50 protein-coding genes and 2 tRNA genes (1 of these 52 running past the window's edge) are annotated in these 51,267 nt (G+C 55.5%); 34 read left to right on the plus strand and 18 right to left on the minus strand.

The window, feature by feature from the left end:
- The 6 genes from pnp to phhA all read left to right on the plus strand — a co-directional run.
- Window positions 1–518, plus strand: the final stretch of a protein-coding gene (gene pnp, locus Q0O07_RS06385; RefSeq protein WP_295491735.1) for a polyribonucleotide nucleotidyltransferase. Its footprint begins 1,819 nt before the window's first position; 518 of the gene's 2,337 nt are visible here — the last part of the coding sequence; the start codon falls outside the window, past its left edge; its stop codon occupies window positions 516–518.
- Between the two features lie 217 nt (window positions 519–735).
- Window positions 736–1,530 (plus strand): outer membrane protein assembly factor BamD, encoded by a 795-nt coding sequence (locus Q0O07_RS06390; RefSeq protein ID WP_295491737.1) that lies wholly within the window; start codon window positions 736–738, stop codon window positions 1,528–1,530.
- A gap of 4 nt (window positions 1,531–1,534) precedes the next feature.
- Entirely contained in the window at window positions 1,535–3,190 is a 1,656-nt protein-coding gene (gene recN / locus Q0O07_RS06395; protein WP_295491740.1) for a DNA repair protein RecN, read from the plus strand.
- On the plus strand, window positions 3,187–3,750 hold the full coding sequence (locus tag Q0O07_RS06400) for a hypothetical protein (RefSeq protein WP_295491742.1): 564 nt from the start codon (window positions 3,187–3,189) through the stop codon (window positions 3,748–3,750). Before recN ends, Q0O07_RS06400 begins: the two co-directional genes overlap by 4 nt.
- Window positions 3,747–5,795, plus strand: a complete 2,049-nt coding sequence (gene ligA / locus Q0O07_RS06405) for an NAD-dependent DNA ligase LigA (RefSeq protein WP_295491744.1) — start codon at window positions 3,747–3,749, stop codon at window positions 5,793–5,795. The genes Q0O07_RS06400 and ligA overlap by 4 nt, the downstream gene beginning before the upstream one ends.
- Before the next feature lie 504 nt (window positions 5,796–6,299).
- Complete coding sequence (gene phhA, locus Q0O07_RS06410) at window positions 6,300–7,169, plus strand: phenylalanine 4-monooxygenase (protein ID WP_295491746.1); 870 nt, start codon at window positions 6,300–6,302, stop codon at window positions 7,167–7,169.
- Window positions 7,170–7,246: 77 nt separating this feature from the next.
- Here the strand turns inward: phhA and Q0O07_RS06415 are convergent, their stop codons facing one another.
- Complete coding sequence (locus Q0O07_RS06415) at window positions 7,247–8,227, minus strand: 50S ribosomal protein L11 methyltransferase (protein WP_295491748.1); 981 nt, start codon at window positions 8,225–8,227, stop codon at window positions 7,247–7,249.
- A complete protein-coding gene (locus Q0O07_RS06420) occupies window positions 8,217–8,909 on the minus strand; it encodes an SDR family NAD(P)-dependent oxidoreductase (protein WP_295491750.1) in 693 nt (230 codons plus the stop codon). Before Q0O07_RS06420 ends, Q0O07_RS06415 begins: the two co-directional genes overlap by 11 nt.
- A gap of 245 nt (window positions 8,910–9,154) precedes the next feature.
- On the opposite strand from Q0O07_RS06420, the gene sdhC reads away from it, so the two are divergent.
- Genes sdhC through sdhA form a run of 3 tightly spaced genes read left to right on the plus strand, consistent with a single transcriptional unit; the run spans window position 9,155 to window position 11,789 of the window.
- Complete coding sequence (sdhC, locus tag Q0O07_RS06425; protein WP_295491752.1) at window positions 9,155–9,598, plus strand: succinate dehydrogenase, cytochrome b556 subunit; 444 nt, start codon at window positions 9,155–9,157, stop codon at window positions 9,596–9,598.
- Entirely contained in the window at window positions 9,598–9,987 is a 390-nt protein-coding gene (sdhD, locus tag Q0O07_RS06430) for a succinate dehydrogenase, hydrophobic membrane anchor protein (RefSeq protein ID WP_295491754.1), read from the plus strand. The genes sdhC and sdhD overlap by 1 nt, the downstream gene beginning before the upstream one ends.
- The gene (gene sdhA, locus Q0O07_RS06435) at window positions 9,987–11,789 is read left to right on the plus strand and encodes a succinate dehydrogenase flavoprotein subunit (RefSeq protein WP_295491755.1); all 1,803 of its coding nucleotides are present in this window, start codon (window positions 9,987–9,989) and stop codon (window positions 11,787–11,789) included. Before sdhD ends, sdhA begins: the two co-directional genes overlap by 1 nt.
- 147 nt (window positions 11,790–11,936) lie before the next feature.
- Here the strand turns inward: sdhA and Q0O07_RS06440 are convergent, their stop codons facing one another.
- Window positions 11,937–12,167, minus strand: a complete 231-nt coding sequence (locus tag Q0O07_RS06440; RefSeq protein WP_367271054.1) for a GIY-YIG nuclease family protein — start codon at window positions 12,165–12,167, stop codon at window positions 11,937–11,939.
- Window positions 12,168–12,335: 168 nt separating this feature from the next.
- A complete protein-coding gene (locus Q0O07_RS06445) occupies window positions 12,336–13,322 on the minus strand; it encodes an LLM class flavin-dependent oxidoreductase (protein WP_295491758.1) in 987 nt (328 codons plus the stop codon).
- Window positions 13,323–13,402: 80 nt separating this feature from the next.
- Between Q0O07_RS06445 and Q0O07_RS06450 the strand changes: the two genes are divergently transcribed.
- Complete coding sequence (locus tag Q0O07_RS06450) at window positions 13,403–14,014, plus strand: LysE family translocator (RefSeq protein WP_295491760.1); 612 nt, start codon at window positions 13,403–13,405, stop codon at window positions 14,012–14,014.
- On the opposite strand, the gene Q0O07_RS06455 is transcribed toward Q0O07_RS06450, so the two are convergent.
- Window positions 14,011–15,159, minus strand: coding sequence for an alpha-hydroxy acid oxidase (locus Q0O07_RS06455; RefSeq protein WP_295491825.1), 1,149 nt, complete (start codon window positions 15,157–15,159; stop codon window positions 14,011–14,013). The genes Q0O07_RS06450 and Q0O07_RS06455 overlap by 4 nt on opposite strands.
- Window positions 15,160–15,338: 179 nt before the next feature.
- Here Q0O07_RS06455 and Q0O07_RS06460 point away from each other — a divergent pair, with 179 nt between their 5' ends.
- The gene (locus Q0O07_RS06460) at window positions 15,339–16,124 is read left to right on the plus strand and encodes a 3-hydroxybutyrate dehydrogenase (RefSeq protein WP_295491762.1); all 786 of its coding nucleotides are present in this window, start codon (window positions 15,339–15,341) and stop codon (window positions 16,122–16,124) included.
- 99 nt (window positions 16,125–16,223) lie between these two features.
- Here Q0O07_RS06460 and Q0O07_RS06465 read toward each other — a convergent pair whose 3' ends face one another.
- A complete protein-coding gene (locus Q0O07_RS06465) occupies window positions 16,224–16,382 on the minus strand; it encodes a hypothetical protein (protein WP_295491764.1) in 159 nt (52 codons plus the stop codon).
- 12 nt (window positions 16,383–16,394) lie between these two features.
- Window positions 16,395–17,996: an isocitrate lyase gene (locus Q0O07_RS06470; protein ID WP_295491766.1), complete on the minus strand. Its 1,602-nt coding sequence runs from the start codon at window positions 17,994–17,996 to the stop codon at window positions 16,395–16,397.
- A 149-nt stretch (window positions 17,997–18,145) separates the two neighbouring features.
- On the opposite strand from Q0O07_RS06470, the gene Q0O07_RS06475 reads away from it, so the two are divergent.
- On the plus strand, window positions 18,146–19,561 hold the full coding sequence (locus tag Q0O07_RS06475; RefSeq protein ID WP_295491768.1) for a short-chain fatty acyl-CoA regulator family protein: 1,416 nt from the start codon (window positions 18,146–18,148) through the stop codon (window positions 19,559–19,561).
- 14 nt (window positions 19,562–19,575) lie between these two features.
- Here the strand turns inward: Q0O07_RS06475 and Q0O07_RS06480 are convergent, their stop codons facing one another.
- Both Q0O07_RS06480 and Q0O07_RS06485 read right to left on the minus strand, forming a co-directional pair.
- On the minus strand, window positions 19,576–19,917 hold the full coding sequence (locus Q0O07_RS06480) for a GntR family transcriptional regulator (protein WP_295491770.1): 342 nt from the start codon (window positions 19,915–19,917) through the stop codon (window positions 19,576–19,578).
- Window positions 19,918–19,974: 57 nt separating this feature from the next.
- Window positions 19,975–20,544 (minus strand): nitroreductase, encoded by a 570-nt coding sequence (locus Q0O07_RS06485; RefSeq protein WP_295491827.1) that lies wholly within the window; start codon window positions 20,542–20,544, stop codon window positions 19,975–19,977.
- Window positions 20,545–20,682: 138 nt separating this feature from the next.
- On the opposite strand from Q0O07_RS06485, the gene Q0O07_RS06490 reads away from it, so the two are divergent.
- The 4 genes from Q0O07_RS06490 to Q0O07_RS06505 are packed head-to-tail and all read left to right on the plus strand — an operon-like array spanning window position 20,683 to window position 25,698.
- On the plus strand, window positions 20,683–22,278 hold the full coding sequence (locus Q0O07_RS06490; protein ID WP_295491829.1) for a peptide MFS transporter: 1,596 nt from the start codon (window positions 20,683–20,685) through the stop codon (window positions 22,276–22,278).
- 4 nt (window positions 22,279–22,282) lie between these two features.
- Window positions 22,283–23,680: an amidohydrolase gene (locus tag Q0O07_RS06495; protein WP_295491772.1), complete on the plus strand. Its 1,398-nt coding sequence runs from the start codon at window positions 22,283–22,285 to the stop codon at window positions 23,678–23,680.
- Entirely contained in the window at window positions 23,677–24,969 is a 1,293-nt protein-coding gene (locus Q0O07_RS06500; RefSeq protein WP_295491774.1) for an amidohydrolase family protein, read from the plus strand. The genes Q0O07_RS06495 and Q0O07_RS06500 overlap by 4 nt, the downstream gene beginning before the upstream one ends.
- 51 nt (window positions 24,970–25,020) lie before the next feature.
- On the plus strand, window positions 25,021–25,698 hold the full coding sequence (locus Q0O07_RS06505) for an NnrU family protein (RefSeq protein WP_295491776.1): 678 nt from the start codon (window positions 25,021–25,023) through the stop codon (window positions 25,696–25,698).
- Window positions 25,699–25,706: 8 nt separating this feature from the next.
- Here the strand turns inward: Q0O07_RS06505 and Q0O07_RS06510 are convergent, their stop codons facing one another.
- Together Q0O07_RS06510 and Q0O07_RS06515 are read right to left on the minus strand one after the other, a co-directional pair.
- Window positions 25,707–26,702: an aldo/keto reductase gene (locus Q0O07_RS06510; protein WP_295491778.1), complete on the minus strand. Its 996-nt coding sequence runs from the start codon at window positions 26,700–26,702 to the stop codon at window positions 25,707–25,709.
- A complete protein-coding gene (locus Q0O07_RS06515) occupies window positions 26,689–27,933 on the minus strand; it encodes a dicarboxylate/amino acid:cation symporter (RefSeq protein ID WP_295491780.1) in 1,245 nt (414 codons plus the stop codon). The genes Q0O07_RS06510 and Q0O07_RS06515 overlap by 14 nt, the downstream gene beginning before the upstream one ends.
- Window positions 27,934–28,029: 96 nt before the next feature.
- Between Q0O07_RS06515 and glmM the strand changes: the two genes are divergently transcribed.
- The 12 genes from glmM (at window position 28,030) to Q0O07_RS06575 (ending at window position 38,756) form a co-directional block, all read left to right on the plus strand.
- Complete coding sequence (glmM, locus tag Q0O07_RS06520; protein WP_295491782.1) at window positions 28,030–29,370, plus strand: phosphoglucosamine mutase; 1,341 nt, start codon at window positions 28,030–28,032, stop codon at window positions 29,368–29,370.
- On the plus strand, window positions 29,370–30,512 hold the full coding sequence (thiD, locus tag Q0O07_RS06525; RefSeq protein ID WP_295491784.1) for a bifunctional hydroxymethylpyrimidine kinase/phosphomethylpyrimidine kinase: 1,143 nt from the start codon (window positions 29,370–29,372) through the stop codon (window positions 30,510–30,512). Before glmM ends, thiD begins: the two co-directional genes overlap by 1 nt.
- Window positions 30,509–31,090 carry a ribonuclease HII gene (locus Q0O07_RS06530; RefSeq protein ID WP_295491832.1) on the plus strand — a complete coding sequence of 194 codons (582 nt, stop codon included), beginning with the start codon at window positions 30,509–30,511 and terminating at the stop codon, window positions 31,088–31,090. Before thiD ends, Q0O07_RS06530 begins: the two co-directional genes overlap by 4 nt.
- 212 nt (window positions 31,091–31,302) lie before the next feature.
- A complete protein-coding gene (locus Q0O07_RS06535; protein WP_295491786.1) occupies window positions 31,303–32,433 on the plus strand; it encodes a DNA methyltransferase in 1,131 nt (376 codons plus the stop codon).
- Window positions 32,430–33,521, plus strand: a complete 1,092-nt coding sequence (gene folP, locus Q0O07_RS06540; RefSeq protein ID WP_295491789.1) for a dihydropteroate synthase — start codon at window positions 32,430–32,432, stop codon at window positions 33,519–33,521. Before Q0O07_RS06535 ends, folP begins: the two co-directional genes overlap by 4 nt.
- 79 nt (window positions 33,522–33,600) lie before the next feature.
- Window positions 33,601–34,014 (plus strand): DUF2177 family protein, encoded by a 414-nt coding sequence (locus Q0O07_RS06545; protein ID WP_295491791.1) that lies wholly within the window; start codon window positions 33,601–33,603, stop codon window positions 34,012–34,014.
- Between the two features lie 274 nt (window positions 34,015–34,288).
- Complete coding sequence (locus Q0O07_RS06550) at window positions 34,289–34,423, plus strand: hypothetical protein (protein WP_295491793.1); 135 nt, start codon at window positions 34,289–34,291, stop codon at window positions 34,421–34,423.
- Between the two features lie 3 nt (window positions 34,424–34,426).
- Window positions 34,427–35,554, plus strand: a complete 1,128-nt coding sequence (locus Q0O07_RS06555) for a Re/Si-specific NAD(P)(+) transhydrogenase subunit alpha (RefSeq protein WP_295491834.1) — start codon at window positions 34,427–34,429, stop codon at window positions 35,552–35,554.
- Between the two features lie 267 nt (window positions 35,555–35,821).
- Window positions 35,822–36,241, plus strand: coding sequence for an endonuclease domain-containing protein (locus Q0O07_RS06560; RefSeq protein WP_295491795.1), 420 nt, complete (start codon window positions 35,822–35,824; stop codon window positions 36,239–36,241).
- Entirely contained in the window at window positions 36,241–36,522 is a 282-nt protein-coding gene (locus Q0O07_RS06565) for an NAD(P) transhydrogenase subunit alpha (RefSeq protein WP_295444945.1), read from the plus strand. The genes Q0O07_RS06560 and Q0O07_RS06565 overlap by 1 nt, the downstream gene beginning before the upstream one ends.
- A 31-nt stretch (window positions 36,523–36,553) precedes the next feature.
- Window positions 36,554–37,936 carry an NAD(P)(+) transhydrogenase (Re/Si-specific) subunit beta gene (locus tag Q0O07_RS06570; RefSeq protein ID WP_295491836.1) on the plus strand — a complete coding sequence of 461 codons (1,383 nt, stop codon included), beginning with the start codon at window positions 36,554–36,556 and terminating at the stop codon, window positions 37,934–37,936.
- A 121-nt stretch (window positions 37,937–38,057) separates the two neighbouring features.
- Entirely contained in the window at window positions 38,058–38,756 is a 699-nt protein-coding gene (locus Q0O07_RS06575; RefSeq protein WP_295491797.1) for an aspartate/glutamate racemase family protein, read from the plus strand.
- Between the two features lie 94 nt (window positions 38,757–38,850).
- Here the strand turns inward: Q0O07_RS06575 and hspQ are convergent, their stop codons facing one another.
- On the minus strand, window positions 38,851–39,201 hold the full coding sequence (gene hspQ, locus Q0O07_RS06580) for a heat shock protein HspQ (protein ID WP_295491799.1): 351 nt from the start codon (window positions 39,199–39,201) through the stop codon (window positions 38,851–38,853).
- Between the two features lie 132 nt (window positions 39,202–39,333).
- Here hspQ and Q0O07_RS06585 point away from each other — a divergent pair.
- A tRNA-Ser gene (locus Q0O07_RS06585) sits at window positions 39,334–39,423 on the plus strand.
- Between the two features lie 150 nt (window positions 39,424–39,573).
- Here Q0O07_RS06585 and Q0O07_RS06590 read toward each other — a convergent pair.
- The 4 genes from Q0O07_RS06590 to Q0O07_RS06605 form a co-directional block, all read right to left on the minus strand.
- Window positions 39,574–39,963: a c-type cytochrome gene (locus Q0O07_RS06590; protein WP_295491801.1), complete on the minus strand. Its 390-nt coding sequence runs from the start codon at window positions 39,961–39,963 to the stop codon at window positions 39,574–39,576.
- Window positions 39,964–40,017: 54 nt separating this feature from the next.
- Window positions 40,018–42,231, minus strand: a complete 2,214-nt coding sequence (gene katG / locus Q0O07_RS06595) for a catalase/peroxidase HPI (RefSeq protein ID WP_295491803.1) — start codon at window positions 42,229–42,231, stop codon at window positions 40,018–40,020.
- Window positions 42,232–42,515: 284 nt separating this feature from the next.
- Window positions 42,516–43,154 (minus strand): response regulator transcription factor, encoded by a 639-nt coding sequence (locus Q0O07_RS06600; protein WP_295491805.1) that lies wholly within the window; start codon window positions 43,152–43,154, stop codon window positions 42,516–42,518.
- Complete coding sequence (locus tag Q0O07_RS06605) at window positions 43,147–44,856, minus strand: hypothetical protein (protein ID WP_295491807.1); 1,710 nt, start codon at window positions 44,854–44,856, stop codon at window positions 43,147–43,149. The genes Q0O07_RS06600 and Q0O07_RS06605 overlap by 8 nt, the downstream gene beginning before the upstream one ends.
- Window positions 44,857–45,268: 412 nt before the next feature.
- Here Q0O07_RS06605 and thyA point away from each other — a divergent pair, with 412 nt between their 5' ends.
- The 5 genes from thyA to Q0O07_RS06630 all read left to right on the plus strand — a co-directional run bounded on the left by thyA (window position 45,269) and on the right by Q0O07_RS06630 (window position 50,270).
- Entirely contained in the window at window positions 45,269–46,201 is a 933-nt protein-coding gene (gene thyA / locus Q0O07_RS06610) for a thymidylate synthase (protein WP_295491809.1), read from the plus strand.
- 108 nt (window positions 46,202–46,309) lie between these two features.
- Window positions 46,310–47,596, plus strand: a complete 1,287-nt coding sequence (locus tag Q0O07_RS06615) for a thiamine pyrophosphate-dependent enzyme (RefSeq protein WP_295491811.1) — start codon at window positions 46,310–46,312, stop codon at window positions 47,594–47,596.
- Window positions 47,596–48,624, plus strand: a complete 1,029-nt coding sequence (locus Q0O07_RS06620) for an alpha-ketoacid dehydrogenase subunit beta (RefSeq protein WP_295491813.1) — start codon at window positions 47,596–47,598, stop codon at window positions 48,622–48,624. Before Q0O07_RS06615 ends, Q0O07_RS06620 begins: the two co-directional genes overlap by 1 nt.
- A 4-nt stretch (window positions 48,625–48,628) precedes the next feature.
- Window positions 48,629–49,891, plus strand: coding sequence for a dihydrolipoamide acetyltransferase family protein (locus Q0O07_RS06625; RefSeq protein WP_295491815.1), 1,263 nt, complete (start codon window positions 48,629–48,631; stop codon window positions 49,889–49,891).
- A gap of 302 nt (window positions 49,892–50,193) precedes the next feature.
- Window positions 50,194–50,270, plus strand: a tRNA-Asp gene (locus tag Q0O07_RS06630).
- A gap of 14 nt (window positions 50,271–50,284) precedes the next feature.
- On the opposite strand, the gene Q0O07_RS06635 is transcribed toward Q0O07_RS06630, so the two are convergent.
- Together Q0O07_RS06635 and Q0O07_RS06640 are read right to left on the minus strand one after the other, a co-directional pair.
- Complete coding sequence (locus Q0O07_RS06635; RefSeq protein WP_295491817.1) at window positions 50,285–50,521, minus strand: DUF2842 domain-containing protein; 237 nt, start codon at window positions 50,519–50,521, stop codon at window positions 50,285–50,287.
- Entirely contained in the window at window positions 50,518–51,087 is a 570-nt protein-coding gene (locus Q0O07_RS06640; protein ID WP_295491819.1) for a 5-formyltetrahydrofolate cyclo-ligase, read from the minus strand. Before Q0O07_RS06640 ends, Q0O07_RS06635 begins: the two co-directional genes overlap by 4 nt.
- Window positions 51,088–51,267: the final 180 nt, after the last annotated feature.

The raw sequence follows: 51,267 nt of genomic DNA on the forward strand, positions 1-51,267 counted from the left end.
CGCGTAAGTGGATTTCGGGCATTGTTGAAGAAGCAGAAGTTGGCAAGATTTATGACGGCAAGGTCGTCAATCTGGTTGATTTCGGTGCATTCGTAAACTTCATGGGTGGCAAGGACGGTCTCGTCCACGTCAGCGAAATGCGCAATGAGCGCGTTGAAAAGGTTACGGACGTCGTCAGCGAAGGCATGGACGTTAAGGTCAAGGTTCTCGAAATCGACCCACGCGGCAAGGTGCGCCTGTCGATGCGCGTTGTGGATCAGGAAACCGGTGAAGAGCTGGAAGACACACGCCCGCCCCGCGAAAAGAGCGAGCGCAGCGATCGTGGCCCCCGTCGTGAAGGCGGCGGTGGTGGACGCGGCGAAGGCCGTGGCGACCGTGGCCCGCGTCGTGACGGCGGTGGACGTGATGGCGGACGGGGCGAAGGTCGCGGCGACCGTGGCCCACGCCAAGACCGTTCAGAGGGCGAAAACAAAGGCGGGGGCGATCCCGACCATGTGCCAGCTTTCTTGAAGGATTAAGCCAAAACAGCCAGCGAGCTGCACGGTGGGCCTGCCCACCGCAGCTTTAGCAAAGGCAAGAGAGAAAAGGGGCAGCTTCGGCGGCCCCTTTTTTTATACCCTACCGCGCTGCAGTTCATCGCCGATACACAATATTTCGGCCACGCTGTTTGCGTGTTTATGCGCCGTGCCAAGCAAAAGGCTTGGCGGGGCGGACAAGATTATCTAGGGAACATTCATGAACAAAAAATTCCTCGTGCCCATCGCGGTATTGGCCGCATCTTCCTTGCTTTCTGGGTGCGCTGCGCTCGGTCTAGGTGGTGGCGGGGCAAAGCCGGGTAGCAACACCCGTTATGTCGCGCGTGACGTTAATACGCTGTATACGGCGGCTAAGAACAAGCTTGATAATAAGCAATATGAAGTCGCAGCGGCGTTATTTGACGAGGTCGAGCGTCAGCATCCTTATTCACCATGGGCGCGCCGGGCGCAGCTTATGAGCGCATTTAGCTATTATATGGCGCAGAAATATAATGAGTCGATCCAATCGTCGCGCCGTTTCCTGTCGATCCATCCGGGCAACAAGGATGCGGGCTACGCTTATTATCTGATCGCTTTGTCTTATTATGAGCAGATCAGCGATGTGACTCGTGATCAGAAGATTTCGGAGCAAGCATTGGCCGCTTTGGGTGAGGTGCAGCGCCGTTACCCCAATTCGCGTTATGCGTCGGATGCCACGTTGAAGATTGACCTTGTCCGTGACCATTTGGCCGGCAAGGAAATGGAAATTGGTCGTTTCTACCAACGCCGTGCCTTGTGGCTTGCGTCATCCGTGCGCTTTCGTGAGGTGATCGACAAATATGACACGACAACGCACACTCCAGAGGCGTTGTATCGTTTGACGGAAAGCTATCTTGCCATGGGCGTGCCGGAAGAGGCGAAGAAGGCAGCGGCCGTTTTGGGTGCCAATTATCCCGGCAGCGAATGGTATGCGCGTGCCTACAACCTGATACAGAAGAACGCGCCCGCCGCGTAATGCCATGTTAACGGGGCTTTCGATCCGCGATGTCGTGCTGATCGAGGCACTGGACTTGGAATTTGCAGGCGGGCTTGGTGTGCTCACGGGTGAGACTGGGGCTGGTAAATCCATATTGCTGGATGCTCTTGGCCTCGCCCTTGGTGCGCGCGCCGATAGCGGCTTGGTGCGGTCTGGCGCGGACAAGGCGCAAGTTACCGCGAGCTTTGATGCGCCAGCCCATGTCGCGGCCTTCCTTGCCGACAATGACATTGATATCGATAGCGATGAGCCATTAATCATCCGTCGTTCGGTGAAGGCGGACGGCGGCAGCAAGGCATTTATCAACGACCAGCCGTGTTCAGCAGCGCTATTGCGGGAACTGGGCGCTGCTTTGGTGGAGATTCATGGCCAGCATGATGATCGCGGTATGTTGAACCCGCGTGGGCATCGCGGCTTGTTGGACGCCTTTGGCCGAAGTGACACCGCAACCGTGTCGGCCAATTTTGCCGCATGGCAGGATGCGAAATCGCGTTTGGATATAGCCCGTGAAGCGCTCGAAAACGCAGCGCGCGACCGCGAATGGTTGGAGCATGCCGTGGCCGAGCTTGCGGCGTTTCAGCCCCAACCCGGCGAAGAAGAACAACTCGCGGGCGAGCGGTCGGACATGCAAAAAGGCGCGCGCATAACCGAGGACTTGAAGGCCGTGCTGGAGAGTTTTGACGGCCCGAAAAGCGGCCTGTCGTTGATCCGGGGTGCGGCGCGCAAGCTGGACCGTTTGGCCGACGCGCACCCGTTATTGGCCGAGGCGCTGACCGCACTTGACCGCGCGGTGATTGAGGCGAGCGAGGCCGAGGATAAGTTAAACGCCGCCGCGCGCGCAATTGAATATGAGCCTGCACGGCTTGATGAGATTGAGGAGCGCTTGTTTGAACTGCGCGCACTGGCCCGCAAGCATAATATTGCGCCCGACGGCATCATCGCGCTGCAGGAAAAGCTGACGGCGCAGTTGCAGTCGATACAGGCAGGCGGCGAGGGATTGGCTATGCTGGAGGCGGAGGTGGCCGCCAAGCACACAGCTTTTGTCGAATCCGCAAGCACCTTGTCTGCGGTCCGTAACGCGGCTGCGGTCAAGTTGGACGCCGCTGTGAAAAATGAACTTGCGCCACTAAAGCTCGATGCCGCGCAGTTTCAGACGGCGGTGGAAAGATTGCCGGAGGACCGCTGGACGGCTTTTGGCATGGACCGTGTCGAGTTCCTGATTTCGACCAATCCCGGTGCGCCCTTTGCGCCCTTGGTGAAGATTGCATCGGGCGGGGAATTGTCGCGTTTCATATTGGCGTTGAAAGTCGCATTGGCCGAAGAGGGCGGAGCCGCCACGATTATTTTCGACGAAATCGACCGGGGTGTTGGCGGCGCCGTTGCCGCGGCGATTGGTGAACGCCTTGCGCGTCTTGCCACGCGCACACAATTGCTTGCCGTCACGCACAGCCCGCAGGTCGCGGCCAAGGGGAAGGCGCATTATTTCATCGCGAAATCGAGCCAAGGCACGGTGACACGGACAGGTGTCATCTTGCTGGATGCCGAAGCGCGCCGCCAAGAAATCGCCCGTATGTTGTCCGGCGCAGAGATAACAGATGAGGCAAGGGCGCAGGCTGTGCGGTTGTTGGAGATTGTATGAACACATTTGGGATTTTAATGGCTTTGTCGGCTAGCGCCTTCGCAGCGCCGCAACCATCGGCACAACCGGCGGACCAGTTTTTTACGCAAATGTCGACGCTGTGCGGCAAAAGCTTCCATGGCACATTGGCCGCTGGCGATGACAGCGACGCGAGCTTTGCCACGGCCAAGATGCAGGCCCATGTCCGCACCTGCACCGACCGCGAAATCCAGATTTCGTTCGACGTTGGCGAAGACCGTTCACGCACATGGATCATCACGCGGACCGACAGCGGCCTGCGCTTGAAACATCGCCATATGTTGAAAGACGGCACTGAAGACCCCGTATCGCAATATGGCGGCGACACCGCACAAGTGGGAACGGCCATGCGTCAGGAGTTTCCCGTTGATGCCTATTCCAAAGCGATGTTTACCAAAGAAGGTCGCACGGTTTCGAACACCAATGTCTGGGCATTTGAGATCGTTCCGGGCCAGACATTGACCTATGAACTGGCACGCCCGAACCGGTTATTCCGGGTTGCGTTTGACGTCGCCAATCCTGTCACTGGAGCCAGTGAGTGACATCTGAGGCGGATGCTGCCAATGAGCTGATGCGCTTGGCGAAGCAGATTGCGTACCACAATAAGCGCTACCATGCCGAAGATGCGCCCGAAATTTCCGACGCGGAATATGACGCATTGGTGCGTCGTAACAATGAACTAGAGGCTGCATTCCCGCACCTGATCCGCGCCGATAGCCCCAACACGCAAGTGGGGGCGGCGGTCGAAGGCTCTGGCCTCCAAAAAATCACCCATGCCAAGAGGATGATGAGCCTCGACAATGCCTTTGCGGCGCAAGATGTGTATGACTTTGTCGCGCGCGTGCGACGCTTCTTGAACTTGCCCGCGGACGCAGAGGTCGCGTTAACGGCGGAGGACAAGATTGATGGGCTTTCGCTGTCGCTGCGGTATGAAAAAGGCGCGCTCAAGCAAGCGGCCACGCGCGGTGATGGCAGTGTGGGGGAGGACGTAACCGCCAACGTCGCCTATGTCGCTGACATCCCGCAGCACTTTAATGGTGATGTGCCAGAGGTCTTCGAAATACGCGGCGAAGTCTATATGGCGAAATCCGACTTTGCGGCGATTAACGATGCGCAAATGGCAAAAGGGGGAAAGCCGTTCGCCAACCCGCGCAATGCGGCGGCGGGGTCTTTGCGGCAAAAGGATGCAAAGGTTACGGCATCGCGGCCTTTGCGCTTTTTGGCGCATGGCTGGGGGGATGTAAGCGCGCTGCCCGCAGATACGCAAAGTCAGGTGATGGCGGCGATTGCGGCATGGGGCGTGCCGATATCGCCCTTGCTGCGCCGATTTGGAGACACGGCAGACGTTCTGGCGCATTATGCCGACATCGAACGCCGCCGCGCCGATTTGCCTTATGATATTGATGGCGTCGTCTACAAAGTTGACCGTTTGGAATGGCAAGAACGGCTTGGCTTTGTTGCCAAATCGCCACGCTGGGCCATTGCGCATAAATTCCCCGCAGAGCGCGCAGAGACAACGCTGGAGCAGATTGATATACAGGTTGGCAGGACGGGCAAGCTGACGCCGGTTGGCCGCCTGACGCCCGTCACAGTCGGCGGCGTGGTTGTGTCCAATGTGACTTTGCATAACCGCGACGAAATTGCGCGTTTGGGCGTGCGTCCCGGTGACCGTGTGGTCGTGCAAAGGGCAGGGGATGTCATTCCGCAGATCGTTGAAAACCTGACCCGCGAGATCGCGCGTGCGTCATACGACTTTCCTGCGCATTGCCCGGAATGTGGTTCCGAAGCGGTGGCCGAAGAAGGCGAAGTCGATGTGCGCTGCACCGCAGGCCTGATTTGCCCCGCGCAACGGGTGCAACGCCTCATCCATTTTGTCAGCCGTGGTGCGCTTGATATTGAGGGGCTGGGCGAGAAGACCATTCAGGAATTTTTTGATCTGGGCTGGCTAGAAAGCCCTGCGGATATATTTCGCCTCCGGCAGCGCCGCGCCGACATATTGTCGCGGGACGGTTGGCAGGATAAGTCTGTGGATAACCTGTTGGCAGCGATTGAAGCAAAGCGTGCGCCAGATGGCGCGAAACTGCTTTTTGGTTTGGGTATCCGCCATATCGGAACCGTCACGGCGCGGGATTTGTTCAAGGCGTTTGGATCCGTCGAGGAAATCGGCAAGGTCGGCCTAAGGCTTGCACAGGCCGATGAATCCGCGATTGCGGATGTCACCGCGATAGACGGGGTCGGCGGCGCTGTGGCCGAGGCATTGGGTGATTTTTTCCACGAACCGCATAATCTGTCCGTTTGGACCGACCTTTTGAACGCGGTGCAGCCGCCACCCTATGTTTCCAACATCCGCGAAAGTGCGTGGACAGGCAAAAATATTGTTTTCACCGGAAAATTGGAGACGATGAGCCGCGATGAAGCCAAGGCACAGGCCGAGGCGCTAGGGGCAAAATCCGCTGGCTCCGTCAGCGCTAAAACCGATCTTGTGGTTGCCGGCCCCGGCGCTGGGTCGAAACTGAAACAGGCAAATGCGCTTGGTATTCAGGTTATTGATGAAGCCGAATGGGCAAATATCGTGCAAAACGCTTAATGTTTTTAGGATGGGGCGGCGGCGTAATTTTACACCCCGTCACCCCCTGAAAGTCGACCCCGGACAGTCAATCCCCGACCGTCACCCCCGGCCGTTACCCCTCCAACCGTCACCCTGAACTTGGTTCAGGGTCCATTTCTCGTCTCCACCCTTCGGTCTATGTGGCACGATGGATGCTGAACCGAGTTCAGCATGACGTTTGGGAGAAACTTGCTTTCTTATCACCGTCGCCCTGAACTTGTTTGTGCTCTGCACGCCTACGGCTCCAGGGTCCATTTATAAGCCTAAAACTTCGGTCTATGTGGCACGATGGATGCTGAACCGAGTTCAGCATGATGTTGCGGGGAATGCACTTCTGCGCCTCTGCGTGAACCCTTTTTCGTCGCCCCAGCGCAGGCTGGGGCCTATCACGTCTATCGGCTTAGCGCGGACCTATCCGGCCAAGCGCAATAGGTTCCAGCAGTAGCTGTTGCCATAATATGGTTTCAAGTGTAACTAGTTTAGATGAACCGAAACAGCCACGTTTATGATACGCCGCCCGCAGGCGCGCATGCCGACTGGACAGTGCCCCAAAATTGGGAAAAGTTCAGCGCGGAAGAACATGGCATGTGGGACCGGCTGTTTGCGCGGCAAACCGCCATGCTACCCGGGCGCGCTGCGGATGCGTTCATGCGCGGTATTGATGTGCTGAAACTCTCCCGCCCCGGCATTCCCGATTATCGCGAACTGAACGCGCGGTTGATGGCGGCGACGGGTTGGCAGATTGTCGCTGTGCCCGGCCTTGTGCCTGATGATGTGTTTTTTGACCATCTGGCAAACCGCCGTTTCCCCGCTGGTAACTTCATCCGGACACCGGAGCAGCTGGATTATTTGCAAGAGCCAGATGTCTTTCATGATGTCTTTGGACATGTGCCGATGCTGGCGGACCCTGTGTTTGCCGATTATATGGTGGCTTATGGCAAGGGCGGGTTGCGGTCGCTTGGCTTTGGCGCGTTGGACCATTTGGCACGGCTATATTGGTATACGGTCGAGTTTGGCTTGATCCAGCAACCCGATGGTCTGCGCATTTATGGCGCAGGGATAGTCTCAAGCTATGCCGAAAGCCTCTTTGCGTTGGACGACCCCAGCCCGAACCGGATCGCGTTTGATCTGCTTCGGGTCATGCGCACGCATTATCGGATTGATGATTTTCAGCAGAGTTATTTTGTGATTTCGAGCATCGACCAATTGCTTAACGTGACCGTCGAGACCGATTTTGCGCCGCTTTATGCCCAACTGGAAACACTTACGGACATAAAGGCCGGTGCGCTGTTGCAAGAGGATGTTGTGATTACGCGCGGCACGCAAGCATATGCGAAGGGTGCCGGTCGCTGAACAAGGGGGGCCGACTGGCAAACCCAATTAAGGATTAAGATAGCAACACGGCGCGCGGGTGGCGCAATGCTGCTTTTCTACCATGTTCCAAAATCTCCGGGGGGTTGGCTCGTGCGACCACTGGCCCGAACGGGACGTTTCCAACCATAACTCGGGCGCTTTAATAGCCACAGACAGGGCCAATCGCCGCAGTCTTCGCGCCTTTCAAGACGGAAACCCTGCCGTTTGTAAGCGCGTAACACAGCGTCTGCCTGCGTATTCAGGAGCCCGGCCAATATCAACGAACCATTGTCGCCCAGTATATTCGCAATCGACGGCGCAAGCTCAATCAAGGGGCTGGCAAGAATATTGGCCGTTACAAGGTCGTAGGGCACCCGTGAGGCGATAAGTGGGTGCGCGGTGCCTTCGGCCACACAAAGTGCGAGTTGCCCCTGAGAGACGCCACGGGGCACATTGTTGTCGTCCGCATTATCTGCGGTGACGTCGACGCTGATCGGATCAATGTCGGAGGCCGTCAGATAGGCCTTTGGCCAAAGCCGATGTGCGGCAAAAGCGAGCAACCCCGTGCCCGTGCCAATATCGGCGATCACGTCGAACCGTTTGCCAGCCCGCTTCATGCTGTCGAGCATATTCAGGCAGCCGGTGGTGGTTTCATGACCGCCCGTGCCAAAGGCGCGGCTTGCCTCAATCAGAAACGATGTTGCGCCCTTGGGCACAGTCCCTTTGTTCGAACTGGTATGGACATAAAAACGGCCCGCATGGACTGGCTTCAACGCTTGTTGGCTCATCACGACCCAGTCGGCGTTGGGCAGCTTTTCGATGACTGGTTTTGCTTTTGCAGCGCTATCCAATCGACCGTGTATAGCATTGATAACCGATTGGCTGGGTTCAACTGAAAAATAGGCATCCAAGCGCCATTTATCGTCATTAAATGCCTCAACCTCGTCTGCCACTATGGTGGGCATGGGATCGAGCGACGCCAGCCATTCATCATCCTCATGCATGGCTTCGGCTTCTGCACGGGTGCAGGGAAACCGGACCTTCCAATCACCGGACATAGCTTGCGCCATTTACGTCGAGCACCGCGCCGGTCATCGATGGCGGCGCTTCCAAAGCGCAGAACTTCGCCATGATCGCGACCTCTTCGGGGTCGGCGACTTTGCCCAAGGGGATATCGGCCAGCAATTTGTCGCCGCCGCGGCTTTCCAGATATTCTTCGGCCATGCCTGTCATGGTAAAGCCGGGGCAGATGGCGAAGGCATAAATACCCTCTTCGGCATAAGCGCGCGCGATGGTTTTGGTCATGGCGACCATGCCCGCCTTTGATGCGGCATAATGCCAATGGGCGGGGCTATCGCCGCGATGTGCGGCGCGGCTGGCGATGTTGACGATACGGCCTGACGCGCCGCTGGCTTGCCAATGCAGCACTGCGCGGCGGCACAGATCCGCGCTAGCGGTCAGGTTAATCTGCATGGTGCGGTTCCAGCTTGCCAGCCATTCGTCGTCTGGCCGGCAAACGGCGTTTTCTTCAAAGACGCCTGCATTGTTGATGAGGACGTCAATGCGACCGTCCAAACCCTCAAGCGCCTTTGCCCAAAGCCGCGCGGGAACCGCCGGATCATGCAGGTCACCATCCTGACTGGACAGGGCAACCACCTGTATTGTGGCGGGGTCAAAGCTTGCGGCGATTGCGGCGCCAATTCCGCGCGAGGCGCCGGTGATGAGGATATGTGTTTTCATCGACGCTGCCTTTCACAGCGCAGATAAAATTTCAACTAAAGTTATCAGGGTCAGGACCACTTAAATTCACTTTCGAGGTTTGAGGCCATTTTGACGCCGCCACGGCGGATTTATCTGGTCCTGAGCTTAAACAAATTGGTTCGCCGATTGCGCGTTTCGCAATGCGCAGGTCTTGCAACACAGCATTAATCGGTTAATGAGCGTGGCAACGTCGAACGCTTGCAGATATGAAGGACGCTAAAATTATGGCGAAAAACCCCAACCGGCCCCTGTCACCGCATTTGCAGGTGTATCGTTGGTCGCCGCAAATGGCCATTTCGATCTTCCATCGCGCGACAGGCTTTGTTCTCGCGACGGCCGGAATGATGACTTTATTGTGGTGGTTGGCGGCCATTGGGGGCGGAGCAGAAAGCTATGCCACATTCCAACAATATGTCGTTTCGGCAGGTGCTGACGGCACCGCCTTGCAGATGGTCAGTAACTGGTTCTTCCGTCTTGTGGCTTTGGCCGTGACTTTCAGCTTCTTTCAGCATTTGGCGTCGGGTCTGCGCCACCTCGTTCTGGATATTGGCGCTGGCTATGAATTGAAGACCAACCGGTTGTGGGCATCGGTTGCATTTATCGCGGCCATTTTTGCAACTGCATTGGTCGCCCTGTTTGTGGCATCGCGCTTTCTTGGAGTTTTGTGATGGACAGTAGAACATATATCGGTCGCGTCCGCGGCCTGGGTTCGGCCAAGCATGGCGGCGAACATTGGCTGAAGCAGCGTTTGACCGCGATTGGCAATGTGTTGCTGACCACTTGGTTTGTGTTGTCTTTATTGATGATCCCAAGTTTTGACCATGCTGCGCTCGCGCAGTGGTTGGCGCAGCCATTGGTTGCGGTTCCCATGATCTTGATGATTGCCAATATCTTTGCGCATGCCCGTTTGGGCCTTCAGGTGTTGATCGAGGATTATGTTCATGATGATGGCCTGAAATTTGCGGCCATGACATTATTGAACTTTTACGTCATCGCCAGCGCCGTATTCGGCATTTTCGTCGTCGCAAAACTCGCATTTACCGGAGCTCCCGCCTGATGTCAGACGCTTATAAGATTATTGACCACACATATGACACCGTCGTCGTTGGCGCTGGCGGGTCGGGTCTGCGCGCCACCATGGGCAGTGCGGAAGCAGGTTTAAAAACGGCTTGCATTACCAAAGTCTTCCCAACGCGTTCGCACACTGTCGCGGCGCAGGGCGGGATTGCCGCATCGCTGGGCAACAACTCGCCGGACCATTGGACCTGGCACATGTATGACACGGTCAAGGGCTCCGATTGGCTCGGTGACCAAGATGCCATCGAATATATGGTCCGTGAGGCACCTGCTGCGGTCTATGAATTGGAACATGCCGGCGTGCCATTCTCACGCAACGCTGACGGCACTATCTACCAACGGCCATTTGGCGGGCATATGCAGAATATGGGCGAAGGCCCTCCGGTTCAGCGAACTGCCGCTGCCGCCGACCGTACTGGTCACGCGATGTTGCATGCTTTGTATCAGCAAAGCCTGAAATATGACGCGGATTTCTTCATTGAATATTTCGCCCTCGACCTCATCATGGAAAATGGCGAATGCCGTGGCGTGATTGCCATGTGCATGGAAGATGGCAGCATTCACCGGTTTAAGAGCCACGCAGTCGTGTTGGCAACCGGCGGCTATGGCCGCGCGTATTTCTCCGCAACGTCGGCGCATACCTGCACCGGCGATGGCGGCGGCATGGTCTTGCGCGCTGGCCTGCCATTGCAGGATATGGAATTTGTTCAGTTTCACCCAACGGGTATTTATGGCGCTGGCGTTCTCATCACCGAAGGCGCACGCGGCGAGGGCGGTTATCTAACCAACAGCGAAGGCGAACGCTTTATGGAGCGTTATGCGCCATCTGCTAAGGATTTGGCATCACGCGACGTGGTCAGCCGCTCTATGGCGCTTGAAATGCGCGAAGGGCGCGGCGTTGGCGAGCATAAGGACCATATTTACCTGCACCTCGATCATATCGACCCTGCGGTATTGGCACAGCGTTTGCCCGGCATCACCGAAAGCGGCAAGATTTTCGCAGGCGTTGACCTGACTCGGCAGCCGCTGCCCGTGACGCCAACCGTTCACTATAATATGGGCGGTATTCCGTGCAATTATCATGGCCAAGTCGTCAATAAGGTCGGCGACGATCCCGAAGTCATCGTACAGGGCCTCTATGCCGTTGGCGAAGCCGCCTGCGTTTCGGTGCATGGCGCAAACCGTCTGGGTTCAAACTCACTGATCGACCTTGTCGTATTTGGCCGGGCAACGGGCTTGCATTTGAAGGCATCACTGACTCCCGGCGCGCCGCATAAGGCGTTGCCAGCAGACGCGGCAGACCTCGCACTGGCGCGTGTGGACAAGTTCCGCAATGCAAAGGGCGGATCACCCACCGCCGAGATCCGTTTGCAAATGCAGCGCACGATGCAAAAGCACGCTGCCGTGTTCCGCGACACTGCCTTGTTGGAAGAAGGCGTGGTTGAAATGCAGAAGGTCAATCAGCGTCTCGCCGACGTGCGCGTGACCGACCGTAGCCTGATCTGGAATACCGACCTTATCGAAACGCTTGAGCTCGATAACCTGATGGCACAGGCGGTTTGCACAGTCGAAAGTGCAAACAACCGCAAGGAAAGCCGCGGCGCCCATGCGCACGAAGATTTCCCCGAGCGCGACGATGCCAATTGGATGAAGCATACGGCGTCATGGTTTGACGGTTGGGGCGGTTCTGGCGGTAAGGTCACAATCGACTATCGCCCAGTGCATGATTATACCTTGACCGATGATGTCGCGTATATTAAGCCGAAGCCACGGGTGTATTGAGGGTTCGATAGCGGGAACCGCAGAGGATACGTCGCCCCAGCGCAGGCTGGGGCCTATCCCGCTTTTCAGTGTAGCGCCTTGGATCGCGGTGTAAACCGATAGGCGCGATAGGCACCAGCCTGCGCTGGGGCGACGGTGGGTTGATGGCTATCTGTTCAGGTCTTCATACAAGTCCCGCCAATCGGGGTTAGCCCTGCTTATCAACTCTGTTTTCCATCGGCGCTTCCAAACCTTCATGGCTTTTTCGCGGTTGATGGCGTCTTCGATGTCATCAAAAGCTTCATAATAGACCAAAATCTTACAGCCATTTTCTTTACAGAATTTGGAGCCTAGGTCGCTCTTATGCGCCCAAATCCGGCGCGGGAGGTTGGCGGTCACGCCGATGTAGAGCGTGCCGTGCGGGCCGCTGGCATGATGTAGACATATCCGCCCTTCGCCATCAGATAAGCTCCCACGTCGCCCCAGCGCAGGCTGGGGCCTATCACCTAGTGAAGGCTTGCACGATGATTGTGGGCTTGCGCGGCAAAGCCTAATTAGCCCACCCCGTTATGGCCGCGCAAAAACTTCCGCCGTAATCTCCAAACTTCGCTTGCGCTTTTCATGGTCGAATACGGAGCAAGCGACGATGATTTCGTCGGCCTGTGTTCGCGCCTGAAACGCTTGCACCGCCGATTTAACCGTGTCCGCTGCACCAATCGCGCTGGCGGACAGAACATCATGCAGCGCCGATGCAAAATGCGGGGGAAGCGAGGCGACAAAGCCCTCCACCGGTGGCGGCAATTGGCGCGGGTTGCCGGTGCGCAGCGCAACGAAGCTTTGCATCATTGAACTGGCCAGATATTCGGCCTCCGCATCGGTGTCGGCAGCGATGATGTTGAACGCGGCAATCGCATGCGGCGCGTCCAGCACGGCGCTTGGGCGGAAATGGCTGCGGTAGATGTGCAACGCCTCATCCAACATTTGTGGCGCAAAGTGGCTGGCGAAGGCGAAGGGCAGGCCCAAGGCTGCCGCAACCTGCGCGCCATATAGGCTGCTGCCCAAAATGTAGAGTTGGACATGGGCGCCTGCACCGGGCGTAGCGACGATACCCGTTTTACCATCATCGGCGAAATAGCTTTGCAATTCCATTACGTCGCGCGGAAATGCATTGGGATCGCTATCGAGCGTTCGCCGGATCGCGGCGGCGACGCGCTGGTCACTGCCCGGAGCGCGGCCAAGCCCCAGATCAATCCGGCCCGGATAGAGCGCGTCCAACGTGCCAAACTGTTCGGCAATGACTAAGGGGGAATGGTTGGGCAACATGATGCCGCCTGAACCAACGCGCATGGTCTTGGTCGCCGCCGCAATATGCCCGATGACAACGCTGGTCGCGGCACCGGCAATGCCGCGCATGCCATGATGTTCGGCAACCCAATAACGTGTGAAGCCAAGGTTTTCGGCATGCGCCGCAAGATCAGCCGCATTGGACAGCGCGCTTGCGACCGTTCCGCCTTCCACAACAGGCACTAGATCAAGAAAAGAGAAGGATGTCATAGCGCGTAGATGGTGGCTTATCTCAACAAAGCCAATCGCAATCGACTATTTCTGCTTGCCGTGTGATATCTGGTCCTGTGATGACAGAATTTTTTATACCTTTCCTCGTGACGACAATGCTGATCGAGCTAACCCTCGGCCCAAATATGGCATGGTTGGCGTTGACCAGCGCGAGCGAGGGAAAAAGGTCTGGATTTGCAGCGGTAGCAGGGATTGCGCTTGGCCTTGCGATATTGGCTGCGGCATCGGCAGTCGGCCTTGCGGCGTTGGCGACACGTTCCCCAGCGATGTTCAGCCTGTTACGCTATGCTGGTGTCGCTTATTTGCTTTGGCTGGCGTGGAAGACATGGGTGGGCAAAGATGAGGCCGCGGCCGATAGCATACACAAAAATGGGCTCAGCGCATGGTTTCGCCATGGGCTGTTATTGAACCTGCTGAACCCCAAGGCAGCGGTGTTCTTCATCACCGTTCTGCCGGCCTATATCACGCAAAGCGCGCCAGTTGCCTCGCAAACGCTATGGCTGTCCGCAAGCTATGTCGCGATTGCTACTTTTGTGCATCTGGTCATTGTCGCGCTAGCGGCGCAGGCGCATGGGTGGATATCCACCGGGAACAGGGCGCGCATCGTCCGCCGCGTCTTTGCCGTTTTGTTGGCAATTATCGCTATCTGGTTTCTGATGAGTTCGGCTTAGCGCCAGCGCAGCATGGACCGGTCAAGTTGCGCCGGTGTTGTCACCCCCATCAAACGCATATCGCGTGCAATTTCGTCACGCAATTTGCCGACGATGCGTTCGACGCCGGGTTGTCCTGCTGCTGCCAAGGCATACAGATAGAGCCGCCCGCCCGAGCAAGCGGTGGCACCCGCAGCAAGTGCCTTCAAAACATGGCTGCCACGCTGCACGCCGCCATCGCAAATGATATCGATCTTGCCGCCGACGGCGTCGGCAATTTCGGCTATTTGATCGAACGGGGAGCGCGAGCCGTCCAATTGCCGTCCGCCATGGTTGGACACCATGATCGCGGTCGCGCCAATGTCGACCGCGCGTTTCGCATCGTCGACCGACATGATGCCCTTGAGGCAGAATTCGCCGCCCCAATCCGAACGGACCTTTTCCGCCATTTTCCAGTCCATCGATGTATCGAGCATAGTATTGAAATATTCCGCGACCGATACCGCGACATTGGTGCCCGCATCGACATGCGTCTGCAAATTGGGCAGCGCAAATTTTTCGCGGAATAGATAATTTAGCGCCCATTGCGGGTGGATGGCATAGCTTAACACCGACGCGGGTGTGAAGCGCGGCGGCGAGGTGAAGCCACTACGCAGGCACCGTTCGCGGTTTCCCGAAACGATCGTGTCGACTGTCAGCGCGATTGCATCAAACTTCGCCGCCTTGCAGCGTTCGATCATCGATGCGTTCAGCCCCTTGTCCTTGTGGATGTAGAGTTGGAACAATTTTGGCGTTTTGATGGTCGCGCCGATTTCTTCAATGCTGACGGTGGCCAATGAGGAGATGCCAAACCAGATGTTATGTTGCTGCGCGACCGACGCGACCGCACGTTCGCCCTGCCAGTGGAACAGGCGCTGCAAGGCGGTAGGGGACAGCATCAGCGGCATATCAATCCGCTGCCCCATCACGGTCACGCCCATGTCTATTTCCGACACACCAGCCAAGACATTGGGCACCAGATCGCAATCGTCAAATGCTGACGTGTTGCGCGTCTTTGTCCGTTCATCGTCGGCGGCGCCATCGATGTAATTGAAGATCGGTGCGGGCAGGCGCGATTCTGCTAAACGGCGGAAATCGGCAACATTATGGCAATCTTTTAAACGCATTTTGGCCTTATACAGACCTTGCAGATAATTGCATGCATTTGGATAATCTGCCCGATCAAGGGTCGCTTGCGTTGCTGCTTGCGTCAGGAGCGTCACGCCGCATATTGTCCTGATGGAACATTGCGTTTAGCGGGGCATTGCGCAAGACAGCGTCATCCTAAATGCAAAGGCATGCTCATATGTTCCTCGAAGGCAAAACAGCACTCATCACGGGTTCAACCTCTGGCATCGGATTGGGCTATGCCCGTGCGCTGGCGGCGCAAGGGGCACATGTGATGATAAACGGGTTCGGCGATGCCGACCTGATCCAAAGCTATGTTGCCGAACTCAGCAAGGTGAGCGGCGGAAAGGCGCAGTATTCCGCGGCCGACATGACTCAACCCGACAGCATCCGGGCTATGGTCTCCGAATGCACCAACCTATTGGGATCGCCTGATATTTTGATAAATAACGCCGGAATCCAGCATGTTGCGCCAGTTGACGAATTTCCGGAGGACAAATGGGATGATATCCTGTCCATCATCCTGTCCTCGGCATTCCACACCACAAAGGCCGCCTTGCCCGCGATGAAGGCCAAGGGCTGGGGCCGTATCATCAACACAGGATCGATGCACAGCCTCGTCGCATCGCCGTTCAAATCGGCCTATAACGCCGCAAAGCATGGCCTTGCCGGTTTTACCAAAACGGTCGCGCTTGAAGTGGCGACGCAAGGCATCACGGTGAATAACATCTGCCCGGGCTATGTCTGGACATCGTTGGTCGAGAACCAAATTCCCGATACCATGAAAGCCCGCGGACTAACGCGGGATCAAGTGATCAACGACGTGTTGCTGGCCAATCAGCCACAGAAGAAATTTGTGCAGGTGGAGCAATTGGCCGCACTCGCGGTGTTTTTGTGCCGGGATGAGGCAAGCGCGATTACCGGCACAAACCTGTCGGTCGATGGCGGTTGGACCGCGCAATAATAGGGAATATTGCGCGCGGTAGGACAACAAAAAACCGCCGGCATTGCTGCCGACGGTGAGTTGTTTTCCTCCCCAGGAAAACTGAAAGAGATAGGCTGGCTATTTGCCGCCAGCGCTACCAAGCCGGTGATATAGCCGCGCGAATTTGACGGATTCAGGCTTGTCCTGAATAACCTCAAGATAATGCAGCAATGCTTGGCGAAGCAGCGTCAGGTCCTCGGTCGAAAGGACCGCACGTGCGCGTGGTGGCTCTCCCATATCGATCGCTCCTTACGCGGCTTGGCCAAATTGGTTCATCGTATTGTCTTTGCCGCCCGCCTTCAACGCAGCTTCGCCGGCAAAATATTCCTTATGATCATCACCAATGTCGGAACCCGACATATTCTGGTGCTTAACGCAAGCGATGCCTTGACGGATTTCCTTGCGCTGAACCCCAGCGACATAGCCCAGCATGCCCATTTCGCCGAAATAATCTTTGGCCAAATTGTCCGTGCTAAGTGCCGCTGTATGATAGGTCGGCAGCGTGATGAGGTGGTGGAAAATACCGGCACGCTTCGCGGAATCGCGCTGGAAGTTCTGGATACGAACATCTGCCTCAATGCCCAAAGGCGTCTCGTCATAGCTTGCGCTCATCAGGTTTGCGCGTTCATAGGCCGAAACGGCCTGACCTTCGGCGGACCAAGCGTCAAACACTTGCTGCCGGAAATTCAGAGTCCAGTTAAAGCTCGGCGAATTGTTATACGCCAGTTTTGCGTTCGGTACGACTTCCCGGATACGGTCAACCATGCCAGCAATCTGTTCGATGTGCGGCTTTTCGGTTTCGATCCAGATGAGGTCGGCACCGTTCTGAAGCGACGTGATGCAATCGAGCACGCAGCGGTCCTCGCCCGTGCCGGGACGGAACTGAAACAGGTTGGATGGCAAGCGCTTTGGCCGCAGCAACTTTCCGTTGCGGTTCAAAATGACGTCGCCATTCTGTGCAGTGGCTGGGTCGATTTCTTCACAATCCAGGAAGCTATTGTACAAATCGCCCAAGTCGCCAGCGGCGGTTGAAACGGCAATCTGCTTGGTCAGGCCAGCCCCAAGCGAGTCGGTGCGCGCAACGATGATGCCATCTGGCACGCCGAGTTCGAGGAATGCATAACGACAGGCGCGGATTTTCTGAAGAAAATCCTCATGCGGCACGGTAACTTTTCCGTCTTGGTGCCCGCACTGTTTTTCGTCCGACACTTGGTTTTCGATCTGGAGCGCGCAGGCACCGGCCTCAATCATCTTCTTTGCGAGCAAATATGTAGCTTCCGCATTGCCGAACCCAGCGTCGATATCGGCGATGATTGGCACAACATGTGTCTCATGATTTTCAATTTTGTCCATGATGGCGGATGCGCGCGCCGTGTCCTGCTGCCCACGGGCATCATCTAGGTCGCGGAACAGGATGTTGAGTTCGCGGCTGTCGGCTTGGCGCAAAAATGTGTAGAGTTCTTCGATGAGCGCAGGAACGCTCGTCTTTTCATGCATAGACTGGTCGGGCAGGGGGCCAAATTCGCTGCGCAACGCAGCAATCATCCAACCCGATAGATATAGATAGCGCTTTTTGGTGGTTCCGAAATGCTTTTTGATGGAAATCATCTTTTGCTGCGCGATGAAACCGTGCCAGCAACCCAGCGATTGTGTGTATTGTGCGGGATCAGCGTCATAAGCCGCCATGTCGTCGCGCATAATTTGGGCGGTGTAGCGAGCGATATCGAGACCAGTCTGGAAACGGTTTTGCAACTGCATCCGTGCGACGGATTCGGCGCTGATAGAATCCCACGTTCCGTTGTGCGCGGCAATTTGCGCGCTGCTTGTGGCTATCAGTGTCTGATATGACATGTTGTATTCCTTCGTTCGTGGGGAGCTATACCAACGGGTCTCTGCCAGCTGCGTAGAAAAGCCGAGTCAATTTTGTAATATTTCTTGTGTTATCGTCGTAAAACCTTATTGCTTTTTTGTAATGTTGTAATATTATTGACAAGTGCGCTATGGCCGAAGAAAAACTATTTGCAGGACATGCTGTGCGCAGGATCCGCCGCGCTTATGGTCTGACGCAGGGATCAATGGCTGATACGCTTGCGATTTCGCCGTCATATCTCAATCTGATTGAACGTAATCAACGGCCGTTGACCGCGACCTTGTTATTGAAACTGGCGCAGTCTTATGACTTCGACCCGCGAACATTAAAGGGTGCAACGCCGGGTGGGGGCGTTGATGCCATCCGGCGTCGGCTCAGTGACCCGATATTTGCAGACCTCGCCGTTGACCGGGCGCAAGTCGAAGAATGGATTGCCGCAAGCCCGGATGCGGTTGAGGCGTTTGCCCGCGCATTCGACCGCCTTTCCGGTGGCTCGCACGGCGGGGCCACCGCAGCAGCGGGCGGCGCACAGATTGAACCTGAAGCCATCGCATCGGCGCGGCGCGAAATTGAACGCTGGCGCAACCATTTCGCCGATTTGGATTCGCAGGCCGAGACCCTTGCCGACGAATTGCGGCTCGCCAATGCGGACCTGTATGGCGCGATTACCGAACGGCTCCGCGTAAAGCATCAGCTTTCCATCCGCATTTTGCCATTTGACGTAATGCCAGACAGGCTCCGTCGCCTTGACCTGCACGCACGGCAGTTGCAATTGTCAGAGTTGCTTGACCCCGCCAGCCGCACCTTTGCGGCAGCGTTGCAGCTTGGCATGTTGGAGGCAAAGGCGGAGATTGACGCGCTGGTTGCCGGAGCATCCTTCCCGGAACGGGCCGCTGAACGGCTTTATCGTCGTCATTTAAGCAGTTATTTTGCTGCTGCTGTCATGATGCCTTATGCGCGCTTCCTCCGCGCCTGCGAAGCCACGGGCTATGATATCATACTTTTGCAGCGGCGCTTCGGCGCAGGCTTTGAACAGATTGCCCACCGCCTGACGACGTTGCAGCGTGTTGGGCAGCGCGGCCTACCGTTTTTCATGTTGCGCATTGATAAGGCGGGGCAAAGCAGCAAACGCTACGCGGGTGCAAGCGCATCGCCATTGGTGGAGACGGACCGGCGTTGTCCTTTATGGCATGTGCATAATGTGTTTGCGCGGCCCGGCACGTTGATGCCGCATTTGGTGGAGTTAGAGGACAGCAGTCGCTGGTTCACTTTGTCGCGTACTGTGCACCCACAAACCGCGGTGAGCGGCAGCGTTGAGGCCGAGTTCGCGATTTGCCTTGGCTTGGACGCAAATCTTGCCGCACCATTGGCCGCTGCCCGTGGTTTGGACCTTAGAAATGGCATGGCGACGGCCATCGGACTTGGCTGTTCAGCGTGTACGCGACCAGAATGCTCCCAAAGAAGTGCGCCGCCCGCTGGACGGGTGCTGGTATTCAATGAACGCGAACGCGGTATGTCGCCTTTTACCTTTGATCAAAGTGCCTGAAGCTGACCCAAAGCCTAGTTCAGCGCGAGCAACTCTGCTGGATCAATGCCTGCGCGCTGCATCTGTGCCTTTATGTCGGGCCAAACATTCTGAACGAAATTGTCGCGTTCAAAATTCCGCAGTTTAGCAGTGGCGCCACGGGCCACAAACAGGCCAACGCCTCGTTTAACGTCGACCAAGCCGCTGTCTTGAAATAACTGATAGGCCTTGGCCACGGTCAGGGGATTTGCACCCTGCACCGCTGCAAATGCACGCACGGAGGGCAGCATTTCTCCCTCTTTATATTTGCCGTCGAGGATTGCCGCAGCAATCACGTCACGCAATTTAAGATAGACTGGCTTTACATCATTTTTCATTACATGCTTACTGCCATAATACAGTATGGCGCGTCAAGCATCGCTAAAACTATGCAGTCATGGCCATACACGGATGATGTCACTTGGCACAGGGCGTGGGCGTTCTTCCAAGCCAAGCGCTGGGGTTCCGATAAAGAACATGCCCGCTATTTGCTCCTCGCCCTGACAGATGGCCGCGTGCACCACAGGGTCGTAATTTGCCCATCCTGTGATCCAGCTACCGACAAAGCCATGCGCATGCGCCGCGTGGAGTAAATTCATACCCACTGCGCCAACGCTCATCTGCTGCTCCCATACCGGAATTTTCAGGCTTGGTTGCGGGGCGAATATCAACATGATGAGGGTTGGGGCCATATGCGCCGGGGCAATCGCCGCTTCAATTTGCACTGGGCGCGCGTCGGGGTTCGCATCGCAGAATGCTGTTTTCAACAGGTCCGCAAAGGCCGATCGGTCGGTAATCTCGACAAAACGCCACGGGAATAATTTGCCATGGTCGGGGGTACGCATCGCCGTTTGCAGGATCAGGTCAAGCTTCACGGCGTCGGGGCCGGGGGCAACCATATCGCGTGGCTTGCCAGAGCGGCGGGTTTCCAGATAGGCGGTGACAGAAGAAAGATCGTTGAACATGGCCTGCTGTTCGTCGAAAAGCAGCAACAAGTGCAACAAAATTCTTCACAGGCTCGATTTTTCAGTTAGATGACGCATTAGAAAAACAGTCGGCGAAGACCGACTATTTAAAGGTTATCGAGGGGATTGCACATGGGTCTGAAAGACATTGCGCTTTGGCAGGAGCAGGATTGGATTACTGCGATTGCAGCTGCAGTTCTGGGTTTCTTCTTGCTTGGCGGGGCCTATATCGCGACCCGCAAGGAGCCTGAATTTGCCGGCCATCCACGCGGTCTCTACGTTCTCTTTTTCGCAGAGATGTGGGAGCGTTTTTCCTATTATGGAATGCGCGCGCTGCTTATCCTTTACCTTACAAAGCACTGGCTCTTTTCCGACGGCCAATCGAACCTAATCTATGGCGCCTATACTAGCCTTGTGTACATCACGCCGGTTCTCGGCGGGTGGTTTGCTGACCGGTATCTAGGCCAGCGCAAGGCGGTGGCATTCGGTGCGGTCCTGCTGACCTTTGGTCATGTCTTGATGGCATTTGAAGGTTTGGCGGGCGTTACCGACCCCTTGGTGAAACAGTCGGATCCCGCGATCAACATATTCTGGCTGGCGTTGGCCTTCATCATTGTGGGCTCGGGCTTCCTCAAGGCCAATATCTCCGTTATTGTCGGTCAACTCTATCCGCGCACCGATGTGCGTCGTGACGGTGCTTACACCATCTTCTATATGGGTATTAACGTGGGTGCTGCGATTGGTACCATTTTTGCTGGTTATCTTGGTGAAACCTATGGCTGGTCCTATGGCTTCGGCGCAGCTGGTCTCGGCATGCTGCTCGGTCTGATCGTCTTTGTGCTCGGCAAGCCTTTACTCATGGGCCGCGGCGAAGCGCCTGCACCCATGACTAAGTTGACCGAATATAGCATTTATGGCGTCGGCCTTGCCGCTGTTGCCGGTATCTGGCTGCTGATCCAGTATCAGGGCTTTTATGGCTGGTTGCTGCTCGGCCTTGGTGTCCTGTTACTCGGCTATGTGCTGCTGCAGTCTTTCAAGCTAGATATAGAGGCGCGCCATCGCATCTATGCTATCCTTTTCCTGTTGGCGTTGCAGCCCCTCTTTTGGGCGTTGTTCGAGCAGGCCGGTGGTAGCATGAACCTGTTCACCGACCGATTTGTCGATCGTCAGGGCGTGCCTGCGTCGATCTTCCAGTCGATTAACCCGATCTACATCATCCTGCTCGGACCTATCTTTGCCGGCCTTTGGGTGTGGCTCGGCCGACGCGGACTGGAGCCTTCGACCCCTGCCAAATTCGGCATCGCGCTGGCGCAGATTGGCTTTGCCAACCTCGTCCTCGTATGGGGTGCGAACAGCGTTGGTTCCGATACTCTGGTGCCGGTGTTGTTCATTTTCGCATTTTACCTGTTCGCCACGACTGCAGAGCTCTGCCTCTCGCCAGTCGGGCTGTCGGCTATGAACCGGCTTGCGCCTGCGACCATGGCATCGCTGATCATGGGTGCTTGGTTCTTCGCCACTGCGGGCGGCAACTTCCTTGCCGGCGTCATCGGCGCTGCAACGGGCGGCCATGATGGTGCGATGACCCGTGAGGGCTTGATCAACGTCTATGAACAGATCGGCTACATCACCATTGCTATCGGCGTGGCTGTTCTTCTGGTGTCACCTCTGGTGAAACGCCTGATGCACCTCGACACGCTTAAGGACGAAGACACTGCAGAAGAAAAGGCAGCTTAAGCATATGAAGAGCAATTTGCGCTGGTCGATCCTGGCCGCTCCACTGGCCCTGATGGCGTGTTCCAACGCCGAGGGTCCAAAGACCGTTTCCGCAACCCCTGCGGTGAAGCCAACGGAAAAGGCACCCGCGCCGTTTCCATCAACATATAAAGCCTATCCCGGTGTCGCGACGGCCATTCGTAACGTTACCCTGTATGATGGCGAAGGCGGCAAGATCGACAATGGCGTGGTGTTCATGTCCGGCGGCAAGATTAGCAGCGTTGGCGGCCCAGATACGGCTATTCCGGCTGGCGTGAATGTTGTCGACGGCACAGGCAAGTTTGTGACGCCTGGCATCATCGATATTCACTCCCATCTGGGTGACTATCCCACGCCATCAGTTGAGGCGCACAGCGACGGTAATGAGGCGACATCGCCCACGACCCCCGAAGTATGGGCGGAACATAGCGTATGGCCGCAAGACCCCGGTTTCAGCCGCGCGCTCGCCAATGGCGGCGTGACGGCGTTGCAGGTATTGCCGGGTTCAGCAAACCTCATGGGTGGCCGGTCGGTCGTCCTGAAAAACGTCTATGCCCGCACGGTGCAGGGTATGAAGTTCCCCGACGCGCCTTATGGTATGAAAATGGCCTGCGGTGAAAATCCGAAGCGGGTTTACGGAAGCAAGGGGCGGATGCCCTCAACACGCATGGGCAACATCGCGGTGAACCGGCAGACGTGGATTAAGGCGCAGGAATATAAGAAAAAGCGCGATAGCGGCAAAGAATATACCCGCGATATCGGCATGGAAACATTGGCTGGCGTATTGGATGGTGACATCTCGATCCAGAACCATTGCTACCGCGCTGACGAAATGGCGATCGTCCTCGATATGGCCAAGGAATTTGGCTATAAGGTATCGACATTCCACCATGCGGTAGAAAGCTACAAAATAGCGGATCTGCTGCGCGATAATGACGTATGTTCGGCCGTTTGGGCCGATTGGTGGGGCTTTAAGATGGAGGCGTATGACGCCATTCCGGAAAACGCAGCCATACTGCACAATACAGGCGCTTGTGTCATCATCCACTCCGATGATGAAAATCAGATTCAGCGTTTGAACCAAGAAGCGGCAAAGGCGCAAGCCGATGGCCGTCGGATGGGCTTCAACATCAGCGATGCGGACGTCATTAAATGGTTGACCTATAACCCTGCCAAGGCGCTGGGCATTGATGCCAAGACGGGCAGCTTAAAGGCTGGTAAAATGGCCGATGTCGTGTTGTGGAACGGTAATCCGCTGAGCGTTTATGCCCGTCCTGACAAGGTATGGATCGATGGTGCGCTGATGTTTGATGCAAGCAACCCCAAGATACGTCCGGTCAGCGATTTTGAACTTGGCCAACCCGGTGAAGGAGATGTGAAATGAGGCATTTCCTCTATGCCGCTGCTGCTGTGGCAGCTTTTGCAACACCTGTTGCCGCCGAAACTATTGCCATCACGGGTGGCCGCGTCGTGGTCGGGGATGGCAGTGCACCAATTGAAGGTGGCACTGTGGTTATCCGCGACGGTAAAGTTGTTGCCGCCGGCGCAACTGTGGCCATACCATCTGGCGCGCGCCAGATTGATGCCACAGGCAAATGGGTGACGCCCGGGGTATTTGCCGGTTTTACGCGACTTGGCCTAGCCGAAGTGGACGCGGTCAATGGCACCAATGACAAGAGCGGCGGGCGAAGTGGGTTTTCTGCCGCTATCGACGTTGCGCCTGCCATTGATCCGTTTCGCTCGCCTTTTGCCGTCAACCGTGCGGCAGGTGTAACCCGCGCTGTGGTTGCACCGGAGGCTGCAGGTAATATCTTTGCAGGCCAGGGCGCAATTGCCGATCTTGGCGCAGATAGTAACCCAGTGACAAAAGCCCGTGCATTCCAATTTGCCGAGTTCGGTGAAGAAGGGGCCGCGTCTGCGGGGGGAAGCCGTGCGGGAACGCATCTGCACTTCCGCGCCATGCTACGCGAGGCCCAAGATTATGCCGCTGGACGTGGCACGTTTGATGACGATTTGTTGAAGGCAGAGGATGCCAAGGCGTTGCTGTCCGTCCTGCGCGGTGAAACCCGTTTGCTGATCCATGTTGAAGGGGCAAATGACATGCTTCGCCTTATGGAGTTGAAGCGAGATTTTCCCGCAATTAAAATGGTGTTTGTAGGCGTTAGCGAAGGTTGGCGGGTCGCCCGCGAACTCGCACAGGCTGGGATTCCTGTCATCGCGTCCGCACTTAATGATTTGCCCGCAACATTTGAAATGCTGGGTGCGACGCAAAGCAATATTGGTCGGATGAAAGACGCTGGTGTTCAGGTTGCCATTGGCATGATCAACGACCGGGATTCCCACCAATTGCGCTACACAACGCAATATGCGGGTAATATTGTGAGCCTTCAATATGTGCCCGGTGCAACGGGTCTGACATGGGATGAGGCTTTTGCTGCGATCAGTTCGGTTCCTGCCGAGATTATGGGCGTAGGCGACCGTCTTGGTAGCTTGAAAGCAGGTAGAGCGGCAGATGTCGTTGTCTGGGACGGCGACCCGCTTGAGCTTTCCAGTGCCGCCATTACGGTCATCATCGACGGTGTGGAGCAACCGCTCAACAATCGTCAGAATCGCCTGCGTGACCGTTATGCGCGTCCCACGGAAGGGGATTTGCCGAAGGCCTATGACCGTTGATTTTCTGACAGCATAACGGGTCAATCTATCTTGGTGGCAGGAGGTGGCGTTTTGGACGATTATCTAGCATTGGTTGCGGCGAGCATGTTGTTCGTTGGGAGCCATTTTCTGATGTCGCATCCGTTGCGCGCAATACTTGTCAGCCGATTCGGGGCAAACGGGTTTATGGCCGTCTATTCGGTCGTTTCGCTGATTACATTTGTGTGGATGATTATTGCATTCGGACATGCGCCCAAGGCCGATGGTCTTTGGCCTGTGGGTGACGTCATCTGGATAGTTGCGAGTATGCTTACGCTGATTGCTGCGGTCCTGTTTGCGGGCTCGTTCATCCGCAATCCCTCGCTCCCCGGCGTGCCCAGCGCGCTGGCCGCGCAAACGCCCTCGGGGGTTTTTAAGGCAACACGGCATCCGATGATGTGGGGCTTTGCCTTATGGGGGGTGGGGCATATTCTTGTGGCACCGCGCATCGACAATTTCATCTTCGCGGGCAGCCTTGTCTTCTTGGCCTTGGCTGGTTCCAAGGCGCAAGAAATTAAGAAGCGCAGCCTGATGGGTGGTCAGTGGGCACAGTGGCTACGCCGCACGCATTTCTTTGTCCGCCCCGCTGCATTGTTGCGCGTGGGCATCGGCCCTTGGGTCGCAGGCATTTTGATCTGGACCATCGCAACATGGGCGCACCCTTATTGGGGCGTGGGCGGCGCTGGCCTGTTCCGCTGGTTCGGCGGTTAATCTTTGGCCTACAGCCGAACCATCTTCATACCCTGCGCGCCATAACGCGGACCTGATGTGCCACCGCGCGGGGCGGCTGCATCCAGCTTGGCAAGATCATCCACAACAAGCGCAATGTCGCTAGCCTTCGCGCTGTCCTCCATTGTTACACGGCGTTTGAAGCCTGGGATGGGCACGATATCGTCGCCTTGCGCCAATATCCATGCCAGCGCGACTTGTGCGTGTGATGCGTCATGCTTCGCGGCAATTTCACCCACAATGTCGACAATGGCAAGATTGGCGGCGAAATTATCACCCTGAAAACGCGGGTCCTGCCGCCGCCAGTCATTCTCCGGTAATTCATCAAGACTTCGGAACGCGCCAGTCAAGAAACCGCGACCGAGTGGTGAGTAAGGCACAAAGCCTATGCCGAGCGCCCGGCAAGTTGGCAGAATGTCATCTTCAATATCCCGCTCCCAAAGCGAATATTCGCTTTGCAACGCAGAAATTGGCGCAACGGCAGCCGCGCGGCGCAGCGTTTCTGGGCCAGCCTCGGACAGGCCGATATGCTTGATTTTCCCTTCGGTGATCAGTTCCGCCATCGCGCCGACGGTCTCCTCAATCGGTACATTGGGATCGACGCGGTGCTGATAATATAGGTCAAGGCAATCAATGCCCAGGCGTTTCAACGTGCCTTCAACCGCAGTCTTGGCATTCATGGCTGAACCGTCGACGCCGACAATATTGCCGCCGTCAAATTTGAAGCCGAATTTGCTTGCGATGATGAGGCCGTCGCGTCTGCCTTTAATCGCTTGGCCGACCAATTCCTCATTCTGGAACGGGCCATAAATTTGCGCCGTGTCGAAAAAGTTGATGCCAAGGTCGATAGCGCGGTGAATCGTCTTGACCGCTTCATCCGGGTCGGCAGCTTCGCCATATGTGATGTTGCCGCCCTTGATCATGGGCATACAGCCAACGCCGAGTGCAGATACCTTTAACCCATGGCCCAGTTCACGATATTGCATTGGCTTTGTCCTTTTCAGATGCCTCAATTGCGGTTGCAAGCGCCACGTCCATTTGCACATTGCCGGTGGTGCGGAAAATATCGGGCAGTGTCTCAACAGCAATCAGCAGGGCCAAAGGTTCAATCGGAATGCCAAGCGCCAGACAGATTGGCGCGATAGACGTCACGAAGCTAACCGATCCAGGCAGGCTCACTGCGCCCATGGAGGTCAATGCAGCGATGAAGATTGCGAAGCCGTAATCGAAGCCGCTGAGTTCCACCCCAAACCAGTTCGCGACATACAGCGCGACCGCCAAGTTCATCGCCGGACCCGTGACGCGCAACAAAGCGACCGCCATAGGTAGAACCAAGCCAGCGGTCGATTCCCGCACACCAAGCGCTTCGGCCTTTTTCAACATCAGCGGCAAGCTGGCCAGCGACGATTGGGTCGATACCGCAAAGGCCTGTACCGGCGCGATCTGCCGTGCATATTCGCGCAAGCGGACCTTGCCGGCAAACACCGCGACCAGATAGGCAAAGCCGCCAACGATAATGCCGACGATGGAAACCGTGACGATATAATGGGCAACTGCGCCCAGTGCCGCGAACCCGGATCGTGCGCCAACGACAAAGGCCAAGGCAAACACGCCGATGGGTGCGAGTTTCAGCACCCATCCAATAACAATGACCATGGCATCCGCCAGCGCGCTGAAAAATCCGGCCATTTGCGCCCTTGGGCCTTGCGCAAGACGCGTGACCGCAAAAGCAAAAACCAAAGTGAATATCAAAAGCGGCAGGATCGAATCATTGGCGGCGGAGGCAATAGGATTGGTCGGCACCAGCGCCACAAGAAAGTCGCGCAACGGAGGCTGCTCTGCCACCGCCGGAACGCCTGTAAGCGCAGCGCGTAACGCGGCTGCGCTTTCCGATGGCATCGGCCATAACGACAGCAATGTCGGTGTCAGCGCGGCGCCCATGGCCGCTGAAAGACCCATCATAACGACAATCCACGTGACCGTCCGCGCCGCCATGGGGCCAGCGCGCGCCGCCTCGGCGCTTTTGACAATACCGGTAATCAGCAGCGCCACGACCAATGGCACCACGGTCATCCGAAGGCCGTTAAGCCATAAGGAGCCGACAATATCGAGCCAATAGGCGATTTGCGTACCAATGATAGGGACTATCGCGGCGGCAAAAATTCCAAGGGCAAGCCCAATGATGAGCGCGAGGAGAATACTGGTAGCGTTAGACATAGCATCGGGTCTTGCCAGCCCGTCGCTCCCTATGCAAGGGAGAGGGATAGCAGTGCGGAAAAATCATTGAACAACCGCAAAAGAGCAGGAACGCACATGGCGCGCAAATATTTCGGAACGGACGGTATCAGGGGACGCAGCAACGTCGGTGCCATGACGCCGGAAATGGCTATGAAGGTCGGCCAAGCGGCAGGCACGCATTTCCTGCGAGGTGGACATAGGCATCGCGTCGTCATTGGCAAGGATACGCGATTGTCCGGCTATATGATTGAGAACGCATTAGTCGCTGGCTTCACCAGCGTTGGTATGGATGTTGTTCAGTTTGGCCCGATTCCGACGCCTGCTGTCGCTTTGCTAACACGGTCAATGCGCGCGGATTTGGGCGTGATGATTTCGGCCAGTCACAACCCATATGAGGATAATGGCATCAAGCTATTCGGTCCTGATGGCTTTAAATTGTCGGACGCGGACGAACTGGCGATTGAGGCTTTGCTGGATGTGCAGCTCGCACTGGCGGACGCGGCTGATGTCGGTCGTGCGCGGCGTATTGAAGATAGCCGGGGCCGCTATATCCATGCGATCAAGGCATCCGTACCAGAACATATCCGTTTTGACGGTCTGCATGTGGTGCTCGATTGCGCCAATGGTGCGGCGTACCAAGTCGCGCCGACTGCGATTTGGGAGCTTGGGGCAAAAGTCACGTCAATTGGTATCGAACCCAATGGCAAGAATATCAACGACAAGGTCGGCTCAACGCATGTCACGACGTTGCAGGAAACCGTGGTCGCTGCAGGCGCCGATATTGGTATCGCACTTGATGGCGATGCCGACCGCCTGATCATCGTGGACGAACATGGCCGCATAGTAGACGGCGACCAGATCATGGCATTACTTGGCGGCGCCATGAACCGCAGCGGCAAGCTGACAGGTGGAGGCATTGTCGCGACGGTGATGTCCAATCTTGGGCTCGAACGCTATCTCAAAACGCAGGACTTGCGCCTTATCCGTGCAAAGGTTGGCGATCGCTATGTTCTTGAAGAAATGCGCAAGCACGGCATCAATGTCGGCGGTGAGCAATCGGGCCATATGATCATGTTGGACCATGCAACGACGGGCGATGGCACAATGGCGGCATTGCAGGTCCTGACCCAGCTTGTTACCAGCGGGAGGCCGGCGAGTGAGGTGCTGCACCTGTTCGACCCCGTTCCCCAACTGCTCAAGAATGTTCGCTTTTCCGGTGGCAAGCCACTTGATAACGCAGATGTTCAGGCTGTCATTGCAAAGGCCGAGGCCGAGTTGGCGGGCAATGGCCGTTTGGTGATCCGCCCGTCGGGAACAGAACCCGTCATCCGCGTAATGGCGGAGGGCGATGACGCAGCGCAGGTTGAGCGTATTGTTGATGGCATTTGCGACGCAGTCAGGGCTGCGGCATCCTAATGCTGAACGGCGCACCCGCCCGCATATTGATTATCGCTGGGTCCGACAGCGGCGGCGGCGCAGGGATTCAGGCAGACATCAAAACGGTGACCATGCTAGGTGGCCATGCCATGACGGCGGTGACCGCGATTACCGCGCAAAACACGCTTGGTGTCGATGCCGTGCACATGGTCCCGACGCAATTGGTGATTGACCAAATAAGCGCAGTCGTGAGCGATATTGGCGTGGACGCTGTTAAAATTGGGATGATTGGCAATGCCGATACCGCGCATGCGGTGGCGGACTGTCTTTCGGACCTATCCTGCCCGATCATATTCGACCCCGTTATGGTGGCCACCAGCGGGGCCGTTCTGGCCGATGCCGATACCATTTCGGCATTTGAACGGCTCATGCAGTTGGCCACGCTAACTACGCCTAATCTCCCGGAGATGGAGGCTTTGGGCGGCAAGGATGCCTTGCTCGCGCGGCGCATCCCCTTTCTTTTAAAGGGCGGCCATGCGGACGGGGACGACATTGTCGACGCGCTGCATCTCGCGCCGGGGCAAAGCGAAAGCTGGCGCGATGCGCGGATACAGACGCGGAGCACACATGGCACTGGCTGTAGTTTGGCCACCGCTATCGCAACAGGCTTGGGGCAGGGGATGGACCTTGTCTCCGCCATAGAGCGCGCGCGCCTGTTCGTGCGGCTTGCTTTGCGCGACGCGCCGGGGCTTGGACAAGGTCATGGCCCGATGGGGCATCAATCGGTGCGGGAGGACGCTATGGTCGCTGGCCCGTCGCTCAACCATGTGACCGTGGGATGCCGCGATTATGCAGCGTCGGTCAATTTTTATAAGGCGCTTGGGCTTTCGTTAATCGTCGATAGCCCGTCCAAAGGCTATGCGCGATTTGAAGCGCCCAATGGCGTCACCTTTTCCATATATCAACATGACGATATCGCGACATCGACCATCATCTATTTTGAAAGCAAGCGCCTCGACGCGTGGGTGACAGAACTCGTGAGCCAAGGCTATGCGTTTGAGCAGTTGCCGCAGGATGAAAGCTGGGGCTGGCGTGAGGCGCGCTTGCTGGATCCTGCGGGCAATATTGTGTGTCTTTACAAAGCTGGCGAAAACCGGCGCTACCCCGTTTGGCCGATATGATTTTTGGCGTCGACGAAGCCGGGCGTGGGCCGCTTGCGGGACCGGTGGTGGCGGCAGCCGTTTTATTGTCTAAACCGCGTCCGTCTGGACTGGATGATAGCAAGAAACTGACCGCTGCGCGCCGTGCTGAGTTGGAGGCCACGATCAAACGCCGCTGCCAATGGGCGGTGGGCGTTGTCGAAGTCGAGGACATTGACCGCTTGAACATTTTTGGCGCAACGATGCTGGCCATGACCTTGGCGGTGGATGCCTTATGCGCGAAACTTGGATGCGATCCGCTTGAGGTGTTGGTCGATGGCAATATGACGCCTTCGGGCCGCCGCCCTGAATGGCGCTGGACTGCACGGGCCATTGTCGGCGGTGACGCCATTGAACCCTGCATTTCAGCAGCCTCAATCATTGCCAAAGAACATCGCGACCGGATGATGTATGCGGCGGCGCAACGGCACCCGCATTATGGTTGGGAAAAGAATAAGGGCTATGGCACGCCCGACCATATGGCCGCGCTGCGTGCGCATGGTCCGACGCCGTTGCACCGGAAAAGCTTCGCGCCGGTCGCACAAATGCTTTTGCTGTAATTTTTTTTGCCCAGTGAGTCCTTCGGGTAACACCACTAGGGGTTGAGTCTGCCTAGATTCGCAAGACTCCACATCTTGTGCCGGACTCGTTTCGTTCCGCCTATGTCAACGCTTTACGCCCTTTAATCCGAGGAATCCTAAGCCATCAACGGCCTTGACCCTAGGGCTGTGCTGACTCATTGCAACTTATCAAGCGCCAAGGGGAGCCGGCAATGGGAGTTATTGAGAAAATTAGACCAGCAACAACAGCGAAGCTGGCACCGGCACATGACCTGCCGCGCAATCAGATTTTGAGGATGGACTGCATTGCGGCCATGCGCTCCTTACCTGATTGCTCAATCGACATGGTCTTTGCCGATCCGCCCTATAATTTGCAACTTGGCGGCGATTTATTGCGCCCTGACAATAGCAAGGTCGATGCCGTTGACGATGCATGGGACAAATTTGCAAGCTTTGCCATTTATGACAAATTCACCCGCGAGTGGCTGGCCGAGGCGCGGCGTATTTTGAAGCCCAATGGCTCGCTGTGGGTGATTGGTAGCTACCACAATATCTTTCGCGTTGGCACGGCGGTGCAGGATGCCGGATATTGGATTTTGAATGACATCGTCTGGCGCAAGTCGAACCCGATGCCCAATTTTAAGGGTACACGCTTCACCAACGCCCATGAAACTCTAATCTGGGCGTCGAAAAGCGAGAAGTCGAAATATACCTTCAACTATCGCGCGATGAAGACGTTGAATGACGAACTTCAAATGCGGTCCGATTGGTTGATCCCGATTTGTGGCGGGCAGGAACGGCTGAAGCGCAATGGGGTGAAGGCGCATCCGACGCAAAAGCCGGAGGCGCTGCTATATCGCATATTGCTGGCCTGTACGAAACCAGGTGACGTGGTACTCGATCCGTTTTTTGGAACGGGAACAACCGGCGCGGTTGCCCGCCGTCTTGGCCGTGACTGGATTGGTTGCGAGCGTGAGGCTGTCTATTGTGAAGTCGCTGAGGAGCGCATTGCGGCAGCATTGCCTTTGGACGAAAGCGCCATCAAAACCATGCAGTCACCAAAGTCTGCGCCAAAGGTTGCCTTTGGCCAATTGGTTGAGGCTGGTTATCTCAATCCCGGCACAAAATTGTTTGACCGCAAGCGTCAGTTTGAGGCGATAGTGCGCGCCGATGGCTCTATCCTATGCGGCGTCGTGGACGGATCGATCCACAAAGTCGGTTCGAGCATTCAAAACGCGCCAAGTTGCAACGGTTGGACCTATTGGCATTATGCCGCCGCCGATGGCGCAATGAAGCCGATTGACGACCTGCGCCAAACCTATTTGCTCGCAACCGAGCCGTGAAAAAAATCTATCTTCGTCCCACTGGCTTTGTCGAAAGTCCCCAGCGGCACGAAGGTGAAAGCTTGCGTTTGGCGGGAACCATGCTGTGGTTCTCGCAAATCGAATATAGCACACGCGACAAAGCATCGACGCAGCGGCAGTTGGTGGCCGTTCGCGAATGGGATGATTTTGCCGCGGCACTGCCGCAGTCTGCCCGCGAACGGTGTGCGCTGCTGCTCGACCGTATAACGGCCCCGCGCGCTGCGCTGCAGTTGGGCGCGCATATGATTAGGTTTGATCAGCCGCATGTCATGGCGATTATCAATGCGACCCCAGACAGCTTTTCAGATGGTGGCAAGAATTTAGACCCTGAGATTGCTGCCGAAGCGGCCTTCGCCATGTCGCGCGCGGGTGCGGCTATCATTGACATTGGCGGAGAGTCTACGCGGCCTGGGGCACCATTGGTCTGGGAAGGCGACGAGCTAAGTCGCGTCGCGCCGCTGATCCGCAGGCTCGCTGAAACTGGGACCGCGATCTCCATCGACACGCGCAAGGCGTCCGTTATGGAAGGGGCGTTGCAAGCTGGCGCGACGATGATCAATGACATCTCGGCGCTTTTATACGACGACCGCGCCGTCGAAATTGCCCGCAAAAGCAACGTTCCCGTGGTGTTGATGCACGCCCCGAGCCAAAGCAGCGACCCGCATAAAGACGGCCATTATGATGATGTCGTATACGATGTGTTCGACTGGCTTGAACAGCGGGTTTCGGCGGTCGAAGCTGCAGGGTTGCCGCGTGAAACAATATTGGTCGATCCAGGTATCGGGTTTGGAAAAACACTATCCGATAATCTGGCGATCATCAATAATCTGACGATCTATCATGGACTGGGTTGCGCCTTATTATTTGGCGCAAGCCGCAAAAGATTAATTGGTGCGCTCTCGAATGAGGCGGATGCATCAGACCGTGTTGGCGGTTCAATCTTCCTTGCCATGAAAGCAGTGGAGCAGGGCGCACATATTGTCCGCGTCCATGATGCTGCCGAAACCATACAGGCTATTCGCGTCTGGCGCGGTCTTCGCGATGCGGCGTTGACGGTGCCTATATAGTCTACAGCCAATTGGCTGCCTTGACCCGATGCCCAATAGCGGGCAACTTCACGCCTTCAAGAGGAGTGAAAAAATGCTAATGAAATATATCATTGGGTACATTGCAACTGGCATCGCGTTTGCGGTCATAGACAGTGTCTGGCTGCGGACCATGTACACGCGGCTGTATCAGCCCGAGATTGGCGAAATGATGATGAAGAATGGTTTCCGTTTGGGGCCGGCCATTATTTTTTACCTGCTGTATATTTTGGGCATGATGATCTTTGCGGTCGGGCCAGCGTTATTGACCGGCAAGTGGCAGACTGCGCTTATTTGGGGCGCTTTGTTGGGCTTTTTCTGCTATATGACCTATGATTTGACCAATTATGCCACGTTAAAAGTGTGGAGCATGAAAGTTACCATCCTCGACATCATTTGGGGCACATTTCTGACAGGCTCTGCCTCGCTGGTAGGTTTTTGGATGACGCAAGCTTTGCTTGGCAAAAGCACTTAGGGGCAGGAACACTGAAAGCCACGAAGGTGGATTTAAGTGGTCCTGACCCTAAGCGGCGTCGCTAATCCCAAGGTAGAGACGTTTTTAACGTAAACTCTGTCACCCATTTGCAGTCATGTCCGGCTGCTATGCGGATCCTCCAACTGGGGGTGGTACCGCAAATAGGTAAAGAGCTAATTAAGCAGTCATGATATTTTCTTTGTTCATCGTGCTTGAGCATTGGAAAATCACCAGTTAAGGCGGTGGCGTAACATTGTTTTACTCGGAGGCTGTTTTGACAAACGATCATGACCTTGGACCCGCAAAGGAAACCTATGCGGGTTTCGTCACATTTTTCAAATGGGGCACAATTGTTAGCGCGATTGTAACCGCTATTGTGGTTTTGATCATCGCAAGTCGCGCGGCCTAAATGGTGAAAATTGCTGTCCTGAGGGAAACCACCCAAGGCGAAACGCGCGTTTCCGCATCACCTGAAACCGTCAAGAAATTCATCGCGCTTGGCGCGACGGTTTCAGTCGAGAATGAAGCAGGCGCAGGGGCGTCCATTGGTGATAGCGATTATGCAAATGCCGGTGCTTCCGTTGGAAATCTGTCATCGGTGCTTAAAGACGCAGACATTGTTCTGGGTGTTCAAGGACCAGACCCTAAGGCGTTGAAGGGTATGAAGTCCGGCGCTTGGCTTGTGGCGGGGCTTGACCCCTTTGGCCAGCGGGCACGGGTGGATGCCTATGCTAAGGCTGGCGTAGAGGCGCTGGCGATGGAATTCATGCCGCGCATCACGCGTGCACAGTCGATGGATATATTGTCGTCGCAGTCGAACCTTTCCGGCTACAAAGCTGTTATTGAGGCGGCGTCGGTCTATGGCCGCGCCTTTCCAATGATGATGACTGCTGCTGGTACGGTCAGTGCCGCAAAGGCTTTCATCATGGGTGTGGGCGTTGCCGGGCTACAAGCCATTGCTACAGCGCGTCGTTTGGGCGCGCAGGTTTCGGCTACAGACGTGCGTTCCGCCACGAAGGAACAGATTGAATCCTTGGGTGCAAAAGCGATCTTCGTTGAGAATGTCGCCGGTATCGAAGGCGAGGGCGCTGGCGGTTACGCAACCGAAATGTCGGACGAATATAAAACAGCGCAAGCCGAATTGGTCTCCGCGCATATCGCCAAGCAGGACATCGTCATTACAACGGCGTTGATTCCGGGCCGTCCGGCACCGCGTCTGGTGTCCGACGCGCAAATCGCAAGCATGAAGCCAGGCTCCGTCATTTTCGACCTTGCCGTTGCGCAAGGCGGCAATGTCGAAGGGTCGAAGGCAGATGAGATCGTCATCAAACATGGCGTTAAGATTGTCGGTTACAGCAACACGCCAGCACATTTGGCGGCGGACGCATCGGCGCTCTATGCGCGCAACCTGTTCAATTTCCTGTCCGCTTTTTGGGACAAGGAAGCTGGTATGCCGGTTTTGCCTGATGACGACGAAATTACCGCAGCAATTCGCCTGACCAAAGATGGCAAGGTCGTGAATGAACGGCTTATGTCGTGATGCAAGGTGACGTCCGGGAAGCTGTATCTCGCCATCGCTGGTGGATAATATTGACTGTGGTTGTGATGTTTGGATATTCAGTCAGTAAAGACATGGCGATGCGCGAAAAGGCGGCCGACGCGTTTAACGAGGCTGAGTCCGCCCTGCTCGACGGTAGTGGCCCAGTTGGGGGAGTTAGCTAGGTGATAGGCATAGGTCTGGCTAGGAACAAAATCCTCCCCTTCTGGGGGCGGTGGCAGCGCGAAGCGCTGACGGAGGGGGCCTGAAATGGAAGACCACACCCCAGAAGCTCTGATACTCGCTCGCAAATTACGCGGCGAGATGACTCTGCCGGAAGTTTTGCTGTGGCGTTTGCTAAAAGGCAAGCCGATGGGCTTGAAGTTCCGCAAGCAGCACCCGATCGAAAATTTCGTGTTGGATTTCTACTGCGTCCAAAAGGGCATAGCCATCGAAGTTGATGGCATCGCCCACGACATGGGCAATCGCCCCGAACGTGATGCCAGTCGGGACGCAAAGCTCCGCGCCTTGGGCATTGAAGTTATTCGTGTCCCTGCCGCCGATGTTTTGCGCGACGTTGAAAATGCTGCTGATGCCATCGGGCGCCTTTGTACCGATAGACCCCCACCGTCAGCCCTTCGGGCTGCCACCTCCCCCAATGGGGGAGGATTTACTGGAGCTCACTTATAATGGACTTTATTTCAATTTTATCCATCTTCGTGATGGCCTGTTTTGTGGGCTATTATGTCGTCTGGTCAGTAACACCTGCGCTGCACACGCCGTTGATGGCGGTGACGAACGCGATTTCCTCAGTCATCATCGTCGGTGCGTTGATCGCTGCGGCGGCAGACGGATCAACGACTGCTAAGTGGCTTGGCCTAATTGCGGTTGCCTTGGCTAGCGTCAATATCTTTGGCGGCTTTGCGGTCACGGCCCGCATGCTGGCGATGTACAAGAAAAAGGAGCGTTAAGTTGGAACATGTTGCTCCTCCCGCTTGGGTTATGCTCGCTTATTTGATTTCGGGCGTATTCTTCATATCGGCGCTGCGCGGACTATCGTCGCCGGCAACATCGCAACGCGGTAACCGCTTCGGCATGGCCGGTATGTTGATTGCCGTGGTTACGACTTTGGTCACGCATGAAGTTGCGTCCTTGCCTGAAATTCTGGGTGCAATCGCCATTGGCGGCGGCATTGGTTGGGTTACGGCACGCAAGATTGCCATGACGGACATGCCGCAGCTTGTCGCTGCATTCCACTCTTTGGTGGGTATGGCCGCAGTGCTCGTTGCTGCCGCCGCCTTCCTCAACCCTGTTGCCTTTGGCATTGTCGACGCAGATGGTCTGATAAACCCCGTCAGCCGCGTTGAAATGGGCTTGGGTATCGCCATTGGTGCGATCACCTTTTCAGGGTCAGTCATCGCGTTTCTTAAGCTGGCGGGCAAAATGTCGGGTGCACCTATCCTCTTGCCGTTGCGCCATGTCATCAACTTGACCACTTTGGCGGCGATCCTTGGCCTTATAGGCTACTTCACTGTTGACCAAAGCCCTTGGATTTTCTGGACCGTTACCGCGCTGGCTTTCCTCATTGGCTTCTTGCTGATCATTCCCATCGGCGGCGCGGACATGCCCGTCGTGGTATCGATGCTGAACAGCTATTCCGGTTGGGCCGCCGCTGCCATGGGCTTTACGCTGCATAACACGGCGATGATCATCACCGGCGCATTGGTGGGCTCGTCAGGCGCGATCCTGTCCTACATCATGTGCAAAGCCATGAACCGCAGCTTCATCAGCGTTATCGCGGGCGGCTTTGGTGCCGAGGCAGCCGCCACGGGCGGCCCAGCCAAAGAGCAGCGCCCATGGAAGCGTGGCTCAGCCGAAGATGCCGCCTATATGATGCAGCAGGCGGAGAGCGTTATCATCGTTCCTGGCTACGGCATGGCGGTTGCGCAAGCGCAGCATATTTTGCGCGAAATGGCCGATGTTCTGAAAAAGCAGGGCGTCAGCGTAAAATACGCCATTCACCCTGTCGCGGGGCGGATGCCAGGCCATATGAATGTTTTGCTGGCCGAAGCGCAGGTGCCTTATGATGAGGTGTTTGAGCTTGAGGACATTAACAGCGAATTTGCGCAAACGGACGTTGCCTTCATCATTGGCGCCAATGACGTGGTCAATCCAGCCGCAAAAACTGACAAGACATCGCCGATTTACGGGATGCCTGTTTTTGATGTCGACAAAGCAAAGACCGTGTTCTTCATCAAGCGTTCCATGGGCGGCGTTGGCTATGCGGGCGTCGACAATGACGTGTTCTACATGGATCAAACGATGATGCTTCTCGCCGATGCGAAGAAGATGTGTGAGGACATTGTCAAAGCATTGCAGCACTAAGCCAGAATGTACCACGCATCGCTCCAGCGGAATCTGGAGGGCAGCATGGCTTGCGGTATAATTGACAGGCATGCGTGTGCCCAGCCTTTGCTGGGACGACTGCTGTCGGGGGAAGTTGAACATGCGTAAACTCGGACTGATCGGTGGGTTAAGCTGGTATTCCACCGAAACATATTATGCGCGTATCAATACTCAGGTCCTGCGGCGTACAAATGGTACATGCAATGCACCGTTGCTGATCGAGAGCCTCAATTTCTGTGACGTTGGCAAGGCCAGTACACCGGAAGACTGGGCGCATGTTGCAGATGTGCTAATCGCGTCAGCGCGCCGTCTGGAACAAGCTGGCGCCACCGCCTTGCTCATTTGCGCCAACAGCATGCATAAAGTGTTTGATGCGGTGGCAGGGTCTGTTTCGATCCCGTTCATCCACATTGCCGATGCGGTTGGTGCAAAAATGAAGGCCGATGCCGTTTCATCTGCTGCTTTGCTGGGTACCGCAAATGTCATGGCGGAAAGCTGGTATCGTCAGCGCCTAGTTAAGCATGGTGTTTCCTTGTTGCCCGCCGAAATGGATGATGTGAAAGATCTAGAACGCATCATTTACGACGAACTGATGCACGGCGTGATCAAACGCGATTCCGAACGGACGTTGAAAACGATCATCACCGAAATTGATCAAGAAGGCATCAAAGCGGTTGTGCTGGGTTGTACCGAGTTAAGCATGCTGGTCGACACCAAAGCCAATGTCCTACCTATTTATGACAGCACCGAAATTCATGCTGACGCAGGCGTCGACTGGATTCTTGGGGACCCAAACTAGGCCGTGAACGCATAAAAAGCACCTTCGCGGCATCAAAATGGCAAAGAGATCGAAAGCAAAGGGGCGCCACAGGCGGTCATTCTGCCTGCAAGGTCTACTGACGCATGCGCCGCTTCAATTGATACTGGTCGCCATTCCAACCTTCAAAGACCGCATTAATACCGGGGTGGTTGATTGGACCTTGCTGATGGTCGGCAAGTAAATTCTGCTGGCTCACATAAGCGATATAGCTGCTCTCGGCATTTTCGGCGAACAGATGGTAAAATGGCTGGTCTTTTGACGGCCGTACCTGCTCCGGTATCGATTGATACCATTCCTCGCTATTGGCAAAAACAGGGTCAATGTCGAACACCACGCCGCGAAAATCAAATATGCGGTGGCGCACGACATCACCGATGGAAAACGCCGTTTCCACAATGTCTGGAGAGAGTGTTTGTTCATTCATGGTTACAATATCATATCTTCTGGCGTGCAAATCAACCTTGTGGCTTGGCAAAGCGAAAAACTTCAGTTAATGGCCCCGCTCTGTCATGGGGATGCGCTGTTTTTTCGGCAATGACCAGTCCTTATGAATTGCGGAGAGATGGCTGAGTGGTCGAAAGCACCGCACTCGAAATGCGGCGTGCCGGTGACGGTACCTAGGGTTCGAATCCCTATCTCTCCGCCAATTTTCAATCAAAGATCAGCGGCCTCCTTGCCCTTGCGCGAACCAATTCCTTAACCGCAGCGCGGTACGCTGCCTATCACATTTAACGTTCAGATGCGGTGTTAAACAAGGGTTGCGAATAGCAAGCAACGAAAACAAAACTCGGCCGCATTATAGCGTCAGCAAATATGCAATGACTTGTTCGCGCGATTTAGGATCCTGTATTCCATTGAAAGGCATTTTGGTGCCCGGCACGGTCTTTTTGGGCGAAGTGAGCCAGCGGTCGAGGGTCTTTGCATTCCATGTCAAACCAGACGCCTTCAGGGCAGGGCTATAGGCATAGCCTGCAAGCGAACCGGCCCTTCTGCCGCCGACACCCGCAAGACTTGGCCCGAAGAGGTTTTTGCCAGATTCTGTCGCGTGGCATCCGGCGCATTGGGCAAAAGCAGCGGGCCGCGCCTTTTGCGCTGAGGCAGGGCCAATGGACGTTACCATCAGCGCCATGGCAACGCAGAAGACAGATCCAGACAGGCGCAGCATGAAGGGCACAATATTACTCAAATGGTGGAATGAATGGACGGCGGCGGAATGACCCGCCGCCGCCTTTTTCCGTGTTTACTGGAAACGATCTGCGTTCATTATCTTGTTCCATGCCGCGACAAAGTCGGTCACGAACTTCTGCTTCGCGTCATCCGAAGCGTAGACTTCGGCGACGGCCCGCAATTCGGCATTGGAACCAAACACTAGATCGACTGGCGTTGCGGTCCATTTCGCGGCTCCGGTCGCCCGATCCTTGCCTTCATACAAGCCTGCGTTGGTTGCGGACTTAGCCCAAACAGTATCCATCGACAGCAAATTGGTGAAGAAGTCGTTGGTCAATGTCCCGGGCTTATTGGTGAAGACACCCGCGGTTAAACCACCGGCATTTGCACCCAATACACGCATACCTCCAACCAATACGGTTGTTTCAGCGACGGTAAGCCCAAGCAAGTCCGCTTTGTCGATCAGTGCTTCGGTCGGCCCATAAAAGGCGTCGGAGGCAAAGTAATTGCGGAAACCGTCGGCCTTTGGCTGAAGCTGGTTGAAGGATGCTACGTCCGTCTGGCTCTGCGTTGCATCCACACGTCCTGCGTTGAACGGAACGGTGATGTCCTGCCCAGCGGCCTTCGCAGCCTGTTCAATAGCTGCGTTTCCACCGAGCACGATCAGATCGGCAAGGCTCACTTGCTTGCCACCAGCGGCGCTCTTGTTGAACGCTGTGCGCACGGTTTCAAGCTTGGCAATGACCTTTGCTACTTCAGCGGGATCATTGATAGCCCAATCCTTTTGCGGTGCAAGCCGCAGGCGCGCCCCGTTCGCCCCGCCGCGCATATCTGTCGCACGGAACGAAGACGCCGAAGCCCATGCTGTCCGCACCAGTTCTGCCGTCGTCAGGCCGCTTGCCAATATATTGGACTTCAACTGACCAATATCGGTCATAGTGACCGGCGCGTAGTTTGCGGTTGGGAGTGGATCCTGCCACGTCAACGTGACCTTTGGTGCATCTTTACCCAAATAACGGGCCTGTGGACCCATGTCGCGATGGGTCAGCTTGAACCAAGCTTGCGCAAAGGCGTCTGCAAATTCCTGCGGATTTTTCTGCCAACGCTGCGTGATTTTCCGGAAGCCGGGGTCTTCACGCATTGCGATATCGGTGGTGAACATGATGGGCGCGTGACGCACGTCCGCACGAAACGCATCGGGTACCATATTGGCGGCGGCTGGGTCACTTGGGATCCACTGAGTGGCTCCTGCAGGGCTTTTGGTTTTTACCCATTCGAAATTGTACAGATTATCCAAATATTGGGTGGTGAAGGCGATTGGGTTTGACGTCCATGCGCCTTCCAATCCGCTGGTAATTGTGTCTTCCGAGTGGCCTTTGCCACATTTGTTTTTCCAGCCAAGGCCCTGTTGTTCGATAGGGGACACGCCAGGATCACCGGCAACGCACGCTTCTGGCTTGCGTGCGCCATGCGCTTTACCAAAGGTGTGACCGCCGGCGATGAGGGCAGCGGTTTCGGCATCGTTCATCGCCATAGAACTGAAGGCGCGACGGATTTCGGCGGCTGCGGCAAGTGGGTCGGGAACACCGTTAGGACCCTCTGGGTTAACGTAGATCAGGCCCATTTGCGATGCGGCCAATGGTCCTTTGATATTGCCCTTGGCGTCACGGCGGCGGTCAGCCAAAAGTTCGGCTTCAGGACCCCAGAAGACAAGGTCAGGCTGCCATGAATCCACGCGACCGCCTGCAAAGCCGAGAGTTTTGAAGCCCATATCTTCCATGGCAACATTGCCCGTCAGAACCATGAGGTCACCCCATGAGAGCTTGCGGCCATATTTCTGCTTGATAGGCCATACGAGGCGACGTGCCTTGTCCAAATTGGCGTTATCAGGCCACGAGTTCAACGGCTCAAACCGGAGTTCACCGCCATCTGATCCACCGCGTCCGTCGCCCGTGCGATATGTACCCGCGCTGTGCCATGCCATACGGATGAAGAATGGGCCATAATGCCCATAATCCGCTGGCCACCAAGGCTGTGACGTGGTCAGTGCCTTGCGGATGTCAGCCTTTACGGCGTCAAGGTCGAGCGAGGCAAATTCAGCGGCATAGTTAAAACCGTCGCCATAGGGATTTGCGCGCGCTTCATTCTGGCGCAAGGCGGTAAGGTCAACTGTCTTTGGCCACCACTCGGTTTTTGTCTCTGCGGTTTCGGCAACTGCTGCGGTGGTGAGTGCCATCGATGATGTGGCGGCCAGCAAGGCGACAGTGAGGATGTTGCGTATTTTCATGGCGTGAAGACTCTCCTAATGTACCTTGGATTTTCCTGAGGTTATTGACGTCATAATGATGATTTTGCTGGGAACCCAATGAGATTGATTTGTTAGAATAATCGATTGTATTGATGAAAGCCCGTTTTTGGCGACAGACATGGCATTGGTCGTGGCACTTTTGGCATTCGAGAGTTGCGCAAGCAGGGGTTGCAAACGGACGCTGGTGAGCGGTGTGATCACCGCCGCTTTTGCTTACTGGCCCGTCCTATTTGCCAATTTGCCTTAGGGTCAGACGTAAAAGGTCAATTCTGCCCAGAACGCATGCCTTCGCGTTTCACGATCAATTCCGCACGAGAGGCAACACCAAGTTTTCGGAATACACTGTTGAGGTGGATTTTAACCGTGCCTTCGGTCAATGCGCATCGATCTGCAATTTGGCGGTTGCGTAATCCTAAACACACAAGCTCAACAATCTCCATCTCTCTCTTGGTCAAAAGATCATCAGAACGGATGCCCCGGCTCGGTTTATCAACGGAATATTGCAATGCTGGCTCGGTAACACCACGCTCGAACCACTTGCCGCCGGCTAATATGGTGTTCATGCCATTAATAATGACTTCAGGATCGCTATCTTTTAAAGCTATGCCTTTGACGCCAAGACGCATGGCCTCAATGGTCTGCTCAGGGTCGAGATGGACCGTCAGGAACATCGCGGGAATATCCGGATAATGTAAGCGCATATGCCGCAAGACCCGCAGTCCGCCACCGCCATGCATCGTAACATCAAGCATCGCAAGATCAGGTCGCGCAGTATCCAACTTGGCAATCGCCTCATCTACAGACAGGGCCGTATCAACCGTGAAGTCGCAGCTGTTTTCTAAATATTGGCTGAAGCCATGTAAGAAGAAGGGATGGTCGTCTACTACAAGAATGCTAGTCATTCTCTATCTGCTGCATAGGAATACGGATCGATAACAACGCTCCTTTCCCAAGCCCCTCCACATATGCCTCACCGTTCACAAGTCTTAATCGTTCGCGCAATGAAGCTGATTTCAATGTTAATGCAGGCTTTTTATCAACCTGCGGCTCCTCAAGCGGTTGGTTTAAATCAATAACCGCCATCATGAGCGCATCTTGCTTGAGCGATAGTGCAACTGTCAAGGATTTGCTTTTGGCATGGCGAACAGCATTCGTAATCACCTCGCGTAATAAATGCTCAATATTGAATGCCGATTCCGTATCGACCGGTATGGCGGGCTCTTCCGATGCTAGCTTTACTTCAATACCCCATTGCAAGGAAATGGTTCGGACACACATATCTATCTGGGACACCAGATTAACGGTATAATCGGCCGTCTCGTTGCGTTCCAAAAAACCGCGAAGGCGAATTTGTTCCAAGGTTATAATATCAACCGCTTTCCTAATCTCCAGTTCAACGGGGTGTTGGGTCACATCCTCGCGCTTCGTCAGGAGCAATAACCGCATCCGCAATGCGGCAAGTGTTTGTAAAACGCCGTCGTGTAGATCGCGGCGCGCCACATCATGCGCATCTGCTATAAAATTGCGTTGAGCGGTCGCGACTTTTCCTAAATATTCGGCCATTTCTGTCACATGACGACCGACGAACGAAGCCTCTGCAATTATTACGGCATCAATGTGGTTGTTTATGGCGCAGATAAACCCACCGCGCATATGGTCAATCTGCAGGTGTTGAACCAAGGCTGATCTGATGTCAGCGCGACGGAGCACATGCGCAATGCGCTGCTCATTTTCATCAAAGGGCCGATAACGCCCGGTATCGGGTAAGATCACGCGGTTAAGCTGTGTGTCAAAAAGACTGTAACCAATCGGTAAATTGTGCAGCGCGTTCATCAGCTCTTCACGTTCTTGCTCCTTCTGCAAAATCGGGAGATTGCAATGATGATATTGGCCTGTCGCATAATGCGACGGTATTTGCACCAGACAAGCAGCCCGTTGCGGCCCAAACAAAAATGCGGAGGCATTTGTCAACGCTTGCAGGTCAAACTTAAACGATTTTTCAAGGGAGAGGGTGTGCAGAGACGAAAACTGTATGCTGAAAAGCTTTAAGCGGTATTTCCGGCTTGCCGATATCATGACCATGCCCATCGCCAGGAGCAACATCACTTGGGATATGGCTTCTGATAGCTTCGACCCGGCAATAATCGTAGGTAGGGGAGCCCCAGAAAGCTGCACAACAAGGTAACGCAGCAGAAACACACCCACGCCAATAGCAAAAGCGGCCAGTAAATGTTTACCTTTCAGCTCGATTGTTATCGCAATCACACCAACGCACACCGCAAAGGCCGTAAAGGGTATCGTCGCCATCTCGACCCCCCGAAGCAGTATAATGGCACAGAGGATCAACACCGCGTCGCCGACAACACACGCGCGGAGCATCCGTGTTTGCAGCAGTTGGCCGCTAACAGCCAGCATTGTCGTTACGGCAGTCCAGCCAAGGCAAGCGTAAAAGTAAAATTGCAGTGACGTGGTAAAAATGAGATCAGCCGAAGATGCCGATAAAGCTAAAAATGCGATGCTACATAGCAATATGCGTAAGATAGGCCACGCCCATAAAATAATGGCCGTAGGTAATCGATTTAGCATTTGACCGGATGTCTGCATTTTTATGTCTGCATTTTTGAACTCGCCAACATAATCATAATATAACTTTTAATCTAATACAAGTGTTATACTTCTGAATAATAATGGTAAAAATTGTTTAACATTCTTGCCAATCGATTGCAGTTGGTGATTACTACCCAAGGTAGGAATCAGTTTCACCATTCTAGGGTCGCCCACTGGAATGGCAAACCTAACAGCTCGCATTGTCGAGCCCGGGGTTTGCACACATTAGGATAAGGGCATCATGGCCACCGTATATTGTCCGAGGACAGGCGTTTGCATGTGTTCCGGCACATGATTGTCACAGTTTTCTGTGGTCCATGCCGTTCGCCAACGGTGTTGGCATTTCCAGATCCCAAAAGTGCATATTGGCAAGGTTGCAAAAATATTGTCCGGCGCTTAGCGATAGCGCATGCACAATAAGCTACATTATGAAGACCAATATCTGTCGCTGATGCGCCGCATCTGGGAAAATGGCACAGTTCAGCGCGATCGGACGGGCGTTGGGACGAAGGCACTGTTCGGCGCAACTATGCGTTTTTCGCTCGCCGATGATGCGATTCCCTTGCTGACAACAAAGCGGGTCTATTGGAAGACAGCCGCGCGCGAAATGCTGTGGTTCCTGACGGGAAACACGAATATCCGGCCATTGCTGGAGCAGAAGGTCAAGATATGGACCGATTGGCCGCTGGACCGCTATCGTCGCGAAACGGGCATCGCCATTTCGCAAGATGATTTTGAACAACGCATCATACAGGATGCCGATTTCGCCGAAAAATGGGGGGACCTTGGCCCTGTTTATGGGGCGCAATGGGTGAATTGGCCACGTTACGAAGCCGCAGAGAACGGACTATTCCGCCGAGCGGAAAAGGGCATTGATCAGGTCAGCCTGTTGGTCGAAAGCCTGAAAAAGAATCCGGGTTCGCGCCGACACATCATTGAAGGCTGGAATGTTGCGGAACTGGATCAAATGGCACTGCCGCCATGCCATAAAACCTACCAATTTCATGTCGCAGATGGCGTTTTGAGCTGCATCTTATTCCAACGCTCATGCGATTTGGGGCTTGGCTTTGCCTTTAATGCGTTTTCGGCGGCGTTGCTGACGCGTATGCTCGCGGCGGTATGTGGATATCAAGCGGGTGAACTGATCTGGCAGGGCGGGGATGTGCATGTATATCTTAACCATGCGCCATTGGTCGAAGAACAATTGTCGCGGACACCTTCGGGCGCCCCCAAGCTACATCTGCTGCGTACACCGGACAGCATTTTCGACTTCCGCATCGAAGATTTCGAAGTTGTCGATTATCATCCGCAGGCCCATATTTCCGCGCCCGTCGCGGTATAAGCTCTATTTAGGTCAGCTATATTGACCTAAAGTCATGTTTGAAATATTATAACAAGCATGGATAATAAACTGCCTGAGTCGTTCAGGTGGTTTTGGGCGGAGATGGACATGGTGCAATCTACGAAAGACAATCTCGCGCCGCTGCATCTGCATATCCCCGAACCCAAATTCCGTCCCGGTGATGTCGCCGACTTTAGCGATATCATTGTGCCAGCGGTCGATGCCCATCCGCGCCCAGACGAACATGTGATGCCGGCCGATATTCATCCTTTGGCCTATGGCCTTGTCCGTGTTTTGGGCGATGACCATGTGGCATCGGGCAGTTGGAACCCCGGACTTGATGTCGCTACTCTAAAGGTCATGTTGCGAAGAATGCTGCTTTTGCGTGCTTTTGATGATCGTATGTTTCGGGCACAGCGGCAGGGCAAAACGAGCTTCTACATGAAGTCCTTTGGCGAGGAGGCGACGTCGGTTGCAACGACAATGGCGCTGCATTTTGACGACATGTGTTTCCCAAGCTATCGCCAGCAGGGCATATTGATCACCCGCGATTATCCGCTCGTCGATATGATGAACCAGATTTATTCCAACCGTGGCGACCGGCTGAAGGGCCGCCAATTGCCGATTATGTATTCAGCCAAGGATTACGGTTTTTTCAGCATATCGGGCAATCTGACCACGCAATATCCGCAGGCCGTTGGTTGGGCGATGGCATCTGCTTCGCGCGGAGATACCCGTATTTCAGCGGTTTGGTGCGGTGACGGATCAACGGCGGAGGGGGATTTTCATAACGCCCTGACCTTTGCCGCTGTCTACAACGCGCCAGTTGTTTTTCAGGTTGTGAACAACCAATGGGCGATTTCGTCCTTTTCCGGTTTTGCCGGAAGCGAGCGGACGACCTTCGCCGCGCGCGCCATCGGTTATGGCATAGCTGGCTTGCGCGTTGACGGCAATGACCCGCTGGCGGTGTACGCGGCGATGCAATGGGCGGCGAACCGCGCACGGACCAATGGCGGGCCAACGCTGATTGAATATTTCACATATCGCGGCGAGGGGCATTCCACCTCGGACGACCCCGGCGCTTATCGGGCGGCAGAGGAGTATAAGTTGTGGCCGTTGGGCGACCCCGTCACGCGGTTGAAGGACCACCTTATCACTATCGGCGCGTGGAGCGATGCACAGCATGAGGCGCTGCTTGTCGAACTCTCCGAATATGTGAAGGCTATTCAAAAAGAAGCCGAACAAAATGGCATATTGGGCCATGGCTTGCATCATCCGTTCGAGACGATGTTCGAGGATGTGTTCGAAGAAATGCCATGGCATTTGAAAGAGCAATGCGCGCAAATGTTAGAGGAACAAGAGGATAAATTTGGCCCTGATTGGGAGGCGCGTTGATGCTAAAGCCTGCCACAAAAACCATGAACATGATTGAGGCGATTAACAGCGCGTTGGATATCATGCTCGCCAAAGACCCCGACGTCGTCATCATGGGCGAGGATGTTGGCTATTTTGGCGGCGTGTTCCGCGCGACGGCGGGGTTGCAAGCCAAGCATGGCAAAACACGTGTGTTCGATACCCCGATTAGCGAATGCGGCATCATTGGCGTTGGCGTCGGCATGGCGGCCTATGGCCTTCGCCCCGTGCCGGAAATCCAATTTGCCGATTATATCTATCCCGGTCTTGACCAATTGGTCAGTGAGGCGGCGCGCTTGCGCTACCGTTCGGCCAATGATTTCATTTGCCCTATGACGGTGCGTTCGCCTTTTGGTGGCGGCATCTTTGGCGGCCAGACGCATAGCCAAAGCCCGGAGAGCATGTTCACCCATGTCTGCGGGATTAAGACCGTCATTCCAGCCACCCCTTATGATGCCAAGGGCCTTTTGATTGCGGCCATTGAAGACAATGATCCTGTTGTGTTTTTCGAACCCAAGCGCATCTATAATGGCCCGTTCACCGGCTATTATGACCGCCCCGTTGAGCCATGGTCAAAGCATGAAGGCAGTGACGTTCCGCAAGGCTATTATCGCATTGATCTGGGCAAGGCTGCGGTTGTGCGGGAAGGTGCGGCGGTGACCGTTTTGACCTATGGCACTATGGTCCACGTTGTGAAGGCTGTCGTGGCCGAACATGGTATTGACGCGGAAATCATAGATCTGCGAACATTGCTGCCGCTGGATATAGAAACCATCGAAGCATCTGTTAAGAAAACAGGTCGCTGCATGGTGGTGCATGAAGCGACGCGAACAAGCGGGTTTGGCGCGGAACTGGCCGCGCAAGTGCAAGAGCGTTGCTTCTATCATCTTGAGGCACCGGTTGAACGCGTCACGGGTTTTGATACGCCATATCCCCACAGCCTTGAATGGGCCTATTTCCCCGGACCCGTGCGCCTTGCCCGCGCCTTTGACAAGATCATGAAGGACTGAAGCGATGCCGAAATTTACATTCAATCTGCCGGACATTGGTGAAGGCATTGCAGAGGCCGAAATCGTCGCTTGGCATGTAAAGGTTGGGGACATCATTACCGAAGATCAGCCTTTGGCCGACATGATGACTGACAAAGCGACGGTTGAAATGGAAAGCCCGGTTTCGGGCGTTGTCATTAAGGTTGCGGGCGACGCTGGCGATGTGATTGCTATTGGCGCGATGCTTGTGGAAATTGAGGTCGCTGGCGATGCCAGCATCGAGACTGTAGCGGCAGCGACAGCAAAAGAACCGATATTGGCCGTAGTAGCGGATGAAAATCCGCACGCGCCGGAGCCTGTCACTATGGCAGAGGTTACCTTACCACCCGTTGCCCCGACAGCCAAGCAACCTGCCATGGCCGCCGTCGACAAGGTCACGGCATCGCCCGCCGTTCGCCAGCGCGCCAAAGACCTTGGGGTCGACTTGGCGGACGTCAAGGCAGCAGGCGGGCATGTTCGTCATGCCGATCTTGACGCGTTTTTAACTTATGGAACGCAGTTGGGCTATCGCCCTGCGCACATTCAAGCGCGGCGCGCGGATGAGGCTATCAAAGTCATTGGAATGCGCCGCCGGATTGCCGACAATATGGCGGCGTCGAAACGGCACATCCCGCATTTCACTTATGTCGAGGAAATTGACGTGACCGCCATCGAAGCGATGCGCGCGGATTTAAACGCCAATCGCGGTTCAAAGCCAAAGCTGACGATGTTGCCGATGCTGATCGTCGCCATTTGCAAGACCATCCCGAAATTCCCCATGATAAACGCACGGTTCGATGATGAAGCAGGGGTCGTCACCCGTCATGGCGCTGTGCATTTGGGTATGGCGACGCAGACCGATGCTGGCCTGATGGTGCCCGTTATCCGCGATGCGCAAGACCGCAATATCTGGCAATTGGCTATCGAAATTGCGCGGCTTGCCGACGCGGCGCGCAGTGGCTCGGCGACAAGCGAGGAGCTATCGGGTTCAACGCTGACAATTACATCGTTGGGCCCGCTCGGCGGGATTGCGACCACACCCGTTATCAATCGTCCAGAAGTGGCCATTATTGGCCCGAACAAAATTGTCGAACGCCCCATGTTTGTTGGCGACACTATCGAAGCTCGCAAGTTGATGAACCTGTCGATCAGCTGCGACCACCGCGTCGTTGATGGTTGGGATGCCGCCAATTATGTTCAGGCGCTTAAAAAACTGATTGAGACGCCCGTTTTGTTATTCGCCGACTAATGCCGAAAGCGGCTGGGGCACCCGGTAGAGCGCCCGTTTAAAATCAATCGGGACCGGAGAGGCTGCAGGAGCACTTGCGCGACGCGTAGGGGCTTAAGAACGATCATCGTTGCTTGCGCCGAACCAACGCCTATGCGCGCGCTCTACGAGCCTTCCAAGAGGCGTCTAGGCGACATTATTGGATCAATCATGTGTTGCGTGCCCCAAAATGGGGAAGGGTTATGTCGCGGAATATGCCCTTTTATGACAAATGGCGTTGACAGAATCTTGCGCCGCTTATAGTGCGCCCCAACCGCAAGTTAGCGGGTGTAGCTCAGTTGGTTAGAGCGCCGGCCTGTCACGCCGGAGGTCGCGGGTTCGAGCCCCGTCACTCGCGCCACTTCTTTCAAGTTTTTAGACTTGAGGTGGTGCGCGGAACGATCCCGTCTCCATCCAGATCATCAGTGGTCGCATTGGCGCTATCCAGATAGTACCTGCGACCAGATAGATAACGCTCTGGATAGCGATGTTCTGCGCCCCGATAAAATCGGATGCGCTGACGATGATTCCCGACCAGATCAAGATAATCAGCAATATCGCGAGCATTCCCGCAGGTTTCCGCCAAGTGGGTTGTTTAAGTGGTGTCGTCATAAAGTTATCCAAGATTTTTCAGTGAGTATAGCGTCAAGTGGCATATCCCAAATGTCCGATGCAAGCACCGGCGCATGTTGAACGGACCATGCAAGGCCAATGGCGACGGCGTGGTCTAGCAAGCTCAAGGCGCGGTCATAATGCCCTGCGCCCTGTCCAAGCCGCATCAACCGGTCATCAAAGGCCACTAAGGGCGTTAGAATGAGGTCTGGCGTGCATAACGGGGCATGTTCGGCAGGTTGTTGCAATCCGAAGGGGCCGAGCACCAGATCATCACCGGGCGTCCAACGCAGGAAACGCATCGGCGCGGTCTTGCTCGTGACGTGGGGAAGGGCGATGTCGCAACCCATTTGATGCGCCTGGGTCAACAATGCCGCAGGATCTACCTCAGATCCCATGGCGATGTAACCAGCTACGATTTTGCCAGGCAAAAGATATCGGACCAAAGGGCTTGGTATTTTGGAGAAGGCCAGCGCATGATCCTGCGGCAACAGGGAGTCTACAAACCGGTCACGCTTATCGCGGAATTCCATCCGCTGCGACTGCTTGTCAAAATCTGGTTGCACAATTCTTCCTGAAAAATGTTGGCGGAACCACCATGGGTCGTTTCCCGGAATATCCTCTGACGCCAGGACGTCAGGTGGGCACCGTGTGATCTGGACCTTAAGGTTTCCCAAACGGCCCAGGCAGGGACAGCTCCCTTAGATAGATAATCGCCTCAGGGATGTTCTCATCAGTTCGTGCCG

The sequence above is a fragment of the Sphingorhabdus sp. EL138 genome (assembly GCF_945890115.1).
Lineage (GTDB): Bacteria > Pseudomonadota > Alphaproteobacteria > Sphingomonadales > Sphingomonadaceae > Sphingorhabdus_B.

Bases quoted from the DNA above. Each gene is read 5' to 3' on its own strand.
- Q0O07_RS06615 (WP_295491811.1), top strand. From the start codon at position 46,310: ATGGTGCAATCTACGAAAGACAATCTCGCGCCGCTGCATCTGCATATC.
- Q0O07_RS06390 (WP_295491737.1), top strand. From the start codon at position 736: ATGAACAAAAAATTCCTCGTGCCCATCGCGGTATTGGCCGCATCTTCC.
- Q0O07_RS06620 (WP_295491813.1), top strand. From the start codon at position 47,596: ATGCTAAAGCCTGCCACAAAAACCATGAACATGATTGAGGCGATTAAC.
- thiD (WP_295491784.1), top strand. From the start codon at position 29,370: ATGCTGAACGGCGCACCCGCCCGCATATTGATTATCGCTGGGTCCGAC.
- thyA (WP_295491809.1), top strand. From the start codon at position 45,269: ATGCACAATAAGCTACATTATGAAGACCAATATCTGTCGCTGATGCGC.
- Q0O07_RS06470 (WP_295491766.1), bottom strand. From the start codon at position 17,996: ATGTCATATCAGACACTGATAGCCACAAGCAGCGCGCAAATTGCCGCG.
- Q0O07_RS06560 (WP_295491795.1), top strand. From the start codon at position 35,822: ATGGAAGACCACACCCCAGAAGCTCTGATACTCGCTCGCAAATTACGC.
- recN (WP_295491740.1), top strand. From the start codon at position 1,535: ATGTTAACGGGGCTTTCGATCCGCGATGTCGTGCTGATCGAGGCACTG.
- Q0O07_RS06465 (WP_295491764.1), bottom strand. From the start codon at position 16,382: ATGGGAGAGCCACCACGCGCACGTGCGGTCCTTTCGACCGAGGACCTG.
- Q0O07_RS06625 (WP_295491815.1), top strand. From the start codon at position 48,629: ATGCCGAAATTTACATTCAATCTGCCGGACATTGGTGAAGGCATTGCA.
- Q0O07_RS06575 (WP_295491797.1), top strand. From the start codon at position 38,058: ATGCGTAAACTCGGACTGATCGGTGGGTTAAGCTGGTATTCCACCGAA.
- Q0O07_RS06600 (WP_295491805.1), bottom strand. From the start codon at position 43,154: ATGACTAGCATTCTTGTAGTAGACGACCATCCCTTCTTCTTACATGGC.
- sdhC (WP_295491752.1), top strand. From the start codon at position 9,155: ATGGCGAAAAACCCCAACCGGCCCCTGTCACCGCATTTGCAGGTGTAT.
- Q0O07_RS06480 (WP_295491770.1), bottom strand. From the start codon at position 19,917: ATGAAAAATGATGTAAAGCCAGTCTATCTTAAATTGCGTGACGTGATT.
- hspQ (WP_295491799.1), bottom strand. From the start codon at position 39,201: ATGAATGAACAAACACTCTCTCCAGACATTGTGGAAACGGCGTTTTCC.
- phhA (WP_295491746.1), top strand. From the start codon at position 6,300: ATGAACCGAAACAGCCACGTTTATGATACGCCGCCCGCAGGCGCGCAT.
- Q0O07_RS06545 (WP_295491791.1), top strand. From the start codon at position 33,601: ATGAAATATATCATTGGGTACATTGCAACTGGCATCGCGTTTGCGGTC.
- Q0O07_RS06500 (WP_295491774.1), top strand. From the start codon at position 23,677: ATGAGGCATTTCCTCTATGCCGCTGCTGCTGTGGCAGCTTTTGCAACA.
- Q0O07_RS06415 (WP_295491748.1), bottom strand. From the start codon at position 8,227: ATGTCCGGTGATTGGAAGGTCCGGTTTCCCTGCACCCGTGCAGAAGCC.
- Q0O07_RS06495 (WP_295491772.1), top strand. From the start codon at position 22,283: ATGAAGAGCAATTTGCGCTGGTCGATCCTGGCCGCTCCACTGGCCCTG.
- Q0O07_RS06515 (WP_295491780.1), bottom strand. From the start codon at position 27,933: ATGTCTAACGCTACCAGTATTCTCCTCGCGCTCATCATTGGGCTTGCC.
- Q0O07_RS06530 (WP_295491832.1), top strand. From the start codon at position 30,509: ATGATTTTTGGCGTCGACGAAGCCGGGCGTGGGCCGCTTGCGGGACCG.
- sdhA (WP_295491755.1), top strand. From the start codon at position 9,987: ATGTCAGACGCTTATAAGATTATTGACCACACATATGACACCGTCGTC.
- Q0O07_RS06605 (WP_295491807.1), bottom strand. From the start codon at position 44,856: ATGCAGACATCCGGTCAAATGCTAAATCGATTACCTACGGCCATTATT.
- Q0O07_RS06445 (WP_295491758.1), bottom strand. From the start codon at position 13,322: ATGACATCCTTCTCTTTTCTTGATCTAGTGCCTGTTGTGGAAGGCGGA.
- Q0O07_RS06565 (WP_295444945.1), top strand. From the start codon at position 36,241: ATGGACTTTATTTCAATTTTATCCATCTTCGTGATGGCCTGTTTTGTG.
- Q0O07_RS06570 (WP_295491836.1), top strand. From the start codon at position 36,554: ATGCTCGCTTATTTGATTTCGGGCGTATTCTTCATATCGGCGCTGCGC.
- Q0O07_RS06455 (WP_295491825.1), bottom strand. From the start codon at position 15,159: ATGCGTTTAAAAGATTGCCATAATGTTGCCGATTTCCGCCGTTTAGCA.
- Q0O07_RS06450 (WP_295491760.1), top strand. From the start codon at position 13,403: ATGACAGAATTTTTTATACCTTTCCTCGTGACGACAATGCTGATCGAG.
- glmM (WP_295491782.1), top strand. From the start codon at position 28,030: ATGGCGCGCAAATATTTCGGAACGGACGGTATCAGGGGACGCAGCAAC.
- katG (WP_295491803.1), bottom strand. From the start codon at position 42,231: ATGAAAATACGCAACATCCTCACTGTCGCCTTGCTGGCCGCCACATCA.
- Q0O07_RS06400 (WP_295491742.1), top strand. From the start codon at position 3,187: ATGAACACATTTGGGATTTTAATGGCTTTGTCGGCTAGCGCCTTCGCA.
- Q0O07_RS06485 (WP_295491827.1), bottom strand. From the start codon at position 20,544: ATGTTCAACGATCTTTCTTCTGTCACCGCCTATCTGGAAACCCGCCGC.
- Q0O07_RS06420 (WP_295491750.1), bottom strand. From the start codon at position 8,909: ATGAAAACACATATCCTCATCACCGGCGCCTCGCGCGGAATTGGCGCC.
- sdhD (WP_295491754.1), top strand. From the start codon at position 9,598: ATGGACAGTAGAACATATATCGGTCGCGTCCGCGGCCTGGGTTCGGCC.
- Q0O07_RS06635 (WP_295491817.1), bottom strand. From the start codon at position 50,521: ATGACGACACCACTTAAACAACCCACTTGGCGGAAACCTGCGGGAATG.
- Q0O07_RS06510 (WP_295491778.1), bottom strand. From the start codon at position 26,702: ATGCAATATCGTGAACTGGGCCATGGGTTAAAGGTATCTGCACTCGGC.
- Q0O07_RS06475 (WP_295491768.1), top strand. From the start codon at position 18,146: ATGGCCGAAGAAAAACTATTTGCAGGACATGCTGTGCGCAGGATCCGC.
- Q0O07_RS06535 (WP_295491786.1), top strand. From the start codon at position 31,303: ATGGGAGTTATTGAGAAAATTAGACCAGCAACAACAGCGAAGCTGGCA.
- Q0O07_RS06460 (WP_295491762.1), top strand. From the start codon at position 15,339: ATGTTCCTCGAAGGCAAAACAGCACTCATCACGGGTTCAACCTCTGGC.